Origin of the sequence: Streptomyces fulvorobeus, from assembly GCF_013167895.1 — a bacterium.
Taxonomy (GTDB): domain Bacteria; phylum Actinomycetota; class Actinomycetes; order Streptomycetales; family Streptomycetaceae; genus Streptomyces; species Streptomyces fulvorobeus.
In genome coordinates this window covers 742680-800350 of the sequence record NZ_BLWC01000001.1, presented here as the reverse complement: position 1 = coordinate 800350, position 57671 = coordinate 742680, and the positions used below count along the sequence as shown (strand labels likewise).

The 57671-nt window shown below is 70.5% G+C and carries 42 protein-coding genes, 3 rRNA genes, 1 pseudogene and 2 riboswitches (2 of these 48 cut by a window edge); of the genes and pseudogenes, 33 read left to right on the top strand and 13 right to left on the bottom strand.

The annotated features are described in order from the left end of the window. A pseudogene (locus Sfulv_RS03425) lies at nucleotides 1-1205 on the top strand (SCO1417 family PLP biosynthesis transcription factor); it begins 294 nt to the left of the window's first position. Nucleotides 1206-1242: 37 nt separating this feature from the next. Here Sfulv_RS03425 and Sfulv_RS03420 read toward each other — a convergent pair. Continuing rightward, nucleotides 1243-2874: an ATP-binding protein gene (locus Sfulv_RS03420; protein ID WP_173311152.1), complete on the bottom strand. Its 1632-nt coding sequence runs from the start codon at nucleotides 2872-2874 to the stop codon at nucleotides 1243-1245. A 36-nt stretch (nucleotides 2875-2910) separates the two neighbouring features. Continuing rightward, nucleotides 2911-3105 (bottom strand): hypothetical protein, encoded by a 195-nt coding sequence (locus Sfulv_RS03415; RefSeq protein WP_173311149.1) that lies wholly within the window; start codon nucleotides 3103-3105, stop codon nucleotides 2911-2913. A gap of 331 nt (nucleotides 3106-3436) precedes the next feature. On the opposite strand from Sfulv_RS03415, the gene Sfulv_RS31110 reads away from it, so the two are divergent. The 5 genes from Sfulv_RS31110 to Sfulv_RS03390 all read left to right on the top strand — a co-directional run bounded on the left by Sfulv_RS31110 (nucleotide 3437) and on the right by Sfulv_RS03390 (nucleotide 13030). Further along, nucleotides 3437-3829: an ankyrin repeat domain-containing protein gene (locus tag Sfulv_RS31110; protein ID WP_173311146.1), complete on the top strand. Its 393-nt coding sequence runs from the start codon at nucleotides 3437-3439 to the stop codon at nucleotides 3827-3829. Between the two features lie 253 nt (nucleotides 3830-4082). Next, nucleotides 4083-5501, top strand: coding sequence for a HEAT repeat domain-containing protein (locus Sfulv_RS03405; RefSeq protein ID WP_173311143.1), 1419 nt, complete (start codon nucleotides 4083-4085; stop codon nucleotides 5499-5501). A 79-nt stretch (nucleotides 5502-5580) separates the two neighbouring features. Next, a complete protein-coding gene (locus Sfulv_RS03400; protein WP_173311140.1) occupies nucleotides 5581-7107 on the top strand; it encodes a hypothetical protein in 1527 nt (508 codons plus the stop codon). A gap of 136 nt (nucleotides 7108-7243) precedes the next feature. Beyond that, a complete protein-coding gene (locus Sfulv_RS03395; protein WP_173311137.1) occupies nucleotides 7244-8149 on the top strand; it encodes a hypothetical protein in 906 nt (301 codons plus the stop codon). Between the two features lie 78 nt (nucleotides 8150-8227). Next, entirely contained in the window at nucleotides 8228-13030 is a 4803-nt protein-coding gene (locus tag Sfulv_RS03390; protein ID WP_173311134.1) for a hypothetical protein, read from the top strand. Nucleotides 13031-13162: 132 nt separating this feature from the next. On the opposite strand, the gene Sfulv_RS03385 is transcribed toward Sfulv_RS03390, so the two are convergent. Continuing rightward, nucleotides 13163-13603: a hypothetical protein gene (locus Sfulv_RS03385; RefSeq protein WP_173311131.1), complete on the bottom strand. Its 441-nt coding sequence runs from the start codon at nucleotides 13601-13603 to the stop codon at nucleotides 13163-13165. A gap of 480 nt (nucleotides 13604-14083) precedes the next feature. Between Sfulv_RS03385 and Sfulv_RS03380 the strand changes: the two genes are divergently transcribed. Genes Sfulv_RS03380 through Sfulv_RS03365 form a run of 4 tightly spaced genes read left to right on the top strand, consistent with a single transcriptional unit; the run spans nucleotide 14084 to nucleotide 18385 of the window. Then, on the top strand, nucleotides 14084-16912 hold the full coding sequence (locus Sfulv_RS03380; RefSeq protein WP_173317562.1) for a sensor histidine kinase: 2829 nt from the start codon (nucleotides 14084-14086) through the stop codon (nucleotides 16910-16912). Beyond that, entirely contained in the window at nucleotides 16909-17352 is a 444-nt protein-coding gene (locus tag Sfulv_RS03375) for a roadblock/LC7 domain-containing protein (RefSeq protein WP_173311128.1), read from the top strand. Before Sfulv_RS03380 ends, Sfulv_RS03375 begins: the two co-directional genes overlap by 4 nt. Before the next feature lie 9 nt (nucleotides 17353-17361). Continuing rightward, nucleotides 17362-17799, top strand: coding sequence for a DUF742 domain-containing protein (locus tag Sfulv_RS03370; protein ID WP_173311125.1), 438 nt, complete (start codon nucleotides 17362-17364; stop codon nucleotides 17797-17799). Beyond that, nucleotides 17780-18385: a GTP-binding protein gene (locus tag Sfulv_RS03365; protein ID WP_173311122.1), complete on the top strand. Its 606-nt coding sequence runs from the start codon at nucleotides 17780-17782 to the stop codon at nucleotides 18383-18385. The genes Sfulv_RS03370 and Sfulv_RS03365 overlap by 20 nt, the downstream gene beginning before the upstream one ends. Nucleotides 18386-18469: 84 nt before the next feature. Here the strand turns inward: Sfulv_RS03365 and Sfulv_RS03360 are convergent, their stop codons facing one another. After that, the gene (locus Sfulv_RS03360) at nucleotides 18470-18817 is read right to left on the bottom strand and encodes an Mpo1-like protein (protein ID WP_173311119.1); all 348 of its coding nucleotides are present in this window, start codon (nucleotides 18815-18817) and stop codon (nucleotides 18470-18472) included. A 127-nt stretch (nucleotides 18818-18944) separates the two neighbouring features. Continuing rightward, nucleotides 18945-19751 (bottom strand): M15 family metallopeptidase, encoded by an 807-nt coding sequence (locus tag Sfulv_RS03355; RefSeq protein WP_173311116.1) that lies wholly within the window; start codon nucleotides 19749-19751, stop codon nucleotides 18945-18947. Between the two features lie 58 nt (nucleotides 19752-19809). Here Sfulv_RS03355 and Sfulv_RS03350 point away from each other — a divergent pair, with 58 nt between their 5' ends. After that, on the top strand, nucleotides 19810-20349 hold the full coding sequence (locus tag Sfulv_RS03350; protein ID WP_256668805.1) for an NUDIX domain-containing protein: 540 nt from the start codon (nucleotides 19810-19812) through the stop codon (nucleotides 20347-20349). A 4-nt stretch (nucleotides 20350-20353) separates the two neighbouring features. On the opposite strand, the gene Sfulv_RS03345 is transcribed toward Sfulv_RS03350, so the two are convergent. Further along, nucleotides 20354-22681 carry a glycoside hydrolase family 31 protein gene (locus tag Sfulv_RS03345; protein WP_173311112.1) on the bottom strand — a complete coding sequence of 776 codons (2328 nt, stop codon included), beginning with the start codon at nucleotides 22679-22681 and terminating at the stop codon, nucleotides 20354-20356. A 216-nt stretch (nucleotides 22682-22897) separates the two neighbouring features. On the opposite strand from Sfulv_RS03345, the gene Sfulv_RS03340 reads away from it, so the two are divergent. Beyond that, nucleotides 22898-24874 carry an acetoacetate--CoA ligase gene (locus tag Sfulv_RS03340; protein ID WP_173311110.1) on the top strand — a complete coding sequence of 659 codons (1977 nt, stop codon included), beginning with the start codon at nucleotides 22898-22900 and terminating at the stop codon, nucleotides 24872-24874. Nucleotides 24875-24952: 78 nt separating this feature from the next. After that, the gene (locus Sfulv_RS03335) at nucleotides 24953-25852 is read left to right on the top strand and encodes a DUF8829 domain-containing protein (protein ID WP_173311108.1); all 900 of its coding nucleotides are present in this window, start codon (nucleotides 24953-24955) and stop codon (nucleotides 25850-25852) included. A 66-nt stretch (nucleotides 25853-25918) separates the two neighbouring features. Here Sfulv_RS03335 and ptsP read toward each other — a convergent pair whose 3' ends face one another. Further along, nucleotides 25919-27589, bottom strand: a complete 1671-nt coding sequence (gene ptsP / locus Sfulv_RS03330; protein WP_173311106.1) for a phosphoenolpyruvate--protein phosphotransferase — start codon at nucleotides 27587-27589, stop codon at nucleotides 25919-25921. A gap of 74 nt (nucleotides 27590-27663) precedes the next feature. Further along, entirely contained in the window at nucleotides 27664-28113 is a 450-nt protein-coding gene (locus tag Sfulv_RS03325; RefSeq protein WP_173311104.1) for a PTS sugar transporter subunit IIA, read from the bottom strand. 682 nt (nucleotides 28114-28795) lie between these two features. Here Sfulv_RS03325 and Sfulv_RS03320 point away from each other — a divergent pair. The 13 genes from Sfulv_RS03320 (at nucleotide 28796) to Sfulv_RS03260 (ending at nucleotide 44079) form a co-directional block, all read left to right on the top strand. Then, a 16S ribosomal RNA gene (locus Sfulv_RS03320) occupies nucleotides 28796-30321 on the top strand. Between the two features lie 302 nt (nucleotides 30322-30623). Further along, a 23S ribosomal RNA gene (locus tag Sfulv_RS03315) occupies nucleotides 30624-33749 on the top strand. A gap of 79 nt (nucleotides 33750-33828) precedes the next feature. Then, a 5S ribosomal RNA gene (gene rrf, locus Sfulv_RS03310) occupies nucleotides 33829-33945 on the top strand. The 16S, 23S and 5S rRNA genes sit together here, the layout of an rRNA operon. Before the next feature lie 167 nt (nucleotides 33946-34112). Beyond that, on the top strand, nucleotides 34113-34712 hold the full coding sequence (gene clsA, locus Sfulv_RS03305) for a cardiolipin synthase ClsA (RefSeq protein ID WP_173311102.1): 600 nt from the start codon (nucleotides 34113-34115) through the stop codon (nucleotides 34710-34712). Nucleotides 34713-34832: 120 nt separating this feature from the next. Then, nucleotides 34833-37328: a mannose-1-phosphate guanyltransferase gene (locus Sfulv_RS03300; RefSeq protein WP_173311100.1), complete on the top strand. Its 2496-nt coding sequence runs from the start codon at nucleotides 34833-34835 to the stop codon at nucleotides 37326-37328. A 98-nt stretch (nucleotides 37329-37426) separates the two neighbouring features. Then, a complete protein-coding gene (locus Sfulv_RS03295) occupies nucleotides 37427-38347 on the top strand; it encodes a DUF881 domain-containing protein (protein WP_173311098.1) in 921 nt (306 codons plus the stop codon). Continuing rightward, nucleotides 38344-38676: a small basic family protein gene (locus Sfulv_RS03290; RefSeq protein ID WP_018522495.1), complete on the top strand. Its 333-nt coding sequence runs from the start codon at nucleotides 38344-38346 to the stop codon at nucleotides 38674-38676. The genes Sfulv_RS03295 and Sfulv_RS03290 overlap by 4 nt, the downstream gene beginning before the upstream one ends. Nucleotides 38677-38681: 5 nt before the next feature. Next, the gene (locus Sfulv_RS03285; RefSeq protein WP_173311096.1) at nucleotides 38682-39476 is read left to right on the top strand and encodes a DUF881 domain-containing protein; all 795 of its coding nucleotides are present in this window, start codon (nucleotides 38682-38684) and stop codon (nucleotides 39474-39476) included. 190 nt (nucleotides 39477-39666) lie between these two features. Then, nucleotides 39667-40458 (top strand): FHA domain-containing protein, encoded by a 792-nt coding sequence (locus tag Sfulv_RS03280; RefSeq protein ID WP_256668804.1) that lies wholly within the window; start codon nucleotides 39667-39669, stop codon nucleotides 40456-40458. A gap of 40 nt (nucleotides 40459-40498) precedes the next feature. Beyond that, nucleotides 40499-41239, top strand: coding sequence for a transcriptional regulator FtsR (gene ftsR, locus Sfulv_RS03275; RefSeq protein WP_173311094.1), 741 nt, complete (start codon nucleotides 40499-40501; stop codon nucleotides 41237-41239). A 53-nt stretch (nucleotides 41240-41292) separates the two neighbouring features. Further along, on the top strand, nucleotides 41293-41766 hold the full coding sequence (locus Sfulv_RS03270) for a bifunctional nuclease family protein (RefSeq protein ID WP_014044725.1): 474 nt from the start codon (nucleotides 41293-41295) through the stop codon (nucleotides 41764-41766). Between the two features lie 168 nt (nucleotides 41767-41934). Continuing rightward, nucleotides 41935-42546 carry a MerR family transcriptional regulator gene (locus Sfulv_RS03265; RefSeq protein WP_173311092.1) on the top strand — a complete coding sequence of 204 codons (612 nt, stop codon included), beginning with the start codon at nucleotides 41935-41937 and terminating at the stop codon, nucleotides 42544-42546. A 75-nt stretch (nucleotides 42547-42621) separates the two neighbouring features. After that, nucleotides 42622-44079, top strand: a complete 1458-nt coding sequence (locus Sfulv_RS03260; protein WP_173311090.1) for a DNA polymerase IV — start codon at nucleotides 42622-42624, stop codon at nucleotides 44077-44079. Here the strand turns inward: Sfulv_RS03260 and Sfulv_RS03255 are convergent. Next, nucleotides 44004-44372: a PRC-barrel domain-containing protein gene (locus tag Sfulv_RS03255; protein ID WP_173311088.1), complete on the bottom strand. Its 369-nt coding sequence runs from the start codon at nucleotides 44370-44372 to the stop codon at nucleotides 44004-44006. The two genes, Sfulv_RS03260 and Sfulv_RS03255, sit on opposite strands and share 76 nt — an antisense overlap. A 133-nt stretch (nucleotides 44373-44505) precedes the next feature. After that, nucleotides 44506-44602: riboswitch (glycine riboswitch) on the top strand. Then, nucleotides 44603-44734: riboswitch (glycine riboswitch) on the top strand. It begins immediately after the preceding riboswitch. Between the two features lie 61 nt (nucleotides 44735-44795). Between Sfulv_RS03255 and gcvP the strand changes: the two genes are divergently transcribed. Further along, nucleotides 44796-47681, top strand: coding sequence for an aminomethyl-transferring glycine dehydrogenase (gcvP, locus tag Sfulv_RS03250; protein ID WP_173311086.1), 2886 nt, complete (start codon nucleotides 44796-44798; stop codon nucleotides 47679-47681). Between the two features lie 101 nt (nucleotides 47682-47782). Here the strand turns inward: gcvP and Sfulv_RS03245 are convergent, their stop codons facing one another. Both Sfulv_RS03245 and Sfulv_RS03240 read right to left on the bottom strand, forming a co-directional pair. Then, complete coding sequence (locus Sfulv_RS03245; protein WP_281385745.1) at nucleotides 47783-47986, bottom strand: DUF5999 family protein; 204 nt, start codon at nucleotides 47984-47986, stop codon at nucleotides 47783-47785. Nucleotides 47987-48294: 308 nt separating this feature from the next. Beyond that, nucleotides 48295-48879, bottom strand: a complete 585-nt coding sequence (locus tag Sfulv_RS03240) for a hypothetical protein (RefSeq protein WP_173311082.1) — start codon at nucleotides 48877-48879, stop codon at nucleotides 48295-48297. 484 nt (nucleotides 48880-49363) lie between these two features. Between Sfulv_RS03240 and Sfulv_RS03235 the strand changes: the two genes are divergently transcribed. After that, the gene (locus Sfulv_RS03235) at nucleotides 49364-50869 is read left to right on the top strand and encodes a glutamate-cysteine ligase family protein (RefSeq protein ID WP_173311080.1); all 1506 of its coding nucleotides are present in this window, start codon (nucleotides 49364-49366) and stop codon (nucleotides 50867-50869) included. Nucleotides 50870-51241: 372 nt separating this feature from the next. Next, complete coding sequence (locus Sfulv_RS03230; protein ID WP_173311078.1) at nucleotides 51242-52021, top strand: CPBP family intramembrane glutamic endopeptidase; 780 nt, start codon at nucleotides 51242-51244, stop codon at nucleotides 52019-52021. 56 nt (nucleotides 52022-52077) lie between these two features. Here the strand turns inward: Sfulv_RS03230 and Sfulv_RS03225 are convergent, their stop codons facing one another. Continuing rightward, on the bottom strand, nucleotides 52078-52908 hold the full coding sequence (locus tag Sfulv_RS03225; protein WP_173311076.1) for a PhzF family phenazine biosynthesis protein: 831 nt from the start codon (nucleotides 52906-52908) through the stop codon (nucleotides 52078-52080). Between the two features lie 298 nt (nucleotides 52909-53206). On the opposite strand from Sfulv_RS03225, the gene Sfulv_RS03220 reads away from it, so the two are divergent. The 3 genes from Sfulv_RS03220 to Sfulv_RS03210 all read left to right on the top strand — a co-directional run bounded on the left by Sfulv_RS03220 (nucleotide 53207) and on the right by Sfulv_RS03210 (nucleotide 55942). Then, entirely contained in the window at nucleotides 53207-53737 is a 531-nt protein-coding gene (locus Sfulv_RS03220) for a Clp protease N-terminal domain-containing protein (RefSeq protein WP_173311074.1), read from the top strand. Between the two features lie 58 nt (nucleotides 53738-53795). Beyond that, entirely contained in the window at nucleotides 53796-54827 is a 1032-nt protein-coding gene (locus tag Sfulv_RS03215; protein WP_173311072.1) for an EamA family transporter, read from the top strand. 158 nt (nucleotides 54828-54985) lie between these two features. Then, nucleotides 54986-55942 carry a DMT family transporter gene (locus tag Sfulv_RS03210; RefSeq protein ID WP_256668803.1) on the top strand — a complete coding sequence of 319 codons (957 nt, stop codon included), beginning with the start codon at nucleotides 54986-54988 and terminating at the stop codon, nucleotides 55940-55942. Nucleotides 55943-55998: 56 nt separating this feature from the next. Here the strand turns inward: Sfulv_RS03210 and Sfulv_RS03205 are convergent, their stop codons facing one another. Then, a complete protein-coding gene (locus Sfulv_RS03205) occupies nucleotides 55999-56694 on the bottom strand; it encodes a pyridoxamine 5'-phosphate oxidase family protein (protein WP_173317556.1) in 696 nt (231 codons plus the stop codon). A gap of 50 nt (nucleotides 56695-56744) precedes the next feature. Here Sfulv_RS03205 and Sfulv_RS03200 point away from each other — a divergent pair, with 50 nt between their 5' ends. Then, nucleotides 56745-57671, top strand: the 5' portion of a protein-coding gene (locus tag Sfulv_RS03200; protein WP_173311070.1) for an aminotransferase class I/II-fold pyridoxal phosphate-dependent enzyme. 405 nt of this gene lie beyond the right edge of the window; the window shows 927 of its 1332 coding nt (coding positions 1-927); the start codon lies at nucleotides 56745-56747; the stop codon falls past the right edge of the window.

Here is a 57671-nt window from a genome sequence, read left to right as displayed (position 1 = left end):
GTGCCCGCGGGCAACCCGCTGCCCGCACGCGGCCTCGAACCGCTGCCTCCCGAGTCCCTCGGTTCGATGATCGACCTGGGCTGCGCCTCGCTGCCCGCCCCGAGCCCTGGCTGACCCGGGCGGTGCAGGGCGCCCTGGAGGAGCTGCCGCCCTACGCGCACACCCACGGCGACTATCCGGCGGGGCTCCCCGCCCTGCGCCAGATGATCGCCGCCCGCTACACCGAGCGCGGTATCGCGACGATGCCCGAGCAGATCATGGTGACCACCGGGGCGATGGGCGCCATCGACGCGATCTGCCACCTCTTCGCCGGGCGCGGGGAGCGGATCGCGGTCGAGTCGCCCTCGTACGCCAACATCCTCCAGCTGATGAGGGAGGCCGGTGCGCGGCTGGTGCCGGTCGCGATGGAGGAGGGGCTCGGCGGCTGGGACATGAACCGCTGGCGCCAGGTACTGCGCGACGCGGCGCCCCGCCTCGCGTACGTGGTCGCCGACTTCCACAACCCGACCGGGGCGCTCGCCGACGAGCAGCAGCGGCGCGCTCTCGTCGACGCGGCCCGCTCCGCGGGGACGGTCCTGGTCGTCGACGAGACCATGCACGAGCTGCACCTCGACGCGGACGTGGACATGCCGCGCCGGGTCTGCGCCTTCGACCCGGCGGGCAGCACCGTCCTGACAGTGGGTTCCGCGAGCAAGGCGTTCTGGGCCGGGATGCGGATCGGCTGGGTGCGCGCGGCCCCGGACGTCATCCGCAGTCTCGTCGCGGCCCGTGCCTACGCGGACATGGGCACACCGGTGCTCGAACAGCTCGCCATCAACTGGCTGATGCGGACGGGCGGCTGGGAGGAGGCCGTGGAGATCCGGCGCGGCCAGGCCCGGGAGAACAGGGACGACCTGGTGCGTGCCCTGCGCCGTGAGCTGCCGGACTGGGAGTTCGAGGTGCCGCGCGGCGGGCTCACGCTCTGGGTGCGTACCGGGGGACTCTCCGGATCGCGGCTCGCGGTGGCGGGCGAGCGGGTGGGCGTGCGCGTGCCGTCGGGGCCGCGGTTCGGTGTCGACGGGGCATTCGAGGGTTATGTGAGGCTGCCGTTCACCGTGGGCGGCCCGGTGGCGGACGAGGCCGCCCTGCGGCTCGCGGCGGCGGCGGCGCTCGTCGGTTCGGGCGCGAGCGCCGGGGCCGAGGCCCCGAGGACGTTCGTGGCCTGACCGGCGGGAGCGGTCCGGGCCGGCCGCCCCGCCCGCGTCAGCTCTCGGCGGTCGCCGGGGCGCCGACCAGCGGGTCCCGGGGCGCGGGCTCCGCGACGGCCGCCTCCCCCGTCACCGGGGCGGGGACGGGGACAGGGGCGCTCACGGGCTCCTCGTCGGCGCTGGAGTGCCGGTCGGGCAGCAGGTCGAGTACGGCCGTGCGGTGCGCCTCGCTGGTGGCGTCGTCGTACGGATCGGGGGTGGTCGGCACCTGGAGCCGCAGGACGGGTCCCGCACCCAGCCGCGCGTAACCCCGGCCCGGCGGGACGTCAGGAGTCGGCGTCGTGTGCGGCTCCAGGCCGAGCACCGCCTCGATCCGGTCGCGTCCGGCCGGGCCGAGGACCGCCCTGGCACGGGTGTGGGTGCGCACGGTCTCGGTCAGTGTCCCGACGCTGTCGAATTGTTCCGCGAGGACCACCGTGACCCCGGCAGCCCTGCCGTGCCGCAGCGGCACCTGGAGGAGCTCCTGCGGGTCGGGCCTGCCGTCGGCCGCGGCCAGATGGCCCAGGACGCCCGGCCGGTCCAGCAGGATCCACAGCGGACGCCTGGTGTCCTCGGGGGCCGGGTGCCCGGACTGGCGGGCGAGGTTGGCGGTGATCAGCCGCCGCTCCGTCTCGTGGGCGGCCCATTCGAGCGTGGCCAGCGCCCCGGTGAGGCCGCACTCCACGGCCAGCACCCCCGAACGCCCGTCCAGGCAGCCGTACTCGCCCGCGCCGCTGCCTTCGATGACGATGATGTCGCCGTGCTGGAGCGCCTGGAGCGCGATGGAGCGGACCAGGGTGGTGGTGCCGCTGCCGGGCTGGCCGACGACGAGGAGATGGGGCTCGGTGGAGCGGGCTCCGGTACGCCAGACGACCGGTGGCGCGTCCCGTGTGGCGTCGCCGTCCCGGACGGGCACGGTGCGCTGTACGGAGCTGGCGTCGGTGAAGCCCAGGACGGTCTCGCCGGGCGCCGTCACGAAGCGCTGGGCGGCGATCGAGACGGACAGGGCGTCCAGCACGGTCATGACGAGGTGGTTGCTCTCCTCGTCCCAGGCGAAGTGGTACTCGCGGCCGCGGCCGCACTTGGCCCGGAGCAGCTGCTCGATCCGGGCGCGGGAGGCCGGCTCGCTGTCGGTGAAGTACGCCGGGTAGTTGATCTGGAGGCTGGTGAGGCGCCCGTCGGCGTCGAAGGTGTGGTCGGGGAAGCCCTGTTCCCAGTCGCCGCCGTGGGAGAACAGCGGGCTGGGGTCCGCCGCCGTCGAGAAGTACGGCACGAGCGCCTCGTACAGGGCCTGGAGCCGGCCGGCCTCGGCCTCGTCGGGGCCGGATCGCACGGGCGTGCGATTGCGCCCCTTCCAGGCGGCAGCGCTCATCACCGTGATCACGGCCAGCAGAGGCCCGTAGGGGATGAGCGCCACCACGAGCACGCAGGCCGCGGTGAGGAACAGCGTGGGGCCACGCCGGTCCTTGGGGGTCGCGGTCCACCTCTGCCGTCCCGCTGAGGCCAGCAGCCGCAGACCACGGGCGATCGTGATCAGCGGGTGGAGGACGTCGGTGGCGCTGTCGGCGGCCGTGCGCGCGATCTCCCGGCTGCGGGTGATCGATGTGCTGCCGCTGCTCAGAATGCGGGGGAGTGGTCGCCGGGCCACGTCGGTCTCCTGAAGGGGTGGGAGCGGTCGCTGAGCTCAGAACTTGATCTCGCCGAGCAGGCCGGCGAGGCTCGCCCCGCCCGCCGAGATGCTCGGCGCGATGGCGGTGCCGGCCATGTAGAAGCCGAACAGGGCGCAGATCAGGGCATGCGATGCCTTGAGGCCGTCCTTCTTGAAGAACAGAAAGACGATGATGCCGAGCAGTACGACGCCCGAGATGGAAAGGATCATGAGTCGTTCTCCTGGTTGGAGGGGACGGACAGTCACCATGAGTCCTTCCAGGATTACGGGAAGTATCTATATGATAAAAGCTGTAATTGAGTGAAAAGCTCATATTTTCACTTGACTGGCGGACGGGGGACGGCCATGCCGGTGGATCGCTTCGACGTCCGGTGAGCGGAACGGCCGGTCCAGGGTGATCCTTTGCCTCCTGCGCGCCGGGGCATGTCGACGCGGGAGCAGTACCCTGTCGATTCACTCGTACGGCCCTCCGCCGTACTCCCCGGTAGCCCGACAGGTAGCTCGACAGCAGCGGCAACGGTTGTGGAAGGCGGTCCGTCCGATGAGCGAAACTCCCGATCCCGAGGTGATCGAGCTGGCGGCCAAGGTCTTCGACCTGGCCCGCAGGGGCGAGAGCGACGCGCTCGCGGCGTACGTCGACGCCGGCGTCCCCGCCGACCTCACCAACGACCGCGGCGACTCGCTTCTCATGCTCGCCGCCTACCACGGGCACGCCGGGGCGGTCACCGCCCTCGTCGGCCGGGGCGCCGACCCGGACCGGGCCAACGACCGCGGGCAGACCCCGCTGGCGGGCGCCGTCTTCAAGGGTGAGAACGCCGTGATCGAGGCACTGCTCGCGGCGGGGGCGAACCCCTCGTCCGGCACGCCGTCCGCACTCGACACGGCGCGCATGTTCGGCAAGGCCGACCTGCTGGAACTCTTCGGGGCCCGCTGACATGAGCGCGCAGGTGGCTGCCGGGGTGCTCGCCGGGCGTTGCGCCGTAAATGTGGTCGCGTCGGCGAAATGGCTGGGTCATCATGACGTCGCGGGTCCGCTCAGGACCACCGACGAGAGGCAGAGGAAGATGGTCTACACCAGGCGGAAGACGGCGGTCGGCCGATCATGTCGCTGCGCGGCCTAGCGCCCACCCGGCACTTGGAACTGCACAGTCCCGGTTGCGTCGACAGCTTGATGTGAGGCTTTTCCCATGTTCGATCCGTTCATAGCGCCGAGCGGCACCCTGCTCGGCCTGTTGCAGAGGGGCCGCGGCGACGGCACGCTCCACGCACTCGCCGCACCACGCCCCGAGGCCCTGGCGGCTCTCAACCACTGCGTCCTGAGCGATCCGCGTCACGACTGGCAGGTCGAGAACCGCTCCCTCTACTACGCACGCCTCTACCTCGACCTCGACGGCGGCATCGAGGAGATCGAACGGCACCTGTGCGACCCCGAGGACCACCGCGACACCGACGACTCCCGTACGGGCCTGGCCCTCGCGGTCCTGGGGCACCTCGCCTCGTACGGACGCGAGGACGCGCTCGAACTGCTGCGCCGGTACGCGGCCACCGGTTCCAACTGGGCCTGGGCGCTCGACGAGCTCGCCCTGCGCGACGACGACGCCGGGCTGCGCTCCCTCGCCCTGCCCGTACTCGGCCGCTTCCCCGACACCCCCGAGGGAACCGCCGAACTCGCCGCCGTCGTCCGCGACGCCTTCGAACCGCGCCCCTGGCGGCTCTGGGCCGACGACCCCCGGGAGGCGGTCGGCGCGAGGGTCAGGGCAGCCTCCGAACAGGGCTCGTTCGACCGCTGGCAGCGCCAGATGCGACCCGGGGGCCCTCGCCCCGGCTGGAGCGTCCAGGCCGTCTTCGACTGGGCCCAGCAAGGGCTGGAGCGGGGCAGCGCCCTCCACGTACCGGCGGCCCGCTGCCTCTCCGCCGTCGCAGGCCCCGAGGACCGGCCCCTGATCACCGAGGCCGCCCGCGGAGGCCCCGAAGGCGCCCGCTGCGCCGCGCTCCACTACCTCGTCGAGGCCGGGGACCCCGCCGTGCTCGACCTGATCGAGGCAGCCGCCGCCGACCCCTCACACACCGTCTCCGAAGCCGCGGTCGGCGCCTTCGAGCGGATGTGCGGCGAAGAGGCGGTCGACCGCGCCCGCCGATGGGCCCACCGGCCCGACGCGCTCGGAGCTTCGGCCGCCGGAGTGCTCGCCTGCCGCGGCGGGGCGCAGGACGCCCCGCTCGTCCTCGGCGCCCTGCGCGAGGCCGTACGCGGCGATGGACCCGACGCCCCCCGCCTCTGGACGCTCGTCGACGGCACCGGCCGGCTCGGGATCGCCTGCGCCGCGCCCGTCCTGCGCCACGTCTACCGTGAGACGTCCTCCTCCCATCTGCGCGGACGGGCCGCCCGGGCGCTGGCCGCGACCGATCCCTCCTTCCCCACCGGATTCGCCGTCGAGTGCCTGTGGGACTGCGAGGAGACCACCCGGGAGGTCGCCGCCCTGCACGCGGAGACCGGCGACATCAGGGTGGCCGAACGCCTGCGCCGGCTCGCCGCGGACCCCGCCGAGGAGGCCGAGGTGCAGACGGCGGTACGCAGCAGGATCGGGCCCGACGCCCCCGCCGTCTGACGGAGCGGCGGGCGCGTCCCGAGCGGTCGCTTCTGCGCCGTTTCGACCGTTGTCGGTGCGAGGACCTAATCTGTGCAACGTGACTTCGCCTGCCTACACGGACAACGCTGCGCCCCAGCTCAGCGGGGGACCGAGGCCCGCTCCGGGCCCCGCCGCCGACGAGGGGCTCTCGCGACGGCTGCGCGCGCTCGCCTGCACGGCGCCGCTGCACGACCTCGATGTGCGCAAGGCGAACCTCGCCGGTGAGTACACGGTCTACTCGATGGCCGAGGTCGCCCTCGCCGCCATCGATCTGGTCACGCTCAACATGGACTTCGACACGGGCGCCGACCACGAGCAGATAGTGGCCAGACTGCTGCCGCGGGTCGGGGCACAGGCCCCTCGGCGCCCGGTCGCCGAGCACGAGCGGGTCGCCCGCTGGGTGCTGGACAACCTCATCAACGTCGGGAGTGTCGACCGCGGTTTCCGCGCGGTGTACGGCACGTTCGGACCCGACGGGGTGTACGTCCGCAGGGACTACGACTTCAAGCTCATCGAGGAGGTCCCCGGGTACGGCGGCAGCGTCTACCTCCGCGCCACCGACGAGGCGGTCAACGTCCTGGTCGGAGCCCTCGACACGGACGTCACCAGCGCGCAGATCGCGGCGGAGGTGAAGCTGGAGGTCCTGATCAGCCGCGGACGTCTCGCCGACGCCCAGCTCGCCGCCGAACAGGCCCGCTACCGCACCGTGCAGTACGCGGAAACGCTCCGCAGGACCCTGGAGGCGACCCGGCGCAACGTCCGTGCCGTCGACTGGCTGAACACCGTCCCCGACATGATCGCCGAGGCGCTGGACCACGTCGCCGACCGCTACCGCCACGAGAACGCGATCCTCACCAACATCCGCAAGTCGCGCGACGAGGCGGAGGACCCCGAGCACAAGCGCCGCGCCGCCGAGCTCGTCGACATCGTGAAGGACTGCATCCGCCGCCACACCCAGCTCCAGTCCAGACTGCTGGAGGCCGGGCCGCTGTTCCGCGCCGAGCAGGACCGGCAGGCGTTCGCCGCCCCCACCGCACGGACGGGCCTCGACCTGTACGGGCAGCTGGTCGCCCCGCTGCTGCCGCTCCCCGTCGAACAGGGCATCCGGGCCACGGACGCCTTCTTCGCGCACGGCACCGGGCTGCGTACGCCCGTGTCCGTACGGGTCGGTGATCTGGTCGACCTGCTGCTCTCGCCGCCCGCCGAACGCGAGCACCTGGGCGCCGAGATGCCCGAGCCGGACCTGATCGCCACCCCCGACGACAGCAGGTTCAGCGAGGACCAGCTCGCGCAGGCCATGACACTGCTCGACCTGGAGCACGACGCGCCGCGCCGGCTCTCCGGGCTCCTGGCCGAGGCCCGGCTCAGCGATCCCGAGCTGCCCTACCTGGTCGCCCTGCTCGCGGTCCACGCGGCGAGCCCGCCCGTCGGCACCGCCTACCGCCAGGGCGAACGGCGCCTGCTCTTCGCCGTGGACGACGGTACGGAGCTGGAGGACCCGGAGTTCGGGGGCGCCGACCTGATAGTGGGCACCGCACTGCTGGACGAGGCCGCGGCGGCCGCGGACCGCCGGGAGGCGTCATGAAGCGCCGCACGCGCCTCCACCGCACGACCCTCCATCGCACGGACCTCCGCCCGGGACCGCGGGCCGGTGACCGCCGACCCTCCGTACCCCGGACTTTCCGTAGTCCCCGCAGTTCCCGCACCGAGGAGCCCCGATCGTGAGCGAGTACCACGCCGAGCACGCCGACGCGTGGAGCGAGACGGCGGGCCAGGTCCCGGCGCCCGAGGCGAGCGCCGCCGCGCCCGTCACCCCGGCCGATGCCGCCGACGCCGCGCGCCTCGTCTCCTTCGGACTCCAGCCCAAGCTGCTGCCCGCCCGTGACGCCGAGTACGCCGAACTGCTCCGCCGCTACCGCGAGGAGCCCGCCTTCGCCCGCCTCGCCGACGCCGTGGCCACCGGGCTGGGGCTGATCGTCATGGAGGTCTCCCCCCGCGCCGGGATGGCCGTCACCGCGGGCGAGGACTCGGTCTTCGCCGTCCGCATGGGCGACTACGCACGACGCGCCTCCGCCGACTCCGCCGACCGCTTCCTGCACGGCCTCGCCCACCTCGCCGTCGCCGCCATGGCCTTCCCCCGCCCCGAGGACCTAGCCGACAACGGGTACATCGGCCGCATCACGGTCAACGGCGTCGACGCCTTCGTACGCCAGGCGTGCCACCGGCTGGAGGAGCGGGCCGAGGAGCACGGCGACAACACCGACCCGGCCACCGACGCCCCCGGCCTCGAAGCGGGGTGGCGGGTCTACGCCCGGCGCAGCGCCACCGGAGCGACCAAGGACGCCCGGCGGCTGGCCGGCTCCACCACCGGCATCATCGGCAAGGCCGTCGCCTTCCTCACCGACTCCGGCTTCCTCCAGCGCACCGGCGACGACGCCGGAGGCGCGTACCGCACCACCGCCCGCTACCAGCTCCAGGTCCGCGACCTGGCGGGCAGCGCCGCCATGGCCGAACTGCTGGAGCTCGGAGTGGTGCCGGTCTCGGACGGCACGGCCACACTGCTGCCCCCACCGGACGCCGACAGCCCCGAGCTCGCCGCCGACCAGGGCCTGCCCTTCCACGCCTGACCGCTCGCGGGGCCCGCCTTCCACGGGCCCGCCCCCGACGTAACCCTCCCGCTGCCTGAACGACGAGAGTCCGCCGCCATGTACGAGTTGTCCCGGGTCCGCCTCTACTCCATCGGGCCCGCCGGCGCGCGCTACGCCGACACCGTGCTCGACCTGCGCGGAGTCGGTGAGCCCGTACCCGATCCCGCCCCGGCCCAGGCGGAGTTCTTCGAGGACGAGCCGGTCGGCCCGCCGCGCCGCCCCGCACCCGCCGGTGTGCTCTTCCTGGAGAACGGCGGCGGCAAGTCCGTCCTGCTCAAGCTGATCTTCTCCGTGATGCTGCCCGGCCACCGCAACACCCTGGGCGGCGCCAGCTCCGGTGTCCTGCGCAAGTTCCTGCTCGCCGACGACTGCGGTCATGTGGCGCTGGAATGGCAGCACACGCTGACCGGCGAGTGCGTCGTCGTCGGCAAGGTCAGCGAGTGGCGCGGGCGCCAGGTCTCCAGCGACCCCCGCAAGTTCGCCGAGGCGTGGTACTCCTTCCGGCCCGGGCCCGGTCTCAGCCTCGACTCGCTGCCGGTCGCCGAGGCCACCGCGGTCGGCCGCCCCGCCGAAGGCGTGTCCGGCGCCCGGGGCAGGCGCCGCACCATGAAGGGCTTCCGGGACGCCCTCACGGACGCCGGCAAGTTCTACCAGCACCTCGACGTGCACTGGGAGGAGATCCACGACCGGTGGATCGAGCACCTCGGTGACCTCGGACTCGACCCCGAACTCTTCCGCTACCAGCGCGAGATGAACGCCGACGAGGGCGAGGCCGCCGGCCTCTTCGCCGTGAAGAAGGACTCCGACTTCACCGACCTGCTGCTCCGCGCCGTCACCGACACCCGTGACACCGACGGTCTCGCCGACCTGGTCAGCGGCTTCGGCAACAAGCTGGGCCGCCGCGCCGAGCTCACCGCCGAACGCGACTTCACCGCGGGCTCCGTCGACCTGCTCGGCCGGATCGTCGACGCGGCCGACACCCGCGCCCGCAGCCGGGACGTCCACGCCGGCGCCGAGCGCCGCACCCGCACCCTCGCCGGCAGGCTCTCCGCCCGCGCCACCGTCGAACGCGCCCGCACGGCAGAGCTCGCCCAGCAGGTCACCGCGGCCGCCCACACCGTCACCGAGGCCGAGAAGGCCCGCGGCGGCCGCTCCCTGATCGCCGCCGAACTGGCCTACCGGCACGCCTCGCTGGCCCTCGCCGCCGCCGAGAAGGGCGCGGCCGCCCAGCGCCGCGAGCTGGCCGAGGCGCGGACGCTGCACTCCGCCTGGCAGGCCGCCGAAGCGGTGCTGCGCCACCGTGCCGCGGCCGACCGCTCCGCCCGCGTCGCCGTCGCCATCCGCGAGGCCGAGCGCGACGCCGCCCCGGCCCTCGCCGCGCGCGCCACCGCCGCAGCCGACCTCGTACGCGCCCTGCACACCGCCGCCGATGCGGGGGAGCGCGTGGCCAACGAGGAGGAGGAGCGCTCCGCCGTCCTCCAGGAGACGGGTGAGCGGGCGCACCGCGACGCCACGACCGCCGCCACCGAGGCGCAGCGGGCCCGCAGCGAGGCGGGCCACCTGCGCCAGCGCCTGGCGGAGGTGGAGCAGGAGACGGCCGAAGCGGTACGGGCGGGCTGGCTCGACGACACCGCGCCCGACGCGGACCCGGCCCGCGCAGCCCTCGCCGCGAGCGAGTCCGAGCAGGCGGCCGTCGCCGCCTGGGACACCGCCAGGGAGGCGGCCGGGGAGGCAGCCGACCGGGCGAGGGAAGCCGCGGCGGCCGAGAGCCGTGCCGAACTCGCCGCCGCCCGGGCCTCCGACGCGGCGCAGGCCGCCGAGCAGTCGTACGAGGCGGAGCGCGGGGCCGCCGAGTCGATCGCCGCCCACCACCGCATCGCCGACCTCCTCGGCCTGCCCTCGGCCCGGCCCACGGGCGTTCCCAGGCCCCGCCAGGGAACGGGCGGCGAGGCGACCGGCCCGGACGAGCCGCACGGCGGCGGTACGCGGGACGGCCGGCCGGGTCCCGGGGAGACCGCCCGCCCCGCCGGGCCGGGCACCGGCGGTCAGGCCACCGTCACCGAACCGGTCACCACCGGGCACACCCTGGGCGCCGAGGAGTTCGACGGCAGCGCCGACGAACTGCGCGAGCTGCTGGAGCAGGGCGTCACCGCCGCCGAGCGCAGGCTCTTCGAGCTGCGCACGGCAGCCGCCGACGACGCGCGGATCCTCGGCGCGCTCGGCGACGGAGGACTGCTGCCGCCGGGCCCCGACGTCCTGGCCACCGTGGAGTACCTCGGCGAACACGGCATCCCCGCCCTCCCCGGCTGGCGCTACCTCGCCCAGGCCGTCGACCCCGCCGACCACGCCTCGGTCCTCGCGGCCCGCCCCGAACTGGTCGACGGCGTCGTGATCACCGACCCCGTGTCGCACGCCCGTGCCCGCGAGGTGCTGGGCGCGGCGGCCCTGCTGCCCCGCTCGGCGGTCGCCGTCGGCACGGCGGCCGCGCTCCTCGCTCCCGTCCCCGCCCCCGGCACGGGCGGCGCGGCGGACGGGGTCTTCCTCGTCCCGCCGAACCCGGCGATGCACGACGAGCAAGCGGCCGACGAGGAGCGGCAGGCGCTCAGGCAGCGCGCCGCCGCCCGCGACGAGGACATCCGGACCCTGGCGGCCCGGCTCACCGCCGACCGCTCCCTCGCCGCCCGCATCGGCTCCTGGCGCTCCGACTGCCCGCCCGGCAGGCTCACCGAACTGGCCGAGGCGGCCCGCACGGCCCGCACGGCCGCCGAAACCTCCCAGGCCGTCCTCGCGGAGGCCCGGGCCGTACGCGCCGAGGCCGACGAAGCCGCCGCCGACACCGCCCGCGTCCGTGAGGAGCGCCAGGAGGCCGCCCAGCGCGCCCGCCGGGCGGCCGACGCCCTCGCCGGCCTCGCCCACCGGCTGCGCGAACGCTCCCGCTGGCAGAGCCGGCTGCGCGAACTCGTCGAGGAGGCCGCGGAGTGCGAGGCCCGGGCCACCACCTGCCTCGACCGTGCGCGCGCGGCCGACGAGGACCGCCGGGCCGCCCAGCGCGCCGGAGACGACGCCCGGCGGACCGCCCGCGCGCTGCGCGCCGAGCGGGCCGAGATCGCCGGTGCGCCGGAGCAGCTCCCGGCGGCGGAGGACGGGGCCGCCCGCCCCTCGCTGCCCGCTCTGCGCGAGGCGTACCGCGCGGCCTCCCAGTTGTACGAGAAGGTCGGCGTCGGCGCCGACCTGCGCGCCGAACAGGCCCGCGCCGAGAGCGACGAGAGCGCCGCGCTCGCCGAGCTCGACCGCCTCACCAACAAGGTCAGGACCCGCGCCGCCCAGCTCCTCGAAGGAACCGACGGCGCCGACGGCCCGTCCCGGCAGGCCGCCGCCTCCCGCGCCGAGTCCCTGGTCCAGCTTCTGGAGACCAGGGCGTCCGCCGCCAGCGAGCAGCTCGGCCGGCTACGGGGCGAGGCCGAGCGGCTCGCACCCGCCGACGAGGAGCCCCACCACACCGAACTGCCGGACGAGCTGGCACCGGCCGACGCCGGACAGGCCCAGAGCCTGCTCCGCACGGCCACGGCCGAACTGGCGTCCGCCACCGACGCCCTGGACACCGCCCGGGCCGCCCACACCGAACTGCTCCGCGCGCACCGCACCGCGGAGGACTCGGCAGGCGGCTTCGAGGAGACGGCGGCCCTCCTGCGGGACCTGCTCAGGGACCACACCGCGGACGAGGACACCGAAGGCCCCGAGCCGTACCCCGGCACCCTCGATGAGGCCCGGCAGTCCGCCGCCGAGGCCCGCCGCTCCCTGCGCGGCTGCGCCGCCGACCTGTCGGCCGCCGAAACCGCCGTACGCGAGGCGAGCGACGTGCTCGTACGGCATGCCAACTCCACCCGGTACGAGCAGGTCCGCACCCCGGCACGCCAGCAGATCAGGGAACTCCCCGCCTCCGCGCTGCCCGAGCACGCGGAGAAGTGGGCCGCCGCCTTCGCGCCCCGGCTGCGGGTCCTCACCGACGAGATGGCCCAGCTGGAGCGCAACCGGGACTCGATCGTCGACCGGCTGCGTGGACTCGTGGAGTCCGCACTCGCCACCCTCCGCTCCGCGCAGCGCCTCTCCCAGCTCCCCGGAGGTCTGGGGGAGTGGTCCGGCCAGGAGTTCCTGCGCATCCGCTTCGACGAACCCGACCAGGCCACCCTGACCGAACGCCTCGGCGAGGTCGTCGACGAGGCCACGCACGCCGCCCTCAAGAAGAACTCCGATCTGCGCAGGGACGGCATGTCCCTGCTGCTGCGCGGTGTGCGGGCAGCGCTCGAACCCAAGGGCATCGCCGTGGAGATCCTCAAGCCGGACGCCGTGCTGCGTGCCGAACGGGTCCCGGTCGGACAGATGGGCGACGTCTTCTCCGGAGGCCAGCTGCTCACCGCGGCGATCGCCCTGTACTGCACGATGGCCGCGCTCCGCAGCAACGACCGGGGCCGGGACCGCCACCGGCACGCCGGCACCCTGTTCCTGGACAATCCCATCGGCCGCGCCAACGCCACCTACCTGCTGGAGCTCCAGCGGGCGGTGTCGGACGCACTGGGGGTGCAGCTGCTCTACACCACCGGTCTCTTCGACACCACGGCGCTCGCCGAGTTCCCGCTGGTCATCCGGTTGCGTAACGACGCCGATCTGCGGGCCGGGCTGAAGTACATCAGCGTGGAGGAACACCTGCGGCCCGGACTGCCGCAGCAGGACCCGGACGTGGAGACGGTCCACGGGGAGATCACCGCGACCCGGATGTTCAAGCGCACCCCGCAGGCCGCCGAGGAAGCGGCCCAGGCCCGGGAGGCGGCTCCGAAGAGCGCTCCCCAGGACCCGGCCTAGCCCGTGAGCCCTCCGTGGACCGGAAGCCGGGCCACGGAGCGGACCCGGGCGCGGGTGGTAGGCCGGGCACGGGAGGCGGCCGCGGCACGGGGGGTGAGCCGGGCACGGAAGCGACCCGGGCACGGACGGCCGTCAGGCCCGCGACAGGCCGCCCGTGTCCCGGCCGCGTATCCGGGTGTCCTGCCGTGCCGCGCTCCTCGCCGTCCGCCGGGCCCGGCGCCGCTCACGCCGCATACGCCGCGCGGTGCTGCTCGGCACGGAGACCACGCCGTTGCGCTGATTCCACACCTGCCGTGTGATCCACACGTCCAGCACCGCCCACGTCGCGACCACCGTGCTGCCCACACCGCTCAGCGTCATCGGGAAGGCGAGCCACGAGCCCGCCAGGGTGCTCAGGAACGCCACCATCGCCTGTATGAGGGTCAGTGACGTGATGAGCACGGCGCGCACAGCAGCCGTCCGCACCGGGTCCGGCATCCTCCGCCGTTCCGCGGGCTCCTCCACCCAGAGCTGCCGCGGAGTGCGCGCCGACCGCTCCGGTCCCTGCCCGCTCCGACGCTCTTCCGTGTCCAAGAACCTTCAACTCCCCAGCGCTGTCCGACTTCAGGGTGGCTGCCCGCATCACTGCCGTTCTACGCGGGCGGAGCCTGCCGCCCTGCCGTAGCACCCTTGTAGCTCCCTGCCCCGTACAGATGGACGAATGCCCGGGCGCGAAGATTCCCCCGGACGCGGCCTGTCGGGCCCCTCACGCCGTCGAGCGAATGATTCCAGCCAACTGCCCGCGTCGCGACGATGCCGGTTCTCCTCGCTTCAGCTGTCGCTTGCGAGAATTCCATCTCCGGGAATACCAGGACAACTCCTGAACAAGTCGTAGGAGGTCGGCCGAAATTCGTCCGGACATGCCTTCGAGTTGTCCGGGTGTCAGTAGTAGGCTCGCGCCGTTTGTTGACGGAACTCGACGGAACCCGACGGAACGCCGACCGGTTCAGTCAGCAGGACGGCGAGCCACCGACGTACACCACCCCGCGCGGCGGGGCCGAGCTGGGGGAGGCCATGCGCTTTCGCGGGAAGTCCATCCGCAGGAAGATCGTGGCGTTGCTCATGGTGCCGCTCGTCTCCCTCACGGGCCTCTGGGTCTTCGCCACGTACATCACGGGCCGCGAGGCCGGCGAGCTCATGGGCGCCGGTTCGATCATGGAGAAGGTCGGCCGTCCCCTGGAGGACACCGTCCGTGCGGTCCAGAGCGAGCGGCGCCAGACGATGGTCTTCCTCGCCGACCCCCGGGCCTCCGACGCCCTGCCCCTCCTGCTGCGCCAACGCGCCGCCACCGACCGGGTCGTGGCGGGCGTCAGGGAGAACGCGCGGCAGAAGGACGTCCGCGACGCCCTGCGGCCGGACGCCGAAAGCAGGCTCGACTCGATCCTCGGCGCCGTCGACGGCCTGGACGCCCTTCGGCTGTCGGTCGAGCGGCGCACCATCGACCGCGACCGGGCCCTGGACTTCTACAACCGGCTCGTCGACCCCTGCTACCGCTTCCTGAACGGCCTCCACACGATGGAGAACGTCTCCATGGACAAGCAGGTCAGAGCGCTGATCGGACTCTCCCGCGCGCGCGAGATGCTCTCCCGCGAAGACGCGTTGATCGCCTCCGGACTCATCGCGGGCCGGATCGACGCGGGCGAGCTGCGCGCGGCATCCGATCTGATCGCGGGGCGCAAGGTGCTGTACGAGGTGAACCTCGAACTCCTGCCGGCGTCCGAGCGCCGCCGCATGGAGCACTACTGGGGGAGCCCCGACACCGAACCGCTGCGCGACGCGGAGAAGGCGCTCATCGGCGCGGGTCCCATCAACCGGCCGGGCAGCGTCGACGCCGAGCGGTGGCAGGAAGTGGCCGAGCCGGTGCTCAGCCGGCTCGCCAACGACGCCACGGAGATGACCAACCGCTTCCAGGACCGCGCCGAACCCGCCGGCTACCGGGTGCTGATCCAGGCCGGAATCGCCGGTGTGCTCGGCTTCCTGGCACTGCTCGTCTCGGTCTTCGTCTCCGTACGCGTCGGCCGCGAGCTCGTCCGCGACCTCTCCCGGCTCCGCAAGGACGCCCACGAGGTCTCCGGTGTGCGGCTGCCGAGCGTGATGCGCCGCCTCGCGGCGGGCGAGCAGGTGGACGTCGAGACCGAGGCCCCGCACCTCCAGTACGAGCGCGACGAGATCGGCCAGGTCGGCCAGGCGCTCAACACCCTCCAGCGTGCCGCCGTCGAGGCCGCGGTCAAGCAGGCGGACATGCGCCGCGGCGTCTCCGAGGTCTTCGTGAACCTCGCCCGCCGCAACCAGGTCCTCCTGCACCGCCAGCTGACGCTTCTGGACGCCATGGAGCGCCGCACCGAGAACAGCGACGAACTCGCCGACCTCTTCCGCCTCGACCACCTCACCACCCGCATGCGGCGGCACGCCGAGGGGCTCGTGATCCTCTCCGGCGCCGCCCCCTCCCGCCAGTGGCGCAAGCCGATCCAGCTGATGGACGTGGTGCGCGCGGCGGTCGCCGAGGTGGAGGACTACGAGCGGATAGAGGTGCGGCGGCTGCCGCGCATCGGTGTCGGCGGCCCCGCCGTGGCCGACCTCACCCACCTGATCGCCGAACTCCTGGAGAACGCCACCGTGTTCTCGCCGCCGCACACAGCGGTCCAGGTGCACGGTGAGCGGGTCGCGAACGGCTTCACGCTGGAGATCCACGACCGGGGCCTCGGCATGGCACCCGAGATCCTCCTGGACGCCAACCTCCGGCTCGCCGAGACCCCCGACTTCGAGCTCTCCGACACCGACCGGCTGGGCCTCTTCGTGGTCAGCCGGCTCGCCCAGCGGCAGAACGTACGCGTCTCCCTCCAGAGGTCCCCGTACGGCGGGACCACCGCGGTCGTGTTCATCCCGGCCGCACTGCTGACGGACGCCCCGGAGACCCACGGCACCGGATTCCGCCTCGACCGCAGGGCCGAGCGGGCGATCGGCGCGGGGCGGCAGGGCGCCGACGCGCGGGGCGGCAGGGTCCACCAGGACGGTCCGTCCGACAGCGGCGGGAAGGACAGCGGCACAGGGCACAGCGGCACGAAGGAAGCCGGTGCGAGGGAGAACCGTACGAGGGAGGCCGGGCGCCCCTCCGTCCTGTCCCCGATACCCACCGGACTCGTCGGCCCCTCCGTCCTCGACGGCCCCGTGGAACTCGAAGGCCCCCTCGACGCACTCGGTTTCCCCCAGCGCCCCGGCCGGGGCGCCGAACCCGAGTTCGACCCGGCCCTCGCGCCCGTACTCGACGGAGTCCGCGACCTGGAGGACACCGAGAGCGAACGCGGCGGCATCTTCCGCGCACGGGACGTGCGCCGCGACGCCGGCCGCGAGCAGCACCAGCAGGCCGCCGACCAGACCGGCGGACGCCGGGCCGAGGTCCGCCCGATGCGCCCGGCGGGCCCCGTCCCCCTCCCACGCCGCAAGCCGCCGACCCTGGTCACCGACCGGGGCCGCCGGGTGGACGAGGAGGGCCGCACCCACCCCGACGCCCTCCCGCCCACTGCCGCGGCGACGCATCGGCCGGCCGCCCCCGCCCCGGCGGCCGAACCGGCACGGGAGACTGTGGGAGGTCTGCCCCGCCGCGTCCGGCAGGCCAGCCTCGCCCCCCAGCTCCGGGAGGAATCCGCCCACCGGACTCCCGGCCGAGCCCCCGCGCACGCCGCCGACGATCTCGAACGCGACGCGGAAGAAGTACGCAATCGCATGGCTTCGCTACAACGTGGCTGGCAGCGTGGCCGGCGTGAGAACGCCGAGAGCCCCGAAGACACCGCCGGCCGCGGCGAGACAGCACCAGGAACCACTCCGGGAGGGGACGGTCCATGACCGCACCGAACGCCGCAGCATCCAACGGGAGCCGCCACGGCTCCGGCGAACTCAACTGGCTCCTCGACGAACTCGTCGACCGTGTCGGCAGCATCCACAAGGCGCTGGTGCTCTCCAGCGACGGTCTTGCCACCGGCACGTCCAGGGACCTGACCCGTGAGGACAGCGAGCACCTGGCGGCGGTCGCCTCCGGCTTCCACAGCCTCGCCAAGGGCGTGGGGCGCCACTTCGACGCGGGCAGGGTGCGCCAGACCGTGGTCGAGCTCGACGAGGCGTTCCTCTTCGTCACCGCGGCCGGCGACGGCAGCTGTCTCGCCGTCCTGGCCGACTCCGACTCCGACGTCGGCCAGGTGGCGTACGAGATGACGCTGATGGTCAAGCGCGTGGGCGCCCATCTGGCGAACGCCCCCCGGACGACCGGTCTGCCCGCCGGAGGGTGAGGGGATGGCATGAGCGCTGACTCCTCCCGGGGCGCAGTCTCCGGAACTCCCGCCGCCTCCGCCTCCTCCCAGTCCTCACGTTGGTACGACGCCGACGCGGGACCGGTGGTCCGTCCGTACGCGATGACCCGGGGGCGTACCAGCAGCGCCTCCCGCCACCGCCTCGACCTGATCGCGATCGTCATCCCCGAACCGGCGGCCGACGATCCCGGCCGGGACCAGACGCTCTCCCCCGAACACGTGGAGATCGTCGAACTGTGCAGTGACATGCCCCAGTCGATCGCGGAGCTCGCGGCCGGTCTCGACCTCCCCGTGGGGGTGGTCAGGGTCCTGGTCGGTGATCTCGTCGAGGACGAGCTGGTGCACGTGACCCGTCCCGTTCCGCCGGCCGAGCTGCCGGACGTGAACATTCTTCGCGAGGTGATCAATGGCCTTCGGGCGCTCTAGCCGCAAGAGGCGGCCCGTGGAGCCCGTTACCCTGAAAATTCTGGTGGCGGGCGGCTTCGGCGTGGGCAAGACGACCCTGGTGGGAGCGGTCAGCGAGATCCGGCCGCTGCGTACGGAGGAGAGGCTGAGCGAGGCAGGCCGTCCGGTGGACGATCTGGAGGGCGTCGAGGCCAAGACCACCACCACGGTGGCGATGGACTTCGGCCGCATCACGCTCCGCGAGGACCTGGTGCTGTACCTGTTCGGCACCCCGGGCCAGGACCGCTTCTGGTTCCTGTGGGACGAGCTGTCCCAGGGCGCCCTGGGCGCCGTCGTCCTCGCGGATACCCGACGGCTGGAGGACTGCTTCGCGGCGGTCGACTACTTCGAGCGCCGGGCGATCCCGTTCGCCGTCGCCGTCAACTGCTTCGAGGGCGCCGACCGGTTTCCGGTGGAAACGGTGCAGGCCGCGCTGGACCTCGACCCCGAGGTCCCGGTGCTCCTGTGCGACGCCCGCGACCGTCCGTCCGTACGGGACGTGCTGGTCGCGGTGGTGGAGCACGCGATGGCCCGCGCCGACAGGCTCCGCGAACCGGCGACCACCTGACACCCGGCGCGCGACAGCGGCCCGTACCCCCGCCGGCCGGGGTACGGGCCGCGCGCCATGGGGGCGGGCCACGAGCACCCCGCGTCAGCGGTTCAGGGCGAGCCACTTCGCAGCGGTCTCGGCCAGCTCCCCGTCGCGGCCCGCGAGCATCATCCGGATCATCCGCACGTCACCGCGGAACGACCACGCGGGGTGCCCGAACGAGGCCGGGTTGTTCTTCTCGATGAAGAAGTGCGCGGGCCAGGCGGTTCCGTACCCGATGAGCGGCAGCGCCGCCGCATACCGCCGCCGCCCCCGCGCCAGCCCGTAGGCGGCGATCGTGAGGCCGGTCAGCGTGCCGGTCAGATGCACCCACCGGGTCGCGGCCCGGGAGTGCATCGCCACGTAGTAGGGCCAGAACTCCTCGTACGAATCGAACGTCTGCTGAGACATACGGGCACCGTAATCGCTGGAACGGCAACCGGATACGGTCCGGCCGCGTCCGTAGAGGAGTACGGACGGCCGGAGCCCACGGGGGTGGTCCCGGCCGTCCGTCACGCGGTCGGTGGACTCAGTGCCCTCAGTGCCCCGCGACGGAACGCCTGGACACCGTGAAGTCGAAGTAGGTGTCCGGGAAGAGCTCCGGCTTGTAGGTGAAGTGCCACCACTCCTCGGCCAGATTCACGAAGCCCAGACCGGCGAGCGTCCGCTTCAGCAGCTGGCGGTTGGCGCGCTGGACCCCCTGGACGCGCGGGTCGTCGGTGTGCGACAGGGTGTCGAAGCAGTCGTAACTCGTCCCCATGTCAACCGAGTTGTCGGGGAAGCGCTCGGAGTGCGGCGCGAAGCAGGGGGTCAGCGCCTCGCCCGGCACATACGGCCTGGTGGGGGCGGCGGGCAGCCGCACCAGCGTCAGGTCCACCGTGCTGCCCCTGCTGTGACCGGACTTCTCCGCGATGTAACCGTCCTCGAACAGCCGCGTCTTGTCGACCAGCGGGTAGAACTCGTCCTTCATCGCCTGGTCGTCAAGGTCCTTCGCCCAGCGTACGAAGTGGTCCACCGCCCGCTGCGGCCGGTAGCAGTCGTACACCTTGAGCGAGTAGCCCTGGCGCAGCAGCCGCGTCTGCGCCTCGCGCAGCGCGACGGCGACGGGCCGGGTCAGGATGCAGACCGGCTGCCGGTAGCCGTCGACGGGCACCCCCAGGAAGTTGTGCGCCGTGGTGTAGCGCATCTCCTGGATGATCGTCGGGTCGACCGAGCGCAGGGAGACGAACTCCCGCGGAGCCTTCGGTTCGGGTGAGGCCCCGGCCACCGGGGCGGCGGCGGTCACGGCGAGCAGGGTGGCGGCGGTGGCCGCCAGAGTGCGGAAAGCGGTGCGAATTCCTGTCATGGGCACATCGTCCATCAGCTGCCGGGCCCGCGAAAGAGTGATCGGATACAGTCCGCCCGTGTCCGCACCCACGAACCCGCCCACGACGCACTCCCCGTACTCCCACTGCGGCAGCTGCGGTACGCCGTACCCGGCGACGCTCTCCTCCTCCTGGCCCCGGACCTGCCCGGCATGCGGCGCCACCGCCTACCGCAACCCCCTGCCCGTCGCCGTGGCCCTGCTCCCCGTCACCGACGCGCACGGCGGCGGACTCGTCGTCATCACCCGCACCGTCCCGCCGCGCAGGGGCGGGACGGCGCTCCCCGGCGGCTTCGTCGACCACACGGAGGACTGGCGCCACGCGGTCGTACGGGAGCTCCGCGAGGAGACCGGCATCGAGGCCCCCGAGCACGAGGTCCGCCTCGCCGACGCGATGAGCAGCCCCGACGGCCACCTGCTGCTCTTCGGCCTGCTGCCCCCGCGCCCCGCCGCCACGCTCCCGCCCTCCGTGCCGACCGACGAGACCGGCGGTCACGAAGTGCTGCGCGCCCCCCGGGAGCTGGCCTTCCCCCTGCACACCCGAGCCGCCCACGCCTGGTTCGCCGGCCGGTACGGCTGACCGCTCAGCCCCGCAGCCCCCGCACCCGCACCGGAGGCACAGCCGCCCCCTCGTCCCCGCCGTCCCGCTCGACCACCACACGCCCGCCCGCCATCCGCGAGGTGTACCGCTCGACCGCCGCGCGCGTCCATCCGTCGCCCGCGTCCCGCACCACCAGTCCTTCGCCCGTGCGGCCCGGGGGCGGAGCCCATATCTCCAGTTCGAGACCACCGTCCGCACCCCGCACCGGAATCACCGCACCGGCCCGCGCCAGCACCGGAATCCGCGACAACGAAGCGTCCACCGTCACCTGCCCCGGTCCCTCGTACGCCTCCCCGGTCGCCGTGTCGAACCAGCACCCCGGCGGCAGCCGCACCACCCGCCGCTCCGCCCCGCGATCCAGCACCGGCGCCACGAGCAGTGCGTCCCCCAGCAGGAAGGCGTCCTCGCAGTCCCGCAGCGTCCGGTCACCGGACGCACCCCACCACAACGGCCTCACGTACGGCGCCCCCGTCAGCCGCGCCACATGAGCGAGCGTCACGAAGTACGGGCGCAGCCGCTCACGCCCGTCCAACGCGGCCTTCGCGTACCCGAGGACACGCGGCCCGGCCTTCCACGGCTCCCGCCCGCCCGGGCCCGGGGGGGCACCCACGCGGAACAGCGGCAGGAAGGCCCCCAGCTGAAGCCGGCGCACATACAGCTCGTCCGACTCCCGCGCCCCGCCCATGTCCACCCCGGCGTACGGCACCCCGGACAGCCCCAGACCTAACACCAGCGCGAGCGAGGCCCGCAGCCCCGGCCAGCCCGCCGTCCCCGCACCCGACCGCACACCCCCGTACCGCTGCACCCCCGCCCACGCCGCATCCGAGACCAGGAACGGCCGCTCGTCCGGCCGCAGCCGCTCCAGACCCTCATAGCCGGCACGTGCCATGGCCAGGGCGTACACGTTGTGCGCCTCGCGGTGATCACCCCCTCGCCCCTCCAGCGCGTACCGCGCCGACAAGGGGAGCGCAGGCTCCCGACCGCCCGCCGGCGCACCCGGTTCGTGCCACACCCCGGCGAGCCCCTGCTCCAGCAGATCCCCGTACAGGGCGCCCCACCACTCCCGTACCAGCGGATCGGTGAAGTCCGGACAGACCCACGCGCCCGGCCGCCCCGCCCCCCGCACCACCCGCCCACCGGCGTCCCGGACGTACGCACCGGCCGCCCCGACCCGTCCCCCGCCCTCGAACACGGCGTCCCCCGGCGCCGCCGGCACCGCGGGCCCGACGGCCGCGACCAGCCGGACACCGTCCTCCCGCAACTCCCGGGCCAACCGGGGGAGATCGGGAAACCGCTCCCGGTCGACGGACACCCGCGGGGCCCCGTCCCGGCCGGTGGCCAGGTGCAGAGCGGAGAGCGGCAGCCCTCGCTCCCGGTACCCCGCGACCACCCGCCGCACATCCGCCTCACCACCGCAGGGCCCTGGCCCGTCATGCTGCACACCCAGCGCCCACGACGGCGGCAGCGCGGGCGCACCGGTCAACGCCGTCCACCCCCGCAGCACCCGCGCCGGAGTCCCCGCGACGACCCAGCACCGCAGGGGACCGCCGTCCATCCGCACCTCGCACGTCCCCGGCCTGTCGTGTCCGGAGCCCGCACCCTCCTCGCCCTCGCCCAGGGACACCCGGCCCGCCCACGTGTTGTCGTGGAAGAACAGATGCGTCCCCGCGTCGGACACGACCAGGTGGAGGGGGATCGCGCGACCCCGCGGTTCGTCACCGGACCCGGGGTTCCACAACCGGTACGTCCCCTCACGCAGCCGTGCGCCGGACGCCCGCCCGCCGAGACCGAAGACCTGCGCGTCGGCCGGCACCTCGGACCGCTGCACCCACCGTGCCGCGCCACCTGCCACCGGCTCCCACCAGCGCGGCGGCGACACCCGCCGCAGCACCAGCCCGCCGGGCGTACGCAGCTCCACCGCCCCGAGCCGCGACACCGCCACCGTCAGCCGCGCCGAGACCACCTGCCAGCCGCCGTCCTTGTCCGGCTCAAGAGCGGCACGCGGGTCGGCCTCCGGCTCGGACCCGGGCAGGGCGTACGACGGCAGCGCCGCCGCCCCGTCCCAGGACCAGAACACCGCGCCGCCCGCCGCGACCCGTATCCGCAGCTCCGAACGGGCGAACCGCACGACACCCCCGCCGGGACCCGGCTCCGCCCCCGCCAGCAGACCCGGCACCCGCGCCCGCTCCGCCCCGCGCGGCGGCAGGGCCCGCGCATCCGCCCGCCGGTGCCGCCAGGCCGTGCGCGCCGTGCGCAACCCCTGTACCGAACCGACCATTCTCACCGAGCGCACCAGGTCATGACCGTCCATACGGCCCACCCTGCCAGCCGGCCACGGCGAAACAGACGCCGTTCAACTTCCGTTCACCCGTGGCCGGACCACATAACAGGACAGCCAACCGTGGCGGGGCGACCCTGGTGCGAAAGACGATCACATGGCATCGTCCGTACCTGCCGCTCGCGCACACCCCAGCACCTGCGCGCGACACGCACACCCCGCGTACCCGTACAGCCAGGGAGCCGACCCATGACCGCACGCGCCGACGAAGCCCCCCTGTGGCAGCCCGACGCCGACCGCATCGCCGCGGCGGCCGTCACCCGCTTCCAGCACTGGGCCGCCGGGCGGTACGGGGCACCTGCCGAGGGCGGCTACGCCGCACTGCACCGCTGGTCGGTCGACGAACTCGACACCTTCTGGCAGGCCGTCGCCGACTGGTTCGACGTACGCTTCTCCACCCCGTACGACACCGTCATCGGCGACCGCTCCATGCCCGGCGCCCAGTGGTTCCCCGGCGCCACCCTCAACTACGCCGAGCACGCCCTGCGCACCGCCGAGGACCCCCTCCGCGCCGACGCCCCCGCCCTGCTCCACGTCGACGAGACCCACACCCAGGTGCCGGTCGGCTGGTCCGCCCTGCGCCGCCAGGTCGGCTCCCTCGCCGCCGAACTCCGCGCGCTCGGCGTCACACCCGGCGACCGCGTCAGCGGATACCTGCCCAACATCCCCCAGGCCGTCGTCGCCTTCCTCGCCAGCGCCGCGGTCGGCGCCGTGTGGACCTCCTGCGCCCCGGACTTCGGCGCGCGCAGCGTCCTCGACCGCTTCCAGCAGGTCGAACCCGTCGTCCTGTTCACCGTTGACGGCTACCGTTACGGCGGCAAGGAGCACGACCGTACCGACACCGTCGCGGAACTGCGCCGCGAGCTCCCCAGCCTGCGCGCGGTCGTCCACATCCCGCTGCTCGGCACGGACGCGCCCGACGGCACCCTCGAATGGTCCGTCCTCACCGCCGCGGACATCGAGCCGGTATTCGAGCAGGTGCCCTTCGACCACCCGCTCTGGGTGCTGTACTCCTCCGGCACCACCGGCCTCCCCAAGGCGATCGTCCAGTCCCAGGGCGGCATCCTGCTCGAACACTTCAAGCAGATCGGCCTGCACTGCGACCTCGGCCCCGACGACCGCCTCTTCTGGTACACCTCCACCGGCTGGATGATGTGGAACTTCCTCGTCTCCGGCCTGCTCACCGGAACCACGGTCGTCCTGTACGACGGCAGCCCCGGCCACCCCGACGTCAGCGCCCAGTGGCGGGTCGCCGAACAGACCGGAGCGACCCTCTTCGGCACCTCGGCCGCGTACGTCATGGCCTGCCGCAAGGCCGGCGTCCACCCCGGACGCGACCACGACCTCTCCCGCGTCCAGTGCGTTGCCACCACCGGCTCCCCGCTGCCGCCCGACGGCTTTCGCTGGCTCCACGACGAGGTGGCGGAGGACCTCTGGATCGCCTCGGTCAGCGGCGGCACGGACGTCTGCAGCTGCTTCGCGGGCGCGGTCCCCACCCTCCCCGTACACATCGGCGAACTCCAGGCCCCCTGCCTCGGCACCGACCTCCAGGCGTGGGACCCCGCGGGCCGGCCGGTCGTCGGCGAGGTCGGCGAACTCGTCGTCACCAACCCGCTGCCCTCCATGCCGATCCGCTTCTGGAACGACCCAGACGGCAGCCGCTACCACGACAGTTACTTCGACATGTACCCCGGCGTCTGGCGCCACGGCGACTGGATCACCATGACCGGCCACGGCTCGGTCGTCATCCACGGACGCTCGGACTCCACCCTCAACCGCCAGGGCGTGCGGATGGGTTCCGCCGACATCTACGAGGCGGTCGAGCGCCTCCCGGAGATCCGTGAATCCCTCGTGATCGGCCTGGAGGAGCCCGAAGGCGGCTACTGGATGCCGCTCTTCGTCCACCTCGCCGAGGGCGCCGCACTGGACGACGCACTCCGCGACACCATCAAGCGGACCATCCGCGAGAACCTCTCACCACGCCATGTCCCCGACGAGGTCATCGAGGTGCCCGGCATCCCGCACACCCTCACCGGCAAGCGCATCGAGGTTCCGGTAAAGCGCCTCCTCCAGGGCACCCCCCTGGCGAAGGCCGTCAACCCGGGTTCCGTGGACAATCTCGGACTCCTCCACTTCTACGTGGAACTGGCCCGCACCCGCCGCTGACCGCTCGCACGGCCGAGCCACTGTCAGTCCCCCTGATTACGCTGAGTGAGCATTGATCCACAGCGCACAGGGGGACTCATGGCGCACACCGGGCAGTACAGGCACGGCACATCCATGCGGCGCGCACTGCGCCGCGAAGCACCGAGCACCATCGGCCTCCTGGTCGACACCCAGGACTTCGCGGCGATGCGGCACTACCGCACCTTCACCTTCGACGACCACACCGTCTATCTCCAGCAGGTCGAAGGGCTGCTCAAGTCGCTCGCGGCCCAGGGCACGCACACCACGGTCGCCCTCTTCGACCCGGAGGAGTACGCGGAGTTCTGCTCCGAGGCACACCTCGATCCGGACAGCGGCTCCAGCCGGACCCGCTTCACCGCCGAGATCGCGGCGGGCGGCGCCACCGTGGCGTACACGGGCCAGTCCATGGACGCACTGGTCCCTCTCCTCATCAGCCGGGCCGTCCGCCGGGCGACGTGGGAGTACGCCACGATGCTCCTGGCCGGCCTCGGCGACTGCGCCGACTGCGGCCAGGACGTCGGACGCGCCGCCTTCGACCGCGCCTCCCACCTCCTCGCCCGCCTCCTGGCCACCGCGGGCCCCGGCACCCACCACATCGTGTGCAGCACCCCCACGGAGAACGAGCAGCTCCTCGCCGTCCTCCACACCGAGTGCGGCTCCACAGGTCCGGCCCGGTTCGACTCCACGGAGGGAGCCGAGTTCGCCACCGTCCTCGCGGTGGGCATCGCGCTGGAAAGCCGCGGGGGAGTGGTGCTCCGCACCAGCGGCCCGGACGCGCCGGACCGGGTCCACGGCTGGCGGCTGATCCGGGGGGCGCTCGTGCCCCTCACCGAAGGAGAGGTGTTCAGCGCCTACTGCACCGACGCGGACACCGGCGAACCGGTCGCCCCGGAACCGGGCGTCGAGTACCGCGCCGGATTCGACATCGGAGCCGACGAACCGGAGAGGCACCACTGAGACACCGAAGGGGCTTCCCCGCCACCATCGGCTGGGAAGCCCCTTCGGGCCGGCACCCTCGTGCCACTACTCGCCCGACAGCACCGCCTGCGCGGCGTTACGCGCCTCTTCGGCGGAGTCGGCCGCGCGCGCGGCAGCGGCCGCACGCTCGCACTGGGCCAGCGTGTGCTTGGCCAGCGTCGCCCGTACGTAAGGAATGGAAGCGGCCCCCATCGAAAGGGAGGTGACACCCAGACCGGTCAGCACACAGGCCAGAAGCGGGTCAGAGGCAGCCTCACCACAGACACCGCAGCTCTTGCCCTCGGCCCTGGCCGCGTCGGCCGACAGCGCGACGAGGTCCAGCAGCGCGGGCTGCCACGGGTCCTGGAGCCGGGAGACGGCCCCCACCTGGCGGTCGGCGGCAAAGGTGTACTGGGCCAGGTCGTTGGTGCCAAGCGACAGGAACTCCACCTCCTGCAGGATGGAGCGCGCCCGCAGCGCGGCGGACGGGATCTCCACCATCGCACCGAACTTCGCCTGCAACCCCGCCTCGCGGCAGGCGTCGGCGAACGCCTTGGCGTCGGCGCGGTCGGCCACCATCGGGGCCATGACCTCCAGATAGACGGGAAGCCCCTCGACGGCCTTCGCCAGCGCCGTCAGCTGGGTCCGCAGCACGTCGGGGTGGTCCAGCAGACTGCGCAGCCCCCGCACACCCAGCGCCGGGTTCGGCTCGTCCGCCGGAGTCAGGAAGTCAAGCGGCTTGTCGGCGCCCGCGTCGAGCACCCGGACCACCACACGGCCCTCGGGGAACGCCTCAAGCACCGCGCGGTACGCCGCGACCTGCTTCTCCTCGGACGGCGCCTGCTTGCTGTCGTCCAGGAACAGGAACTCGGTGCGGAACAGCCCGACACCTTCGGCACCCGCCTCCACGGCCGCCGGCACGTCACCGGGACCGCCGATGTTGGCGAGCAGCGGCATCTTGTGCCCGTCCGACGTCGCGCCGGGACCGCTCGAAGCGGACAGCGCCGCCTTGCGGGCCGCGGCGGCGCTCTCCATCTCCGCGCGCTTCTCGGGGCTCGGATCGACGAAGATCTCGCCGGTCGAGCCGTCCACGGCGACGACCGTCCCCTCGGCCAGCTCACCGGCACCGGGCAGCGCCACGACAGCGGGCACACCCAGCGCCCGCGCCAGGATCGCGCTGTGGCTGGTGGGCCCGCCTTCCTCGGTCACGAATCCGAGCACCAGAGTCGGGTCGAGCAGAGCCGTGTCCGCCGGAGCCAGATCCCGCGCGATGAGCACGTACGGCTCGTCACTGTCCGGCACACCCGGCATCGGGACGCCGAGCAGGCGGGCCACGATCCGGTTCCGCACGTCGTCGAGGTCCGCGACGCGCCCCGCCAGATACTCACCGGCGTTGGCCAGCAGGGCACGGTAGGCGGCGAAGGCGTCGTAGACGCCCCGCTCCGCGGTGCTGCCGACAGCGATACGCCGGTCCACGTCGGCGATCAGCTCGGGGTCCTGCGCCATCATGGCCTGGGCCTCCAGCACGTGCTGAGCCTCGCCCCCGGCCAGATTGCCGCGCGCAATCAGATCGGCGGCCACAGCTTCCACAGCCTGCCGGGCACGCCCCTGTTCACGCCCGGCCTCCTCCGCGGGAATCTGCTTGGCCGGCGGTTCCAGAACCGCCGTGCCCATGTGCCGTACCTCGCCGATCGCCACACCGTGGCTCACACCGACGCCTCGCAGCGTTGTCTCCATTTCACCGTCTCCGGTCGTGCGGTGGCTGTGCCACCGCGGCGGTTGTCCCACTGGCTGTCATGTCCGGGAAAGTGCTACTGCCAGCCGAACAGTGCGTCGCCGATCTTCACGTCGCCGTCCTCGCGGACGTCGGAGAGGGAGTCGGCGGTGGCCTCCAGCGCGACGACCGGGCAGACGGCCGACTTGCCGGCCGCCTCCACGGCAGCGGGGTCCCAGCGCACGATGCCCTGCCCGCGGACCACGGTGTCCCCCTTGTTCACGAGGAGTTCGAAGCCCTCACCGTTGAGCTGGACGGTGTCGATGCCGAGGTGCGTCAGTACTCCGTGGCCCTCGCTGTCGACGACTACGAAGGCGTGCGGGTGGAGGGAGACCACGATGCCGTCGACCGGGGACACGGCCTCCGACGGCTCGCGCAGGGGATCGATGGCGGTGCCGGGGCCGACCATGGCGCCGGAGAAGACCGGATCCGGCACAGCGGAGAGTCCGATGGCACGTCCGGGCAGAGGGGACGTCACGTTGGTCATGGGGAGCCTCCCAGGGGTGGAGCTTCGAATGTCGCCGCCGCGGCTGATGGAGGACGGCGTACTGCTCAGCAGGGTAAGTCATATGAAGTCCCGGTTCCGCCCGAGACCTACCGGTTGGCGGACCTAGGGGTGCACCAGAAACGATTTGCCTCGACTCCCCGGGGCCTGTACTGTCGTACTCCTGCCTGGCCCCAACGCGACATTGAGTCGGGGGTCGGCGGCGGCCATTAAGCCCTGATTCTAGCCCCGACAATCACTTCTGCATGCCTGCGGGACTGGTCAAAGGGAACAGGAAAAGGCTGATAGAGTCGAAATCGCCGGAAAGGAAAAGCGCGAAAGCGAATTCCCGGAAAGCGAATCCCGTTTCGACTGGGAATCGGACATGAAAGTGTCTGGTAGAGTCGGAGACGCAAGACCGAAGGGAAGCGCCCGGAGGGCCCCGGTGATACGGGACCGAAGGAAGCGTCCGTTCCTTGAGAACTCAACAGCGTGCCAAAAGTCAACGCCAGATATGTTGATACCCCGGCCTGTTTCGGCAGGTTGGTGGTTCCTTTGAAAAAGTCCCGCTCCGGCCCTTTGGGGTTTCGGGGTGGGCAACACTAGCGAGGACGCTGTGAACGACCGGTCTTATTCCGACTCGGTTGTTCCGCTCTCATGGTGTGATCCCGATTACGGGAAAACATTCACGGAGAGTTTGATCCTGGCTCAGGACGAACGCTGGCGGCGTGCTTAACACATGCAAGTCGAACGATGAAGCCTTTCGGGGTGGATTAGTGGCGAACGGGTGAGTAACACGTGGGCAATCTGCCCTTCACTCTGGGACAAGCCCTGGAAACGGGGTCTAATACCGGATAACACTCTGTCCTGCATGGGACGGGGTTAAAAGCTCCGGCGGTGAAGGATGAGCCCGCGGCCTATCAGCTTGTTGGTGGGGTAATGGCCTACCAAGGCGACGACGGGTAGCCGGCCTGAGAGGGCGACCGGCCACACTGGGACTGAGACACGGCCCAGACTCCTACGGGAGGCAGCAGTGGGGAATATTGCACAATGGGCGAAAGCCTGATGCAGCGACGCCGCGTGAGGGATGACGGCCTTCGGGTTGTAAACCTCTTTCAGCAGGGAAGAAGCGAAAGTGACGGTACCTGCAGAAGAAGCGCCGGCTAACTACGTGCCAGCAGCCGCGGTAATACGTAGGGCGCAAGCGTTGTCCGGAATTATTGGGCGTAAAGAGCTCGTAGGCGGCTTGTCACGTCGGATGTGAAAGCCCGGGGCTTAACCCCGGGTCTGCATTCGATACGGGCTAGCTAGAGTGTGGTAGGGGAGATCGGAATTCCTGGTGTAGCGGTGAAATGCGCAGATATCAGGAGGAACACCGGTGGCGAAGGCGGATCTCTGGGCCATTACTGACGCTGAGGAGCGAAAGCGTGGGGAGCGAACAGGATTAGATACCCTGGTAGTCCACGCCGTAAACGTTGGGAACTAGGTGTTGGCGACATTCCACGTCGTCGGTGCCGCAGCTAACGCATTAAGTTCCCCGCCTGGGGAGTACGGCCGCAAGGCTAAAACTCAAAGGAATTGACGGGGGCCCGCACAAGCAGCGGAGCATGTGGCTTAATTCGACGCAACGCGAAGAACCTTACCAAGGCTTGACATATACCGGAAAGCATCAGAGATGGTGCCCCCCTTGTGGTCGGTATACAGGTGGTGCATGGCTGTCGTCAGCTCGTGTCGTGAGATGTTGGGTTAAGTCCCGCAACGAGCGCAACCCTTGTTCTGTGTTGCCAGCATGCCCTTCGGGGTGATGGGGACTCACAGGAGACTGCCGGGGTCAACTCGGAGGAAGGTGGGGACGACGTCAAGTCATCATGCCCCTTATGTCTTGGGCTGCACACGTGCTACAATGGCCGGTACAATGAGCTGCGATGCCGCGAGGCGGAGCGAATCTCAAAAAGCCGGTCTCAGTTCGGATTGGGGTCTGCAACTCGACCCCATGAAGTCGGAGTTGCTAGTAATCGCAGATCAGCATTGCTGCGGTGAATACGTTCCCGGGCCTTGTACACACCGCCCGTCACGTCACGAAAGTCGGTAACACCCGAAGCCGGTGGCCCAACCCCTTGTGGGAGGGAGCTGTCGAAGGTGGGACTGGCGATTGGGACGAAGTCGTAACAAGGTAGCCGTACCGGAAGGTGCGGCTGGATCACCTCCTTTCTAAGGAGCATTTCTTACCAGGCTTGCTTGGTCAGAGGCCAGTACACCGGCGAATGTTCGGTGCTGGTTGCTCATGGGTGGAACGTTGACTATTCGGCACGACAGGTTGGTTTTTCGAGTACTGCTTCGGCGTGGAAAGAAGGATTGGTCGGTCGGGTCGGGCACGCTGTTGGGTATCTGAGGGTTCGGGCATTTTTTTGTCTGGATCTTCGGTTGCCGGCCCCGGTGAACTCGTCCGTTAGGACGGGGTGGTGGGTGGCTGGTCGTTGTTTGAGAACTGCACAGTGGACGCGAGCATCTGTGGCCAAGTTTTTAAGGGCGCACGGTGGATGCCTTGGCACCAGGAACCGATGAAGGACGTGGGAGGCCACGATAGTCCCCGGGGAGCTGTCAACCAAGCTTTGATCCGGGGGTTTCCGAATGGGGAAACCCGGCAGTCGTCATGGGCTGTCACCCGCTGCTGAACACATAGGCAGTGTGGAGGGAACGCGGGGAAGTGAAACATCTCAGTACCCGCAGGAAGAGAAAACAACCGTGATTCCGGGAGTAGTGGCGAGCGAAACTGGATGAGGCCAAACCGTATGCGTGTGATACCCGGCAGGGGTTGCGCATGCGGGGTTGTGGGAGTTCTTTTTCATGGTCTGCCGGCTGTGAGACGAGTCAGAAACCGTTGGTGTAGGCGAAGGACATGCGAAAGGTCCGGCGTAGAGGGTAAGACCCCCGTAGCTGAAACATTAACGGCTCGTTTAAGAACCACCCAAGTAGCACGGGGCCCGAGAAATCCCGTGTGAATCTGGCGGGACCACCCGCTAAGCCTAAATATTCCCTGGTGACCGATAGCGGATAGTACCGTGAGGGAATGGTGAAAAGTACCGCGGGAGCGGAGTGAAATAGTACCTGAAACCGTGTGCCTACAAGCCGTGGGAGCGTCGCTGTATGTGCTTGCACATGCAGTCGTGACTGCGTGCCTTTTGAAGAATGAGCCTGCGAGTTAGCGGTGTGTAGCGAGGTTAACCCGTGTGGGGAAGCCGTAGCGAAAGCGAGTCCGAATAGGGCGTTTGAGTTGCACGCTCTAGACCCGAAGCGGAGTGATCTAGCCATGGGCAGGTTGAAGCGGAGGTAAGACTTCGTGGAGGACCGAACCCACCAGGGTTGAAAACCTGGGGGATGACCTGTGGTTAGGGGTGAAAGGCCAATCAAACTCCGTGATAGCTGGTTCTCCCCGAAATGCATTTAGGTGCAGCGTCGTGTGTTTCTTGCCGGAGGTAGAGCACTGGATAGGCGATGGGCCCTACCGGGTTACTGACCTTAGCCAAACTCCGAATGCCGGTAAGTGAGAGCACGGCAGTGAGACTGTGGGGGATAAGCTCCATGGTCGAGAGGGAAACAGCCCAGAGCATCGACTAAGGCCCCTAAGCGTACGCTAAGTGGGAAAGGATGTGGAGTCGCAGAGACAACCAGGAGGTTGGCTTAGAAGCAGCCACCCTTGAAAGAGTGCGTAATAGCTCACTGGTCAAGTGATTCCGCGCCGACAATGTAGCGGGGCTCAAGCGTACCGCCGAAGTCGTGTCATTCATACACATATCCCCAACGGGAGTATGGATGGGTAGGGGAGCGTCGTGTGCCGGGTGAAGCAGCCGCGGAAGCGAGTTGTGGACGGTTCACGAGTGAGAATGCAGGCATGAGTAGCGATACACACGTGAGAAACGTGTGCGCCGATTGACTAAGGGTTCCTGGGTCAAGCTGATCTGCCCAGGGTAAGTCGGGACCTAAGGCGAGGCCGACAGGCGTAGTCGATGGACAACCGGTTGATATTCCGGTACCCGCTTTGAAACGCCCAGTACTGAATCAGGCGATGCTAAGTCCGTGAAGCCGGCCTGATCTCTTCGGAGTTGAGGGTAGTGGTGGAGCCGATGAACCAGACTTGTAGTAGGTAAGCGATGGGGTGACGCAGGAAGGTAGTCCAGCCCGGGCGGTGGTAGTCCCGGGGTAAGGGTGTAGGCCGTGTGATAGGCAAATCCGTCACACATTGAGGCTGAGACCTGATGCCGAGCCGATTGTGGTGAAGTGGATGATCCTATGCTGTCGAGAAAAGCCTCTAGCGAGTTTCATGGCGGCCCGTACCCTAAACCGACTCAGGTGGTCAGGTAGAGAATACCGAGGCGTTCGGGTGAACTATGGTTAAGGAACTCGGCAAAATGCCCCCGTAACTTCGGGAGAAGGGGGGCCATCACTGGTGATCCGATTTACTCGGTGAGCTGGGGGTGGCCGCAGAGACCAGCGAGAAGCGACTGTTTACTAAAAACACAGGTCCGTGCGAAGCCGTAAGGCGATGTATACGGACTGACGCCTGCCCGGTGCTGGAACGTTAAGGGGACCGGTTAGTGCACTTTCGGGTGTGCGAAGCTGAGAACTTAAGCGCCAGTAAACGGCGGTGGTAACTATAACCATCCTAAGGTAGCGAAATTCCTTGTCGGGTAAGTTCCGACCTGCACGAATGGCGTAACGACTTCTCGACTGTCTCAACCATAGGCCCGGTGAAATTGCACTACGAGTAAAGATGCTCGTTTCGCGCAGCAGGACGGAAAGACCCCGGGACCTTTACTATAGTTTGATATTGGTGTTCGGTTCGGCTTGTGTAGGATAGGTGGGAGACTGTGAAGCGGCCACGCCAGTGGTTGTGGAGTCGTCGTTGAAATACCACTCTGGTCGTGCTGGATGTCTAACCTGGGTCCGTGATCCGGATCAGGGACAGTGTCTGATGGGTAGTTTAACTGGGGCGGTTGCCTCCTAAAGAGTAACGGAGGCGCCCAAAGGTTCCCTCAGCCTGGTTGGCAATCAGGTGTTGAGTGTAAGTGCACAAGGGAGCTTGACTGTGAGACCGACGGGTCGAGCAGGGACGAAAGTCGGGACTAGTGATCCGGCAGTGGCTTGTGGAAGCGCTGTCGCTCAACGGATAAAAGGTACCCCGGGGATAACAGGCTGATCTTCCCCAAGAGTCCATATCGACGGGATGGTTTGGCACCTCGATGTCGGCTCGTCGCATCCTGGGGCTGGAGTCGGTCCCAAGGGTTGGGCTGTTCGCCCATTAAAGCGGTACGCGAGCTGGGTTTAGAACGTCGTGAGACAGTTCGGTCCCTATCCGCTGCGCGCGCAGGAATATTGAGAAGGGCTGTCCCTAGTACGAGAGGACCGGGACGGACGAACCTCTGGTGTGCCAGTTGTCCTGCCAAGGGCATGGCTGGTTGGCTACGTTCGGAAAGGATAACCGCTGAAAGCATCTAAGCGGGAAGCCTGCTTCGAGATGAGTATTCCCACCCCCTTTGAGGGGTTAAGGCTCCCAGTAGACGACTGGGTTGATAGGCCAGATGTGGAAGCCCGGTAACGGGTGGAGCTGACTGGTACTAATAGGCCGAGGGCTTGTCCTCAGTTGCTCGCGTCCACTGTGTTAGTTCTGAAATAACGAACGGCTGTGTTGTTGTCCGGTGTTTGTTGATTTCATAGTGTTTCGGTGGTCATTGCGTTAGGGAAACGCCCGGTTACATTCCGAACCCGGAAGCTAAGCCTTTCAGCGCCGATGGTACTGCAGGGGGGACCCTGTGGGAGAGTAGGACGCCGCCGAACAATCATTCCGGGAAAGCCCCGTGCCCTTGTGGCACGGGGCTTTTCTGCGTTTGCCCCCCCCTTTTTTAGCTGCCCTTGCCTTCTGGCTGACCCCTGTGCACCGGTGCGAGATGGCTGGGGGTAAGGTCAGGGGCATCATTGGCACATTCCTCACAGGAGGCCCCCGGGTGGAGGTCCAGGAGACTCGGGTTCAGACGGACCGGGTCCTCACCATCCCCAACATCCTCAGTATGGCTCGCCTCGCTGGGGTCCCACTCTTCCTGTGGCTGATCCTTCGCCCCGAGTTCGGTGGGCCCAACAGCGATGGCTGGGCCCTGCTGGTGCTGATGCTCAGCGGTGTCAGTGACTACCTCGACGGGAAGCTTGCCCGCCGGTGGAACCAGATCAGCAGCCTCGGGCGGCTCCTGGACCCCGCCGCGGACCGTCTCTACATTCTCTCGACCATCGTGGGCCTCACGTGGCGGGAGGTCCTTCCGCTCTGGCTCACGACCGCCCTGCTGGCCCGCGAGCTGATGCTGCTGGTGATGGTCGGCGTCCTGCGCCGGCACGGCTATCCACCCCCGCAGGTCAACTTCCTGGGCAAAGCTGCAACGTTCAACCTGATGTACGCCTTCCCCTTGTTGCTGCTCAGTGACGGAAGTGGTTGGCTGGCTACGTTGGCCGCCATTTTCGGATGGGCGTTCGCAATATGGGGTACAACGCTCTACTGGTGGGCAGGGATTCTGTACGTGGTCCAGGTCCGCCGGCTCGTCAAGGCGGACAAGTAGCCGACTGATCTCGTCGATGCGGTTCCGTGCAATGTCGCCGGGTCCGCACGTGATGTCTGGATGATGCCCCGACGGGCACAGTCGGCTTGACCGTCGTCTCTCAAGGAGGACGTTTCCGACATGAAGGCCGTCGTGATGGCTGGTGGTGAAGGCACTCGCCTTCGCCCCATGACCTCAAGCATGCCCAAGCCGCTCCTGCCCGTGGCCAACCGGCCCATCATGGAGCACGTCTTGCGGCTACTCAAACGGCATGGGCTCAATGAGACCGTGGTAACCGTTCAGTTCCTCGCCTCGCTCGTCAAGAACTACTTCGGTGACGGCGAAGAACTCGGGATGGAACTCACCTATGCCAATGAGGAGAAGCCACTCGGCACAGCGGGGAGTGTGAAGAACGCCGAGGAGGCACTCAAGGACGACACGTTCCTCGTCATCTCCGGTGACGCGCTCACCGACTTCGACCTCACCGATCTCATCGCCTTCCACAAGGCGAAGGGCGGGCTGGTCACCGTCTGCCTGACGCGGGTCCCCAATCCGCTGGAGTTCGGCATCACGATCGTGGACGAAGAGGGCCAGGTCGAACGATTCCTGGAGAAGCCCACCTGGGGCCAGGTCTTCTCGGACACCGTCAACACGGGTATCTACGTGATGGAGCCCGAGGTCTTCGACTACGTCCAGGCGGACACCTCCGTCGACTGGTCAGGTGACGTCTTCCCGCAGCTCATGAAGGAAGGCAAGCCCATCTACGGCTACATCGCCGAGGGCTACTGGGAGGACGTGGGCACGCACGAGAGCTATGTGAAGGCTCAGGCCGACGTCCTGGAACGCAAGGTCGACGTCGAGCTCGACGGCTTCGAGATCTCCCCGGGCGTATGGGTGGCCGAAGGCGCCGAGGTGCACCCCGACGCCGTCCTGCGCGGCCCCCTGTACATCGGTGACTACGCCAAGGTCGAGGCGGACGCCGAGATCCGCGAGCACACCGTGGTGGGGTCCAACGTCGTCGTGAAGTCCGGAGCGTTCCTGCACCGGGCGGTCGTGCACGACAACGTCTACATCGGCCAGCACAGCAATCTGCGCGGCTGCGTGATCGGGAAGAACACCGACATCATGCGGGCCGCCCGCATCGAGGACGGTGCGGTCATCGGCGACGAGTGCCTGGTCGGTGAGGAATCGATCATTCAGGGCAATGTGCGGGTGTACCCGTTCAAGACGATCGAGGCCGGCGCCTTCGTCAACACCTCGGTCATCTGGGAGTCGCGCGGGCAGGCCCATCTCTTCGGGGCCCGTGGCGTCTCCGGCATCCTGAACGTCGAGATCACCCCCGAGCTCGCCGTACGGCTCGCCGGCGCCTACGCCACGACCCTGAAGAAGGGGGCGACGGTCACGACCGCACGTGACCACTCCAGAGGCGCCCGAGCGCTGAAGAGAGCGGTGATCTCCGCCCTCCAGACCAGCGCGATCGACGTCCGCGACCTGGAGAACGTCCCCCTGCCGGTGGCCCGTCAGCAGACCGCACGGGGCAGCGCAGGCGGCATCATGATCCGTACGTCCCCGGGTGTCCCCGACTCGGTCGACATCATGTTCTTCGACGAACGGGGAGCGGACCTCTCCCAGGCGCTGCAACGCAAGCTGGACCGGGTCTACGCCCGGCAGGAGTACCGCAGGGCCTTCCCCGGTGAGATCGGGGACCTGCACTTCCCCTCCAGCGTCTTCGACTCGTACACCGGTTCCCTGCTGCGAAACCTCGACACGACCGGCATCGCGGACGCGAACCTCAAGGTCGTCGTCGACGCCTCCAACGGCAGCGCCGGGCTCGTCCTGCCCAGCCTGCTGGGGCGTCTCGGTGTCGACGCGCTGACCATCAACCCCGGGCTCGACGAGTCCAGGCCCACCGAGACCCCCGAGACGCGACGGGCCGGTCTGGTGCGGCTGGGCGAGATCGTGTCCTCCGCGCGGGCGGCCTTCGGGGTGCGGTTCGACCCCGTGGGTGAGCGCCTCTCGCTCGTCGACGAACTCGGCCGCATCATCGAGGACGACCGGGCGCTGCTCGTGATGCTCGACCTCGTGGCCGCCGAGCGGCGCAGCGGGCGGGTCGCCCTGCCCGTGACGACCACGCGGGTGGCCGAGCAGGTGGCGGCGTACCACGGCACGCAGGTCGAGTGGACCACCACGTCGCCGGACGACTTGACCCGGGTGGGGCGCCAGGAGAGCACCATCTTCGGTGGAGACGGGCGCGGCGGGTTCATCATCCCCGAGTTCAGCAGTGTCTTCGACGGTTCGGCGGCCTTCGTCCGGTTGCTCGCCCTGGTGGCGAGGACGCAGCTCACGCTCAGCCAGATCGACGCCCGCATTCCCCACGCCCATGTGCTGCGCCGTGACCTGGCGACGCCCTGGGCGGTCAAGGGGCTCGTCATGCGCCGTGTCGTGGAGGCCGCGGGGGATCGCAGCGTGGACACCACGGACGGTGTGCGCGTCGTCGAGGCGGACGGGCGCTGGGTGATGGTGCTGCCCGACCCCGCCGAGGCGGTCACCCATCTGTGGGCGGAGGGTCCCGACGACGCGTCGTCGCAGGCGCTCCTGGACGAGTGGTCGGCCATCGTGGACAGCGCGGGCGACTGAGGCCGGGTCCGGTGTGCGGGGAGCGGTCACGTCACCGCTCCCCGCACACCGGTGGGGCCATTCGGCGGTAGCCGCGGTGACGTGCGACGATGTGCTCCATGTCGCAGCAGTCCCCCGATCGGAGCACAGCGCCTCCGCCTGCCCGCCCCGACGCGTCCATGTCGCTGCTGACCAATGTGATGGACCACAGCCTCGACGAGGGTTATGCCGAGGCGTCCGCCCGCCGGAAGGCCGACGGGAGCGCGGGTCTTCCTCGTACGCTCAAGTCGAAACTCGGTCTCGCCGCCGGTCTTGTGCTGGCCGCCCTGGTGGTGACTCTCGGTGCCGCGGAGGCGCGGATCTCGGCTCCTGTGGTGGCGAAGGAGCGCGAGGAGCTCATCGACCGCATCGACGCGGAGACCAGCGCGGCCGACGCCCTCGAATCCGACGTCGAGGAGTTGCGTACCGACGTGGAGGAGCGCCGGCGCAAGGCGCTGGAACAGCACGGGGGCGACCAGGGCGGGCTGGTGGCCCTGCTCTCCGGAGCGACCGCGGTCGCAGGACCCGGGGTGAAGCTCGTCATCGACGACGCCGAGGACACCGACCAGGGCGGGGGCGGACCGCGGGAGTCGTCGGGCTTCGCGGACACCGGGCGGGTGCGCGACCGGGACATGCAGCGGGTCGTCAACGGTCTGTGGCAGTCCGGCGCCGAGGCGGTCGCCATCAACGGACAGCGGTTGACCGCCCTTTCGGCGATCCGCGCGGCGGGCGACGCCATACTGGTCGACAACAGACCGCTCGTACCGCCGTACACGGTGCTCGCGGTGGGGGACGGCAAAAGGCTGAGCACCGCGTTCCAGGACAGCGCCGACGGTCAGTACCTGCACGCGCTCAAGGAGAGTTTCGACATCCGTACCAGCGTTTCCGGTCAGGAGAAGGTGCGCCTGCCCGCTGCGCCGAGCCTGATCGTGCGTACAGCAGAGCCGAAGGCCGCAAACACCGGCAGTGGTGCGGCGGATACAGGGAAGGGCACATCGTGATCGCCGTACTGGGCCTCGTCGTGGGAGTCGTGGTCGGACTACTGGTCAGGCCCGAGGTGCCTGCGATGGTCGAGCCCTACCTGCCGATCGCCGTCGTCGCCGCGCTCGACGCCGTCTTCGGCGGTCTGCGCGCCATGCTGGACGGCATCTTCGTGGACAAGGTCTTCGTGGTCTCCTTCCTCTCGAACGTGGTGGTGGCCGCTCTGATCGTGTTCCTCGGCGACAAACTGGGTGTCGGGGCCCAACTCTCCACCGGTGTGGTGGTGGTGCTCGGCATCCGCATCTTCTCCAACGCCGCCGCGATCCGCCGGCACGTCTTCCGGGCTTGAGGCCGATGAGTAACGAAGCGAACCCCAACGGCGAGGGGCGCACCGGCGAGCAGCCGCCCGGCGCGCCCGCACCCACGGTGCTCTCCGGGCGCCAACGGCTCAATGAAGGGCTCTGGCCGCCACGGATCAGCCGCGCGCAGCTCATCGTCGCGCTCCTGCTCTTCGTCCTGGGGCTGGGACTCGCCATCCAGGTCAGGTCGAACAGCGACAACAGCGCGCTGCGCGGCGCCCGCCAGGAGGACCTGGTCCGTATCCTCGACGAGGTCGATGACAGGACCCAGCGACTCCAGGACGAGAAGCAGCGCCTCGACGACCAGCGCACGGAGCTGGAGAACAGCTCCGACCAGGCCGAAGAGGCGCGCAAACAGACCTTGGAGAAAGAACGTCAGCTCGGCATCCTCGCGGGCACCGTGGCGGCGCACGGCCCCGGCATCACGCTGACCATCAGCGATCCGAGCGGCGCGGTCGAGCCGGACATGCTGCTCGACGCCATCCAGGAGCTGCGGGCGGCCGGTGCCGAGGCCATCGAGGTGGACGGTGTACGGGTGGTGGCCAGTACGTACTTCTCCGGTGATCCGGGTGCGATCGAGGTCGACGGCCGGGAGGTCGCTCCTCCGTACGAGTTCAAGGTCATCGGCAAGCCGCAGGACCTGGAACCGGCGCTGAACATCCCCGGTGGAATCGTGCAGACGCTGGAGAAGGAGCAGGCCACCGCCCAGGTGGCACGGGCCGATGACATCGTCGTTGATGCCTTGCGACCGGCGGAGCGGCCTGACTACGCTCGGTCGTCGCCCCAGTGAGGCCGTGGCGCATGGGCGCCGGGGGACACGGGCATGAGGTTCCGGGGGGTCGGCGCATCGTATTGGTGGCGCGTGGGGGAAACTGTCGAGTGGATACGGACGTTGTGAAGATGTCCGGGTCGGCAGGTGTGTTCATTCAGGGTTCGTCCTGCCCCACGGGCGGGTCTATGTCGGTCAAGGGGAAACGCCCGTGAAGTTGTTTGCGAAGTTGTTCGGAAAGAGCGCACGCGAGGACAGCAACAGCGCTGCCCGCCACCGCGCTCCGCGGCATGGCCAGGGCGAGGAGCAGGGCGTGGACCGCCCGCTCTTCCGCGACGAGGTGTCCGGTCCCGGTGATGTTCCGGGCGCACCCGGCGCGTCGTCCGTGGACCCCGGTGCCGGACGCATAGGTTTCGGTGAACCATCGGCCCCGACCGCGGGTGGAGGGTTCGCCCACGCCCCGGGGGGCTCCGCCACGCCGGTGTGCCCGAGGTGCGGTCATCGCAGCGCCGAGGCCAGCCGATTCTGCTCCAACTGCGGGGCGCCGCTGAGAGGCGGAGTGCCGGAGCGGGCTTCCGAGACGACGTCGACCATCTCGATCTCGGGGCTGGAGGCGTACGAGGCGGAGGCGACGGGCCAGACCATGGTGCCCTCGCTGTCGCCGGAGGCCCAGGCCGCGGTCGACGCCCTCCCGGCGGGTTCCGCGCTGCTGGTGGTGCGGCGCGGGCCGAACTCGGGCAGCCGCTTCCTGCTGGACAGCGACCTGACCACGGCGGGCCGTCATCCGCAGAGCGACATCTTCCTCGACGACGTGACCGTGTCGCGGCGTCACGTGGAGTTCCGCAGGAACCCCGACGGAAGTTTCACGGTGGGGGACGTAGGCAGCCTCAACGGCACCTACGTCAACCGTGAGCGCATCGATTCCGTTCCGCTGCACAACGGGGACGAAGTCCAGATCGGTAAGTACCGGCTGGTCTTCTACGCGAGCCAGTGGAGCGTATGACCCTTCCCCGGACTCCTCCGGGAGACCCCCAGGAAGGTCCATGCTGCGAACATCCACGGGCGGTGCCGGTCACGGCACCGCCACCGCGGACGACCGGGCGATGAGCATCGGTACGGTGCTTGTCCAGCTGCGGGACGAGTTCCCCGAAGTCACCATCTCCAAGATCCGTTTCCTGGAGGCGGAAGGGCTGATCGAGCCGCAGCGGACGCCTTCCGGATACCGGAAGTTCAGCTCGGCCGACGTCGAGCGGCTCGCCCAGGTCCTGCGGATGCAACGGGACCACTACCTCCCGCTCAAGGTCATCCGGGGCCATCTGGACGCCCTGGCCCGCGGTGAGGACGTCCCGCTGCCCGTCGGCGGGCAGCGGGACCTCGGTGAGGGGTCCTGGGACGCCGACCCCGGCGGGGTGACCGCGGCCAGGATCGGGCGTGCCGAGCTCCTCGCCGCCGCCGAGGTCACCGAGGAGCAGCTCGGCGAGTGGGAGTCCTACGGGCTGATCCCGTCCACGGCGGAGGGCGCGTACGACGCCGAGATGGTCACCGTGGCGAGACTTGTGGCGGATCTGGGGCGATTCGGTCTGGAGCCTCGTCACCTCAGGGCGATGCGCGCGGCCGCCGATCGCGAGGCGGGGCTGGTCGAGCAGGTGGTCGCACCCCTGCGTCGGCACAGGAATCCGCAGACCAGGGCCCATGCGGAGGCCACCGCGAAAGAGCTGGCCGAGCTCTCCGTACGGCTTCACTCGGCGCTTGTTCAGACGGCTCTGGGCATCCGGCTCCACTGACCTCGGCGGAGCCCGACTACCCAAACATGGCGAGCACGTCCTAGGGTTGCTGTGTGAACGAGCTCGACGTTGTGGGTGTCCGGGTAGAAATGCCCTCCAATCAACCGATCGTGCTCCTGCGTGAAGTGGGAGGCGACCGGTACCTCCCCATTTGGATCGGTCCCGGCGAGGCGACAGCGATCGCCTTCGCCCAGCAGGGCATGGCTCCGGCCAGACCGCTGACCCATGATCTCTTCAAGGATGTGCTCGAGGCCGTGGGCCAGGAGCTCACGGAGGTCCGCATCACGGACCTCCGTGAAGGGGTCTTCTACGCGGAGCTGGTCTTCGCGAGCGGGGTCGAGGTGAGTGCGCGGCCGTCTGACGCCATAGCGCTCGCCCTGCGCACCGGTACGCCGATCTACGGAAGTGACGGAGTGCTGGACGATGCGGGGATCGCGATCCCCGACGAGCAGGAGGACGAGGTGGAGAAGTTCCGCGAGTTCCTCGACCAGATCTCACCGGAGGATTTCGATACCAACAGTCAGTGACCGTCCTGCGGGGGTGCTGTCAGCGCATCCGAGAAGCCGTTCCCGGTATTCAGTCACCGGAAACCACCCTCTGGGTGATTATCACTCGGCGTGCCGAGTGTGGCGATCGTTGACGCACCCCGAGTGACTGCCTACCTTCGACATGGCAGGTCAAGGACGGAGGTCGGCGTGAGAAGCAGCGGCGACGGTACGGTGGCGGGCGGGCCGTATCCGCAGCAGGGCAGTGCAGCCGACCACACCATTCGGCAACCGGTTCACCCGGTGGTGCCGGACGGCGTGACAGCGGTGGACGACATCGGCTACCGGGGCCCGACCGCCTGCGCGGCGGCGGGGATCACCTATCGGCAGCTCGACTACTGGGCGCGCACGGGGCTGGTCGAGCCGAGTGTGCGTCCGGCGTACGGGTCGGGGACCCAGCGCCTCTACAGTTTCCGGGACGTCGTCCTCCTCAAGATCGTGAAGCGGTTCCTGGACACGGGCGTCGCGCTGCAGAACATCCGCAGCACGGTCCAGCACCTCAGGGCCCGCGGCTTCCAGGACCTCGAACGCATGACGCTGATGAGCGACGGCGCGACGGTTTACGAGTGCTCATCGCCCGACGAGGTCGTCAAGCTCCTCCAGGGGGGCCAGGGTGTCTTCGGGATCGCCGTCGGGGTCGTCTGGCGGGACGTGGACGCGGCCCTGTCGCAGCTGCACGGCGAGCGGGTCGACACGGGCGAGACGCTGGTGGGTGACAACCCCGCCGACGAACTGGCCAGACGGCGCAACCGCGCCGGGTGAGCGGGACCAGCCGCCCGTGCCCTCGGGTGCGCCGGGCAGGCCGGTTGTCAGTGGCTTAGGGCAGCATCGACTGATGTGAGAGCCGCGCCCACCATCCTCCATCTGGACATGGACGCCTTCTACGCCGCGGCGGAGCAGGCGGCCAAGCCCAGCCTGCGCGGCAAGCCGGTGGTGGTCGGCGGGCTCGGACCGCGGGGAGTCGTGGCCACCGCTTCCTATGAGGCACGACGCTTCGGGGTGCACTCGGCGATGCCGATGGCCCAGGCCCGCAGGCTCGCACCGAACGCCGCCTACCTCGTACCGCGCTTCACCCTGTACAGGACGGTCAGCGACCAGGTGATGGCGCTCCTGGGGCGTCTGTCGCCCCTCGTGGAGCCGCTCAGCCTGGACGAGGCGTTCGTCGATCTGGAGGCCGGCGGGGTCGCCGGCGACTCGGCCTCCGCCCGCGAGATCGGGGAGCAGCTGCGTACGGCGATCAGGGCCGTCACCGGCCTCACCGGCTCGGTGGGTCTGGCCGGGTCGAAGATGATCGCCAAGATCGCCTCGGAGGAGGCCAAGCCGGACGGCCTCGTCCTCGTCGAGCCCGGCACCGAACGGGAGCTCCTCGCGCCCAAGCCGGTGCGTATCCTGCCGGGCGTCGGGCCGGCCACCGGGGACCATCTGCGACGGGCCGGGATGACCACCGTGCGCGACCTGGCCGACGCGGGCGAGGCAGAGCTCGTACGGCTGCTCGGCAAGGCGCACGGGGCCTCGCTGCACCGCATGGCTCTCGGGTACGACGACCGGCCCGTGGTGGCGGAGCGGGACGCGAAATCCGTGTCGGTCGAGGACACCTTCGATGTCGACCTGCACGACCGGGTGCGCGTCAGGAGCGAGGTGGAGCGGCTCGCCGACCGGTGCGTACGGCGGCTGCGGGACGCCGAGCGGTCGGGGCGGACCGTCGTGCTGAAGGTGCGGCGCTACGACTTCTCGACCCTCACCCGCTCCGAGACGCTGCGGGGACCCACGGACGATCCCACGGTCGTCAGGGAGGCAGCCGCGCGGTTGCTGGAGGCCGTGGACACCACCGGGGGTGTACGGCTGCTGGGCGTCGGTGTCACAGGACTGGCGGACTTCACCCAGGAGGACCTGTTCGCCCAGGCGGCGGACGCGCGCACCGCCGCCGCGGTGGCGCCCGGGACGGCCGAAGCGGCAGGCGGCGAGGAGGAGCCCGCGGAAGCCGCCACGGAGAGCGCTGAGGAGACACCCGGGCAGCTCGCCGCGCGGCGCTGGCCTTCGGGACACGACGTACGGCACGGGACCTACGGCCACGGATGGGTCCAGGGCAGCGGGGTGGGGCGGGTGACCGTGCGCTTCGAGGAGCCGGGGGACGCCCCGGGCCGGGTGCGCACCTTCCGCGTCGACGATCCGGAGCTTCGGCCGGCCGAGCCGCTGCCGCTCGTGAAGGACCCGGTGGACTACTCCTCCTGGCCGGCCAGTCTGCCGAAGTCGCGGTCCGGCACCGGCTCGTCGGGCGGCGAGTCCAGACCGTAGTGGCGGTAGAGCTGCAGCTCCTGCTCCGGGGAGAGGTGCCGGCCGACGCCGAAGTCCGGCGCGTCCCTGATCAACGCGCGGTCGAAGGGGACCCGCAGCGAGTCCTCGACGAATTCGCTCGGCTCCAGCGGGACGAAGGCGTCCCTGCTGAAGATCCCGGTACGGACGGCCGCCCACTCGGGCACACCGGTCGCGTCGTCGAGATAGACCTCATCCACCGTTCCGATCTTGGTGCCCTTGCGGTCGAACGCCTTGCGGCCGATCAGGCTGCGCGGATCGATATCGGTCTGCACGGTGCCTCCCACTGGTCGCAACAACTGAGGGTGGTTCCCCCATTACTCCACAAGCACCACGAAAGTGCAGCTCGGGGGCGGCTGCTGCCTGAGACAGCCGAGGTGGGCCCGCTGGTAGGCTGGCAGTGGCTGCTGACCCCGTGCGGGAGAGTCCTCCGGTGAAGAGCCGGAGGCGCCGAAGGAGCAAATCCTCCCCGGAATCTCTCAGGCCCCCGTACCGCACGGTCGAGGTCACTCTGGAAAGCAGGACAGGACTCGTGCGGGCACACGCCGGTACGGGCCCCGCCCTCACCGACGGTGAAAGCCGGTCACGCCTCGGGCGGCCGGTGAAGCTCTCAGGTCGAGATGACAGAGGGGGAGGCCGTCCGGGCAGCCACGCCGTGGTGCCCCTCGCAGGTCGTGACAGACCAGGAGGCCTCCATCATGACCACCCGTCGCACTCCGCTCTCCCAGCTGGAGCAGGGCATTCCCTTCGAGCAGCGCCACATCGGGCCCGACGGCGAGGCCCAGGCGAAGATGCTCGCCCAGGTCGGCTACGGCTCACTCGACGAGCTCACCGCCGCCGCTGTGCCCGACGTGATCAGGAGTGCCGAGGCGCTGCGGCTCCCCGCCGCGCGCACCGAGGCCGAGGTGCTGGCCGAGCTGCGCTCCCTCGCCGACCGCAACCAGGTGCTCGCCCCGATGATCGGGCTCGGCTACTACGGCACCTTCACGCCGCCGGTGATCCTGCGCAACGTCATGGAGAACCCGGCCTGGTACACGGCGTACACCCCGTACCAGCCGGAGATCTCCCAGGGCCGGCTCGAGGCGCTCCTCAACTTCCAGACCATGGTCGCCGAGCTGACCGGGCTGCCGACCTCGGGTGCCTCCCTGCTCGACGAGGGCACCGCCGCCGCCGAGGCCATGGCGCTGGCGCGGCGCGTCGGCAAGGTCAGGAACGGCGTCTTCCTCGTCGACGCGGACACCCTGCCGCAGACGATCGCGGTGATCGAGACCCGCGCGGAGCCGACCGGCGTGGAGGTCGTCGTGGCCGACCTCCACGCGGGCATTCCCGCGGACGTCGCCGAGCGCGGCGTCTTCGGCGTGCTGCTCCAGTACCCGGGCGCCTCCGGAGCGGTCCGGGACATCAAGCCCGTCATCGAGCAGGCCCACGAGCTCGGCGCGATCGTCACCGTCGCCGCCGACCTGCTGGCCCTGACCCTGCTCACCTCGCCCGGCGAGCTCGGCGCGGACATCGCGGTCGGCACCACGCAGCGCTTCGGCGTGCCGATGGGCTTCGGCGGACCGCACGCCGGCTTCATGGCCGTACGCGAGAAGTTCGCCCGGTCCCTGCCCGGCCGTCTGGTCGGTGTCTCCGTCGACGTGGACGGCAACAAGGCGTACCGGCTGGCCCTCCAGACCCGCGAGCAGCACATCCGCCGCGAGAAGGCCACCAGCAACATCTGCACCGCGCAGGTCCTCCTCGCGGTGATGGCCGGGATGTACGCCGTCTACCACGGTCCCGACGGGCTGCGGACGATCGCCCAGCGCACGCACCGCTACGCCACGATCCTCGCCGAGGGCCTGCGGGCCTCCGGCGCCGACGTGGTGCACGGCTCCTACTTCGACACGGTCACCGTGCGGGTGCCGGGCAGGGCCGCCGGGGTCGTCGCGGACGCCCGTGAGCGCGGGGTGAACCTGCGGCTCGTCGACGCCGACCTGGTCTCCGTCGCCTGCGACGAGACGACGACCCGTACGCAGATCGCCGCCGTCTGGGCCGCCTTCGGCGCCGGCGGTGACATCGAGGCGCTGGACGCCGCCGCCGCCGACACGCTGCCCGAGGGGCTGCTGCGCACGGACTCGATCCTGACCCACCCCGTGTTCCACCAGCACCGTTCCGAGACGGCCATGCTGCGCTACCTGCGCAAGCTCGCCGACCGCGACTACGCGCTGGACCGGGGCATGATCCCGCTCGGCTCCTGCACCATGAAGCTGAACGCGACCGCGGAGATGGAGTCGATCACCTGGCCCGAGTTCGGCGCGCTGCACCCGTTCGCGCCGGCCGACCAGGCCCAGGGTTTCCTCACCCTGATCCGCGAGCTGGAGGAGCGCCTCGCCGAGGTCACGGGCTACGACGCCGTCTCCATCCAGCCCAACGCCGGCTCGCAGGGCGAGTTCGCCGGACTGCTGGCCGTCCGCGCCTACCACCGGGCCAACGGTGACGAGCAGCGCACGGTCTGCCTGATCCCCTCGTCGGCGCACGGCACCAACGCCGCGAGCGCCGTGATGGCCGGGATGAAGGTCGTCGTCGTGAAGACCGCCGACGACGGTGAGGTCGACATCGACGACCTGCGCGCGAAGATCGAGAAGCACCGCGAGGAGCTCGCCGTGCTCATGATCACCTACCCGTCGACGCACGGGGTCTTCGAGGAGCACGTCGCGGACATCTGCGGTGAGGTCCACGACGCGGGCGGCCAGGTGTACGTCGACGGGGCCAACCTCAACGCGCTGGTCGGCCTCGCTAAGCCCGGCAAGTTCGGCGGCGACGTCTCGCACCTGAACCTGCACAAGACCTTCTGCATCCCGCACGGCGGCGGCGGTCCCGGCGTCGGCCCGGTCGGAGTGCGCGCGCACCTCGCGCCGTACCTGCCCAACCACCCGCTCCAGCCCGCCGCGGGCCCGGAGACCGGGGTGGGCCCGATCTCGGCCGCGCCCTGGGGGTCGGCGGGCATCCTTCCCATCTCGTGGGCCTATGTGCGCCTGATGGGCGCGGACGGCCTCAAGCGGGCGACCCAGGTGGCGGTGCTCGCCGCCAACTACGTCGCCAAGCGGCTGGAACCGCACTACCCGATCCTGTACAACGGCCCGGCCGGCCTGGTCGCGCACGAGTGCATCGTCGATCTGCGGCCGATCTCCAAGGCGACCGGTGTCAGCATCGACGACGTGGCCAAGCGCCTGATCGACTACGGCTTCCACTCGCCGACCATGTCCTTCCCGGTGGCCGGGACGCTGATGATCGAGCCGACCGAGAGCGAGGATCTCGCGGAGCTCGACCGTTTCTGCGACACGATGATCGCCATCCGCGGCGAGATCGAGAAGGTCGCCTCCGGTGAGTGGAGCGCCGACGACAACCCGCTGCGCAACGCCCCGCACACGGCGGCGGCGCTCGGCGGTGAGTGGGAGCACGGCTACAGCCGTGCGGAGGCCGTCTTCCCGGCCGGTGTGCCGGCCGCGGACAAGTACTGGCCGCCGGTGCGCCGGATCGACGGTGCGTTCGGTGACCGCAACCTGGTCTGCTCGTGCCCGCCGCTGGACGCCTACGACAGCTGAGGCACGGGCGGGGGAGGGTGAAGCGGACATGCGTCGGGGCCGGTGCGGAGACTTCTCCGTCCGGCCCCGGTTCGTACGTGCCCCGGTTCGCGCGGCGGCGGTCAGGCGACCTTCATGATCCGGCCGGCCGACGGCCGGTGCGGTGCGATGATCTGCCCGTCCGGAAGCAGCTCGCCGGTGTCCTCGAAGAGCAGGACGCCGTTGCACAGGAGGCTCCAGCCCTGCTCCGGATGGTGGACCGTGAGGCGCGCGGCCTCCCGGTCGGCGGAGTCGGCGGACGGGCAGGGTGGCTGGTGCTGGCACATGGCTGGGTTCTTTCGCTGCGTCGAGTTGAGTGTCCTGCGGCTTGACGGTGTGTTCATGGCCGCCCCCCGTATCAGTCGGTCCGTTCCCAGTGTTGCCCCACGGGCGTCGATCCGCAGGGATTTCGCGGCACCTCCTGTCCTGCTCCCGTGACGCGTCACCCAGCCGGGCGGTTCACCGCAACTGCACTGTCCCTTCGGGTGGTTAGGGGGGCCCGTACGGACTAGGCCGGATGGGCAGCCGCGCGCCCCCGCCATGGTGTCCCGGAGGGCGGGACGGTACGGCGGGGGCGCGGCGGAAGCGGACGAGGTCAGGCGGGCGAGCCGAGCAGGGGGCCGGGAGGAATGCGCAGGGTCATCACGGGCAGGAGGTCGGAGACGGCGTGCGGACGGTGGGCGGCGATTCCGGGAGGCGCGGGCGCCAGAGGTACGAGGACGTCGGTCGGGGCGAGAGTGCCGCCGGACGGATCGGCTCCCGTGTCGCCGTGCAGCCACAGCGTGAGCATGTAGAGGCCCGGGATGGACAGGAGGCGGGGCTGGTACGCGGCGGATGCGGCTTCGGCCTGCCGCATGGCCAGTTCGGTGGAGGCGATGTACGGACCCTCGAAGAAGTGCGAGAAGGCCCAGCCGTCGGGAGTGAGCATGGTGTCCGCGGCAGCGACGGCGCGGTCCCCGCTTCGGACCATGAAGCGCCAGCCGGCGAGCCGGGTGGCGGGTGCGGCCTCGTCCGGGGTGATCCGGTTCAGTACGTGCAAGGGCAGCGGGAGTTCAGGGCTCAGAGGTCCCTGGACGGACCGGAGAGCGGGCGTGCGGGCTTCACGGACCGCGGTGGGAGAACCGAGTGCCGCGAGAACGCTGCGCAATGCGGGCGCGGGAGCCTGGGGAAGATGCAGCATGGTGAGTCGCCTCTCACTTCGGAGACACGGTGGAGCGTGGGCGGGGTGCAGACGGCGCTGTCGGCGTGCCGGGGCCAGAGGACGGCCGGAAACGGGGCCTGTACGTCAACTCTCTGCCTCGTTCGCGGAGTTTATACGACAGGTGTTCCCACGGTGTTTCGGCTAGCCGTTTCCCGCATTGTCCGCAAGGTGATATCAGGACTTTGGATTGCGGACTTTCTGGCGATTCGGCCTGCCCGGACTGCCTCCGCCAGGGGTTTACCCGATCCGGCGGTAGGCTGAAACTCGTCGGCGCTTTCGCCGCTCGTCCGGCAGCAGGAAATGCGGCTGTCCCGTGCTGGCGGAATGTGCCCCCGGCCTCCGTCACCAGAGTATCGGCTAGCCGGGGCCGATGGATGCGTTATCGATCACCTCGTCGGGGCATTATCGAAGCTGGCACGAACGGCCTGGACCGCAGGCCGGTCAATCGAGGAAGGACGCAGGGATGGGCGAGAAGGTTGTGGCTGGCGCCTTTGACCTGTCCGATCGGCGGGCGTACCGCGACAAGCTCAACCAGTGCCTGGAAGGGCTGGGGAGGCTGCTGGCCGAGCAGAGGTTCGAGCGTCCCAGGAATCTGATGGGACTGGAGATAGAGCTGAATCTCGCGGGCGCGGACGGTATGCCGCGGATGAGGAATGCCGAGGTGCTCCAGCGCATCGCGAGCAAGGATTTTCAGACCGAACTGGGGATGTTCAATCTAGAAGTAAACATCGTCCCGCACCGGCTGAGCGGGCGGGTTTTCGACCAGCTCGCCGAGGAGCTGCGCACCGGTCTCGCCTATGCCCACCGGAAGGCGGCCGAGGTCGACGCGGGGATCATGATGATCGGAATCCTGCCGACCCTGGGCAAGGATGACGTGGTCTCGGCGAATCTTTCGCAGGTGGACCGCTACACCCTCCTCAACGACCAAATGGCGGCCGCGCGCGGCGAGGATTTCGCCCTCGATATCGAGGGCGTCGAGCGACTTGAGTTCACCTCTCCTTCCATCGCTCCCGAAGCGGCCTGCACCTCGGTCCAGTTGCACCTCCAGGTGACGCCGGATCGTTTCGCCGACGTGTGGAACGCGGCGCAGGCCATCGCCCCGGTCCAGATCGCGCTCGGGGCCAACGCCCCCTTCCTCTTCGGCAAGGAGCTGTGGCGGGAGTCGCGTCCGCCCCTGTTCCAGCAGGCCACAGACGTGCGGCCGCCGGAGTTGTGCAATCAGGGAGTGCGGCCGCGTACCTGGTTCGGGGAGCGCTGGATCAGCTCCGCCTACGAGCTCTTCGAGGAGAACCTGCGCTACTTCCCGCCCCTGCTGCCCATCTGCGACGACGAGGAGCCGCTGCGCGTCCTGGACGAGGGAGGGGTGCCGCGCCTGGCGGAGCTCGTCCTGCACAACGGAACGGTCTACCGCTGGAACCGGCCGGTCTACGACCTGGCGGGCGGCGTTCCCCATCTGCGGGTCGAGAACCGGGTCCTGCCGGCCGGCCCCACCGTGACGGACGTCATCGCCAACGCGGCGTTCTACTACGGTCTCGTGCGCGCGCTCGCCGAGGAGCCCCGGCCGGTGTGGAGCAGGCTGCCGTTCGCCGCCGCCGCCGAGAACTTCGACACCGCATGCCGCCACGGCATCGAGGCCGAGCTGCTCTGGCCGCGCCCCGGCCGCTCGGGCGGGGTCTCCAAGGTGCCCGCGGTCAAGCTGGTACTCGACGAACTGCTGCCGCTCGCCGCGGCCGGGCTCGACGCCTGGAACATCGAGCCCGCGGACCGCGACCTCTACCTCGGTGTCATCGAGGAACGGTGCAAGCGGCGGATGAACGGAGCCTCCTGGCAGGTGGAGACCTATCACCGGGCCCTGGACGCGGGGCTCGGACGTGACGCCGCCCTGGCCGCCACCACCCGTCGTTACGGCGAGTTGATGCAGGCGGACGAGCCCGTGCACACCTGGCCGGTGGGCTTCCCCGCGCCCTGAGCGCCGAGGGCGGTGGGGGCGCATGGCCCGGGGCGGGCGACTCTTCGCTCGGGGCCATGCGCCCCCACCGCTCTGCGGCCACCGCTGCCAGGCGCACCACCGACTCCCCGCACGGCTCGGAGAGCGACAGCAGACCGTCCCGCGCGGCGCCCGGCGTCGCGTGGTCGTCCGGGCACGCCGAGGCGACCCGTGCCGGTGACGGCCCCTTTGAGAACGGCCAGGGAAAAAGGGGACCACACGCACCCCGATGCTGGTCGTCCCCGGCCGGTCGCGCATGATCTTCGTACCCGCATTCGAGACCTGGCCGGGCGGTGGACGGCAGGGGACGTGAGTGCGCGACTCAAGGCAGATGTACAGGTGGAGGCGGGGCGTGTGGCTGATATCTACCCTCAAGAGGCCGTACCACGACGGATCACGCGGTCCGAGACGGTGCTTGTCCTGGCTCTCTCACTCGGCGCCAGCGGGGTATCCGCCCTCATCAGCTTCGTCGGATCGCTGACGAAACCGGGAGGTCTGAAGGACCAGGCGGCCACGCTGAACGGTTCCTACGCGCCGGGGCGTCCGTGGCTGGATCTCGCCTGGCAGTTGTTCGGCATCACCACGGCGCTGGTACCCGTCGCCCTCGTGGCCCATCTCCTGATCCGGGAGGGGGCGAACCTGCGGGCGATCGGCTTCGACCGGACCAGGCCCGGCTTCGACCTCGGTCGCGGCACCCTGCTCGCCGCGGGTATCGGCAGTGCCGGGCTCGCCTTCTACCTGGTGGCGCGGGCCACCGGATTCAATCTGACGGTGGTGCCGGAGTCGCTGCCGGACGTGTGGTGGAAGTTCCCGGTCCTGATCCTCTCCGCGCTCCAGAACTCCGTACTGGAGGAGGTGATCGTCGTCGGCTATCTGCTGCGCAGGCTCGGGCAGTTGGGCTGGACGCCGATGGCGGCCCTGGTGGCGAGTTCGGTGCTGCGCGGTTCGTACCACCTCTACCAGGGCATCGGCGGCTTCATCGGGAACCTGGTGATGGGCGTGGTGTTCGTCCTGCTGTACCGGCGCTGGGGGCGGGTCGGACCGCTGGTCGTCGCGCACGCGCTGCTCGACATCGGCGCGTTCGTGGGGTACGCGCTGCTCGCCGGGAAGGTGGACTGGCTGCCCACGCCGTGAGCGGCCCGCCGGCGCAGCGGCGTACGGGGAAGCTGCTCGTACGCCGCTTCGGCGTGTCAGGGCGTGGCGAGCAGTTCGCCGTCGATCACGGTGACGGCGTGGCCGGTCAGCAGGGTGCGGTCGCCGCGCAGTGACGTGCGGACGAGGCCGCCGCGGGCCGAGCACTGGAAGCCGGTGAGCTCGATGCGGCCCAGCCGCGCGGACCAGAACGGGGCGAGGGCGGTGTGCGCGCTGCCGGTCACCGGGTCCTCGTCGATCCCCACCTGGGGGAAGAAGCCGCGCGAGACGAAGTCGTAGCCGCGGGAGGGGTCGTCGGCCGCCGCGGTGGCGATGATCCCGCGCCGCGAGCAGGCCGCGAGTGCGGGAAGGTCCGGTGTCAGCGCGCGTACGGCCGCCTCGTCCGCGAGCTCGACCAGGAGGTCGCCTGTGCGGGCTCCGGTGTCAAGGACGGTGAGCGGTGCGGCGCCGAGTGCCCGCGTCAGGCCGGGCGGGGCGGTGGTGGGTGTCAGCGGGGCGGTAGGGAAGTCGAGGGTGAGGGTGCCGTCCCGGTGGGCGGTGGCTGTCAGGATTCCGCAGCGGGCGGAGAAGCGGATCTCACCGCCCGCGACGCTCGCCGTGCCCGTGGTGTGCAGGATGTGCGCCGTGGCGAGCGTGGCATGGCCGCACATGTCGACCTCGGTGACCGGTGTGAACCAGCGCAGCGCCCAGTCGGCCTCTCCGCCAGGTGGCAGCGGATGGGCGAACGCGGTCTCGGCGAGGTTGACCTCGGCGGCGACCCGCTGGAGCCAGCCGTCGTCGGGGAAACCGCCGGCATCCAGGAGCAGGACCCCGGCGGGGTTGCCCGCGAAGGGGCGGTCGGTGAACGCGTCGACGATACGAATCCTCATGCCGCGAACCGTAGGCGTGCCGGGAAGGCCACGGCCAAGGCCAATCGCCGGTCACTGGACCCGAGGCGGCGGATCGCCGAGCGGGAGCCTGGCGACGCGTTCACCCGGACCCGGCGGCGAGCACGGACATGATCCCTGCGGGCCCGGCCGTTGGCGGCGTTCCCCTGATCGGGACCGCGCCACCGCCGGATCTCATTCGGAAGGATGAGGAACCGCGTGGGTGCCCGACTTGGGTGGGAGGGGCAGATGGGTCCCTCCGGCGATGCCGTCCAGCCGGCGGACTGATGGGGTGAGAGGTGTGCAGAACCGGACGCCGCACCACCCCGAACAGCCCGCACCCACCCCAGCCGAGCCCGACGCCGGCTTCACCATGGAACTGACCTCGGTCGTGACCGGGGCGCGCAGGCGGGCCCTGCGTGACGGTGACCGCCATATCGACACCGCCCACCTGCTGCACTCGCTCATCGAGTCGGACCCCGCTGTCCGCTCGGTCTTCGACGGCGGTCCGCAGCTCGACAGGGTGCTCGGCTACCTCGTGCAGCGCAGCATCGGATACGGGCTCCGCTGGCACGGGGCTGTCGAGGACTCGGGCGCGGTCCCCCCGGTGCGCGAGCCGGGGGTGGACGGCTGGTCGCCCTCGGCGGTGGCAGCCATGGCAGGGGCCAGGGCCGGCGCCGAGCGGCGTGGGGAGAAGCGTGCCGGGGGTCTCGACCTGCTCGCGGCACTCGCCGCCGATCCCGGCTGCCGGGCGGTGGAAGTGCTCGGCAGGGCGGGAGTGGACACCGCACGGCTGGCGGCGCGTACGGCGGAGGCGTACGGCCGGACCTGACAGCCACGACAGTCATGACAGGGGTGACGGTGCCCATGGCACCTGTCATGATGTGCCGATGTACGCGTCTCAGGGGAGAAGCGCCGGTCTGGGACTCGCCCTTGTCTCGGCCTTCGCATTCGGTGGTTCGGGAGTGGCGGCCAAGCCGCTGATCGAGGCGGGGCTCGACCCCCTGCACGTGGTCTGGCTGCGGGTGGCGGGTGCCGCGCTGGTCATGCTGCCGGTGGCCTGGCGCCACCGGAACCTCGTCCGTGAGCGGCCGGCGCTGCTGGCCGGTTTCGGACTGTTCGCCGTCGCAGGCGTGCAGGCGTGCTACTTCGCCGCCATCTCGCGTATCCCGGTGGGGGTCGCTCTTCTCGTGGAGTACCTGGCGCCCGCGCTCGTGCTCGGCTGGGTCCGCTTCGTGCAGCGCCGTCCGGTCACCCGGGCCGCAGCTCTGGGCGTGGTCCTCGCGGTGGGCGGGCTGGCCTGCGTCGTCGAGGTGTGGGCGGGGCTGGGCTTCGACGCTGTCGGACTGCTCCTCGCGCTCGGCGCGGCGTGCTGCCAGGTCGGCTACTTCGTCCTCTCCGACCAGGGCGGGCAGGACGGCCAGGACAGTCACGGAAAGCACGCCGGGCCGCCGCACCCGCTGGGTGTGATCGCGTACGGACTGCTCATCGGCGCCGCGATCCTCACAGTCGTGTCCCGGCCCTGGGGCATGGACTGGTCGGTCCTCGGCGCCCGCGCGGACATGGCCGGGACGGACGTTCCCGCCTGGCTGCTGCTCGGCTGGATCGTGCTGCTGGCGACGGTCCTCGCCTACGCCACCGGTGTCGTCTCGGTGCGGCTGCTGTCTCCGCAGGTGGCGGGCGTGGTGGCGTGTCTGGAGGCGGTCATCGCGACCGTACTCGCCTGGGTGCTGCTCGGCGAGCACCTGTCGGGGCCGCAGCTCATCGGCGGCGCCGTGGTGCTGACCGGTGCGTTCATCGCCCAGTCCGCCGCGCCCAAGCAGCCCTCGGGACCGGTCGCCGCCGGACCCGGCGCGGAGGGCAACGGCCGGGGAGTGAGTGGGCCCCGGGAGGAGTTGTCCGCCCGGCGGCCTTCGCCGTAGGGTGCCGATCATGAGTCTCACCGTGCTTCCGCCCCCCGCCGTCTGACGCGGGCGGCAACTCCAGACGAAGACCGGGCTCGGGTACTCCCCGAGCGGTTCGTCGCTGCCCCCGTGCGGAGCCCAGCGACCACCCACCCGTTCCCTGTCTGGAGCAGCACGTGTCCGATTCCCTGTCCGGCCTGCCCATCGGCCGGAGCATCACCTATCTGATCATCGCCGGAGTCGCCTGGGGGACCGCGGGGGCCGCCGCCTCCCTGATCTTCCGGGCCAGCGATCTCGGCCCCCTCGCCCTGTCGTTCTGGCGCTGCGCCGGCGGCCTCGTCCTGCTGGCCGGAGCGCTCGCGCTGAGGCCGGTGCGGCGCGTTCCCGCGCCCGCCGAGTCCCGTCGGCGCCGGCTGCTGCGCATCCTGGGCACCGGCATCGGCCTCACCCTCTTCCAGAGCGCGTACTTCGCGGCCGTGGACGTGACCGGCCTCGCCGTCGGGACGGTGGTCACACTCGGCGCGGGCCCCGTCCTCATCGCCGTGGGGGCACGGCTGACGATGGGGGAGCGGCTCGGCAGGGGCGGGCTGGTGGCCGTGGCCGGCGCGCTCACCGGTCTCGTCGTACTGGTGCTCGGGGGCGAGAGGGCCGAGGTGAAACCGCTCGGCGTCGCCCTGGCCCTGCTCTCCGCGTCGGGCTACGCGGCCATCACCCTGCTGACCCGTCGGCTGGGGCGTGCGGGGCGCGGCGGGGACGCGCTGGCCACCAGCGCCTGGGCCTTCGGGATCGGCGCGGTGGGCCTGCTGCCCATGGCGCTGGCGGAAGGACTCGTACCGCACACCGCCGACACCGCCCAGGTGGTGTGGCTGCTGGTGTACGTGGCCGCCGTACCGACGGCGCTCGCCTACGCGCTCTACTTCGCGGGAGCGGCGGCCGTACGGTCGGCCACGGTGTCCGTGATCATGCTTCTGGAGCCGGTGAGCGCAGCCGTGATCGCCGTGACCGTACTGCGGGAGCAGCTCACGGCCGCCACCGTCCTCGGCACGCTGCTGCTGCTCGTCGCGGTGGCCGGCCTCGCCGCGTCCGAGGCGCGTGGAGCGGCCCTCGCGCGCCGGGCGGCCGTGCCCGTCTGACCTGTCGCCGGCGGACCAGCTCCCCTGCGGCGGGTCCGTCGGCGGCCGTACGCGGGTCAGAGCGCCGTCAGATACTCCGGGACGGCTATGGCCGGGTCCAGATCGTCGGCGGGGACCGGGACCGCGTAGCCGCGGGTCAGGGGGACGACGCCGGCCCAGTGGGGGAGGGCGACATCATCGGGGTCGTCGTTCGGGCCGCCGGTGCGGACCTTGGCGGAGACCTCGTCCAGGTCCAGGCGGATCACCGCGGTGGCGGCGAGCTCCCTGGCGTCAGCGGGGCGGGAGTCCTGGGACCGGCCGGGAACGACCTGGTCGACGATGGCGTCGAGCGCGATCCGGCGCTCCTCGGGGTCGGTGACGGTGCGGGCCGTGCCGTGGACGACCACCGAGCGGTAGTTCATCGAGTGGTGGAAGGCGGACCGGGCCAGCACCAGGCCGTCGACGTGGGTCACCGTGAGGCAGACGGCGAGGCCCGGGTCCGTCCGGCCCGCCGCCAGCAGGGGCCGGGAGCCGGTGGAGCCGTGCACGTAGAGCCGCTCTCCCACCCGGCCGAAGAGGGTCGGCAGGACGACCGGGGCGCCGTCGCGTACGAAGCCGAGGTGGCAGAGGTAGGCCGAGTCGAGGACCGAGTGGACCAGCTCGCGGTCGTACGTGGCGCGCTCGCGGCCCCTGCTCGGCACCGTCCGGTCCGTAGGCTCGTAGGGGGCAGCGACGCTCGGGCCCGTGCTGTCGGGCGTCAGGATCTCCGGCATGGCGGTGTCCGACATTGCGTACTCCATTGCACTAGTGCATAATATTGTTTGTGCTAGGAGACTATCCGATCAGTGGGCGGCGGGCATCCGAGATCGCCGAAAGTGTGGAGCGGGCGGTCGGTTCGGGTGGCCTCGCGCCCGGTGAAGTCCTGCCTCCGATGCGGCAGTTGGCGGCCCGTCTGGAGGTCAACCCGAATACGGTGGCGGCTGCCTACCGCACCTTGCGCGAGCGCGGGGTGATCGAGACGGCCGGGCGCCGGGGGAGCCGGATCAGGCCGCAGCCCGCGAGTACGACGCGCGGCTCGCTGCGCGTCGAGGCGCCCCCCGGCGTACGGGACCTGGGGGAGGGGAATCCGGACCCCGCTCTGCTGCCCGACCTAGGGGAGGCGCTCGCCTCGGCCGCGCGTGCGAACGCGGAGCGGCCGGGGATGTACGGGGGCCCGCCCGTGCTTCCCGAGCTGGCCGCGGCAGCCCGCGCGGCCATGGACGCCGACGGCGTCTCCTCAGGACCCGTGGTGGTGGCGTCCGGTTCGCTGGACGCGATCGAACGGGTGCTGTCGGCGCATCTCAAACCGGGTGACACCGTCGCCGTCGAGGACCCCGGCTGGGGCAGCATGCTCGATCTCGTACCGGCTCTGGGCCTGCGTGCCGTGCCGGTCGGAGTGGACGACGAAGGTCCGCGGACGGCCGAGGTGGCCCACGCGCTGCGAGGAGGCGCGCGGGCGCTGGTGGTGACCGACCGGGCGCAGAATCCCACGGGCGCCGCGGTGAGCGCGGCCCGGGCACGCGAGCTGCGGGCGGTTCTCGCCGGCCACCCCCGCGTCCTGCTCATCGAGGACGACCACGGGCACGCGATCGTCGATCTTCCCCTGCACCCGCTCACGGGCGTCACGGACCACTGGGCGTTCGTGCGGTCCGTGGCCAAGGCGTACGGGCCCGATCTGCGGCTCGCCGTACTGACCGGGGACGCCGTCACG

Excerpts from the sequence above, each read along its gene's own strand:
- Sfulv_RS03415 (WP_173311149.1), bottom strand. The coding sequence starts at position 3,105 with ATGATCCTTTCCATCTCGGGCGTCGTACTGCTCGGCATCATCGTCTTT.
- Sfulv_RS31110 (WP_173311146.1), top strand. The coding sequence starts at position 3,437 with ATGAGCGAAACTCCCGATCCCGAGGTGATCGAGCTGGCGGCCAAGGTC.
- Sfulv_RS03405 (WP_173311143.1), top strand. The coding sequence starts at position 4,083 with ATGTTCGATCCGTTCATAGCGCCGAGCGGCACCCTGCTCGGCCTGTTG.
- Sfulv_RS03390 (WP_173311134.1), top strand. The coding sequence starts at position 8,228 with ATGTACGAGTTGTCCCGGGTCCGCCTCTACTCCATCGGGCCCGCCGGC.
- Sfulv_RS03380 (WP_173317562.1), top strand. The coding sequence starts at position 14,084 with ATGCGCTTTCGCGGGAAGTCCATCCGCAGGAAGATCGTGGCGTTGCTC.
- Sfulv_RS03375 (WP_173311128.1), top strand. The coding sequence starts at position 16,909 with ATGACCGCACCGAACGCCGCAGCATCCAACGGGAGCCGCCACGGCTCC.
- Sfulv_RS03370 (WP_173311125.1), top strand. The coding sequence starts at position 17,362 with ATGAGCGCTGACTCCTCCCGGGGCGCAGTCTCCGGAACTCCCGCCGCC.
- Sfulv_RS03365 (WP_173311122.1), top strand. The coding sequence starts at position 17,780 with ATGGCCTTCGGGCGCTCTAGCCGCAAGAGGCGGCCCGTGGAGCCCGTT.
- Sfulv_RS03360 (WP_173311119.1), bottom strand. The coding sequence starts at position 18,817 with ATGTCTCAGCAGACGTTCGATTCGTACGAGGAGTTCTGGCCCTACTAC.
- Sfulv_RS03355 (WP_173311116.1), bottom strand. The coding sequence starts at position 19,751 with ATGACAGGAATTCGCACCGCTTTCCGCACTCTGGCGGCCACCGCCGCC.
- Sfulv_RS03345 (WP_173311112.1), bottom strand. The coding sequence starts at position 22,681 with ATGGACGGTCATGACCTGGTGCGCTCGGTGAGAATGGTCGGTTCGGTA.
- Sfulv_RS03340 (WP_173311110.1), top strand. The coding sequence starts at position 22,898 with ATGACCGCACGCGCCGACGAAGCCCCCCTGTGGCAGCCCGACGCCGAC.
- Sfulv_RS03335 (WP_173311108.1), top strand. The coding sequence starts at position 24,953 with ATGGCGCACACCGGGCAGTACAGGCACGGCACATCCATGCGGCGCGCA.
- ptsP (WP_173311106.1), bottom strand. The coding sequence starts at position 27,589 with ATGGAGACAACGCTGCGAGGCGTCGGTGTGAGCCACGGTGTGGCGATC.
- Sfulv_RS03325 (WP_173311104.1), bottom strand. The coding sequence starts at position 28,113 with ATGACCAACGTGACGTCCCCTCTGCCCGGACGTGCCATCGGACTCTCC.
- Sfulv_RS03300 (WP_173311100.1), top strand. The coding sequence starts at position 34,833 with ATGAAGGCCGTCGTGATGGCTGGTGGTGAAGGCACTCGCCTTCGCCCC.
- Sfulv_RS03295 (WP_173311098.1), top strand. The coding sequence starts at position 37,427 with ATGTCGCAGCAGTCCCCCGATCGGAGCACAGCGCCTCCGCCTGCCCGC.
- Sfulv_RS03285 (WP_173311096.1), top strand. The coding sequence starts at position 38,682 with ATGAGTAACGAAGCGAACCCCAACGGCGAGGGGCGCACCGGCGAGCAG.
- ftsR (WP_173311094.1), top strand. The coding sequence starts at position 40,499 with ATGCTGCGAACATCCACGGGCGGTGCCGGTCACGGCACCGCCACCGCG.
- gcvP (WP_173311086.1), top strand. The coding sequence starts at position 44,796 with ATGACCACCCGTCGCACTCCGCTCTCCCAGCTGGAGCAGGGCATTCCC.
- Sfulv_RS03245 (WP_281385745.1), bottom strand. The coding sequence starts at position 47,986 with ATGTGCCAGCACCAGCCACCCTGCCCGTCCGCCGACTCCGCCGACCGG.
- Sfulv_RS03240 (WP_173311082.1), bottom strand. The coding sequence starts at position 48,879 with ATGCTGCATCTTCCCCAGGCTCCCGCGCCCGCATTGCGCAGCGTTCTC.
- Sfulv_RS03235 (WP_173311080.1), top strand. The coding sequence starts at position 49,364 with ATGGGCGAGAAGGTTGTGGCTGGCGCCTTTGACCTGTCCGATCGGCGG.
- Sfulv_RS03225 (WP_173311076.1), bottom strand. The coding sequence starts at position 52,908 with ATGAGGATTCGTATCGTCGACGCGTTCACCGACCGCCCCTTCGCGGGC.
- Sfulv_RS03215 (WP_173311072.1), top strand. The coding sequence starts at position 53,796 with ATGTACGCGTCTCAGGGGAGAAGCGCCGGTCTGGGACTCGCCCTTGTC.
- Sfulv_RS03205 (WP_173317556.1), bottom strand. The coding sequence starts at position 56,694 with ATGCCGGAGATCCTGACGCCCGACAGCACGGGCCCGAGCGTCGCTGCC.